Annotated in this window: 51 protein-coding genes (2 of these 51 cut by a window edge); 28 read left to right on the top strand and 23 right to left on the bottom strand. The window is 51.6% G+C overall.

The annotated features are described in order from the left end of the window. A protein-coding gene (locus B152_RS0115825; protein WP_020593407.1) for an ABC transporter substrate-binding protein crosses the window boundary here: on the bottom strand, positions 1–215 show its 5' portion. The gene continues 883 nt to the left of window position 1, outside the view; 215 of the gene's 1,098 nt are visible here — the first part of the coding sequence; the start codon lies at positions 213–215; its stop codon lies beyond the left edge, outside the window. A 188-nt stretch (positions 216–403) separates the two neighbouring features. On the opposite strand from B152_RS0115825, the gene B152_RS0115820 reads away from it, so the two are divergent. Both B152_RS0115820 and B152_RS24075 read left to right on the top strand, forming a co-directional pair. Further along, entirely contained in the window at positions 404–1,066 is a 663-nt protein-coding gene (locus B152_RS0115820) for a response regulator (RefSeq protein ID WP_020593406.1), read from the top strand. Further along, positions 1,066–2,451: a sensor histidine kinase gene (locus B152_RS24075; protein ID WP_020593405.1), complete on the top strand. Its 1,386-nt coding sequence runs from the start codon at positions 1,066–1,068 to the stop codon at positions 2,449–2,451. The genes B152_RS0115820 and B152_RS24075 overlap by 1 nt, the downstream gene beginning before the upstream one ends. Here B152_RS24075 and B152_RS0115810 read toward each other — a convergent pair. After that, entirely contained in the window at positions 2,442–3,344 is a 903-nt protein-coding gene (locus B152_RS0115810) for a LysR family transcriptional regulator (RefSeq protein WP_026261622.1), read from the bottom strand. The two genes, B152_RS24075 and B152_RS0115810, sit on opposite strands and share 10 nt — an antisense overlap. 107 nt (positions 3,345–3,451) lie before the next feature. On the opposite strand from B152_RS0115810, the gene B152_RS0115805 reads away from it, so the two are divergent. Beyond that, complete coding sequence (locus B152_RS0115805) at positions 3,452–4,774, top strand: serine hydroxymethyltransferase (protein ID WP_020593403.1); 1,323 nt, start codon at positions 3,452–3,454, stop codon at positions 4,772–4,774. Between the two features lie 60 nt (positions 4,775–4,834). On the opposite strand, the gene iolB is transcribed toward B152_RS0115805, so the two are convergent. The 4 genes from iolB to B152_RS0115785 are packed head-to-tail and all read right to left on the bottom strand — an operon-like array spanning position 4,835 to position 10,379. Continuing rightward, the gene (gene iolB / locus B152_RS0115800; protein WP_020593402.1) at positions 4,835–5,641 is read right to left on the bottom strand and encodes a 5-deoxy-glucuronate isomerase; all 807 of its coding nucleotides are present in this window, start codon (positions 5,639–5,641) and stop codon (positions 4,835–4,837) included. Between the two features lie 20 nt (positions 5,642–5,661). Beyond that, entirely contained in the window at positions 5,662–6,558 is an 897-nt protein-coding gene (iolE, locus tag B152_RS0115795) for a myo-inosose-2 dehydratase (protein ID WP_020593401.1), read from the bottom strand. A 5-nt stretch (positions 6,559–6,563) separates the two neighbouring features. Further along, a complete protein-coding gene (gene iolD / locus B152_RS0115790; protein ID WP_026261621.1) occupies positions 6,564–8,411 on the bottom strand; it encodes a 3D-(3,5/4)-trihydroxycyclohexane-1,2-dione acylhydrolase (decyclizing) in 1,848 nt (615 codons plus the stop codon). Positions 8,412–8,459: 48 nt separating this feature from the next. Further along, complete coding sequence (locus B152_RS0115785; RefSeq protein ID WP_020593399.1) at positions 8,460–10,379, bottom strand: bifunctional 5-dehydro-2-deoxygluconokinase/5-dehydro-2-deoxyphosphogluconate aldolase; 1,920 nt, start codon at positions 10,377–10,379, stop codon at positions 8,460–8,462. A gap of 173 nt (positions 10,380–10,552) precedes the next feature. Here B152_RS0115785 and iolG point away from each other — a divergent pair, with 173 nt between their 5' ends. Next, entirely contained in the window at positions 10,553–11,542 is a 990-nt protein-coding gene (iolG, locus tag B152_RS0115780) for an inositol 2-dehydrogenase (RefSeq protein ID WP_342664250.1), read from the top strand. A gap of 74 nt (positions 11,543–11,616) precedes the next feature. Here iolG and B152_RS0115775 read toward each other — a convergent pair whose 3' ends face one another. The 6 genes from B152_RS0115775 to B152_RS24070 all read right to left on the bottom strand — a co-directional run bounded on the left by B152_RS0115775 (position 11,617) and on the right by B152_RS24070 (position 18,442). Continuing rightward, positions 11,617–11,871 (bottom strand): GlsB/YeaQ/YmgE family stress response membrane protein, encoded by a 255-nt coding sequence (locus B152_RS0115775; protein ID WP_020593397.1) that lies wholly within the window; start codon positions 11,869–11,871, stop codon positions 11,617–11,619. A 106-nt stretch (positions 11,872–11,977) separates the two neighbouring features. Then, the gene (locus B152_RS0115770; RefSeq protein WP_020593396.1) at positions 11,978–12,790 is read right to left on the bottom strand and encodes an inositol monophosphatase family protein; all 813 of its coding nucleotides are present in this window, start codon (positions 12,788–12,790) and stop codon (positions 11,978–11,980) included. A gap of 24 nt (positions 12,791–12,814) precedes the next feature. Continuing rightward, positions 12,815–13,888 carry an ABC transporter ATP-binding protein gene (locus tag B152_RS0115765; protein WP_020593395.1) on the bottom strand — a complete coding sequence of 358 codons (1,074 nt, stop codon included), beginning with the start codon at positions 13,886–13,888 and terminating at the stop codon, positions 12,815–12,817. Continuing rightward, complete coding sequence (locus B152_RS0115760; protein WP_026261619.1) at positions 13,885–16,104, bottom strand: ABC transporter permease; 2,220 nt, start codon at positions 16,102–16,104, stop codon at positions 13,885–13,887. The genes B152_RS0115765 and B152_RS0115760 overlap by 4 nt, the downstream gene beginning before the upstream one ends. A gap of 35 nt (positions 16,105–16,139) precedes the next feature. Further along, positions 16,140–17,171, bottom strand: coding sequence for an ABC transporter substrate-binding protein (locus tag B152_RS0115755; protein ID WP_020593393.1), 1,032 nt, complete (start codon positions 17,169–17,171; stop codon positions 16,140–16,142). A 224-nt stretch (positions 17,172–17,395) separates the two neighbouring features. Then, positions 17,396–18,442 carry a LacI family DNA-binding transcriptional regulator gene (locus B152_RS24070; RefSeq protein WP_020593392.1) on the bottom strand — a complete coding sequence of 349 codons (1,047 nt, stop codon included), beginning with the start codon at positions 18,440–18,442 and terminating at the stop codon, positions 17,396–17,398. Positions 18,443–18,748: 306 nt separating this feature from the next. Here B152_RS24070 and B152_RS0115745 point away from each other — a divergent pair, with 306 nt between their 5' ends. From B152_RS0115745 to B152_RS0115715, 7 genes are all read left to right on the top strand, one after another. Continuing rightward, the gene (locus B152_RS0115745; protein ID WP_020593391.1) at positions 18,749–19,768 is read left to right on the top strand and encodes a LacI family DNA-binding transcriptional regulator; all 1,020 of its coding nucleotides are present in this window, start codon (positions 18,749–18,751) and stop codon (positions 19,766–19,768) included. A 245-nt stretch (positions 19,769–20,013) separates the two neighbouring features. Then, positions 20,014–21,087, top strand: coding sequence for an ABC transporter ATP-binding protein (locus tag B152_RS0115740; RefSeq protein WP_020593390.1), 1,074 nt, complete (start codon positions 20,014–20,016; stop codon positions 21,085–21,087). Positions 21,088–21,175: 88 nt separating this feature from the next. Next, positions 21,176–22,327, top strand: coding sequence for an extracellular solute-binding protein (locus B152_RS0115735; protein WP_020593389.1), 1,152 nt, complete (start codon positions 21,176–21,178; stop codon positions 22,325–22,327). Positions 22,328–22,400: 73 nt separating this feature from the next. Further along, positions 22,401–23,249, top strand: a complete 849-nt coding sequence (locus tag B152_RS0115730) for an ABC transporter permease (RefSeq protein ID WP_033406673.1) — start codon at positions 22,401–22,403, stop codon at positions 23,247–23,249. Continuing rightward, complete coding sequence (locus tag B152_RS0115725; protein ID WP_020593387.1) at positions 23,249–24,055, top strand: ABC transporter permease; 807 nt, start codon at positions 23,249–23,251, stop codon at positions 24,053–24,055. The genes B152_RS0115730 and B152_RS0115725 overlap by 1 nt, the downstream gene beginning before the upstream one ends. 3 nt (positions 24,056–24,058) lie before the next feature. Next, complete coding sequence (locus B152_RS0115720) at positions 24,059–24,793, top strand: MBL fold metallo-hydrolase (RefSeq protein WP_020593386.1); 735 nt, start codon at positions 24,059–24,061, stop codon at positions 24,791–24,793. 108 nt (positions 24,794–24,901) lie between these two features. Further along, positions 24,902–25,735, top strand: a complete 834-nt coding sequence (locus B152_RS0115715; RefSeq protein ID WP_020593385.1) for a MurR/RpiR family transcriptional regulator — start codon at positions 24,902–24,904, stop codon at positions 25,733–25,735. A gap of 66 nt (positions 25,736–25,801) precedes the next feature. On the opposite strand, the gene B152_RS0115710 is transcribed toward B152_RS0115715, so the two are convergent. The 6 genes from B152_RS0115710 to B152_RS0115685 form a co-directional block, all read right to left on the bottom strand. Next, positions 25,802–26,296, bottom strand: a complete 495-nt coding sequence (locus B152_RS0115710) for an Hsp20 family protein (RefSeq protein ID WP_026261616.1) — start codon at positions 26,294–26,296, stop codon at positions 25,802–25,804. A gap of 247 nt (positions 26,297–26,543) precedes the next feature. Next, a complete protein-coding gene (locus B152_RS0115705; RefSeq protein WP_020593383.1) occupies positions 26,544–27,680 on the bottom strand; it encodes a Gfo/Idh/MocA family protein in 1,137 nt (378 codons plus the stop codon). Between the two features lie 29 nt (positions 27,681–27,709). Next, on the bottom strand, positions 27,710–28,495 hold the full coding sequence (locus B152_RS0115700) for an ATP-binding cassette domain-containing protein (protein WP_020593382.1): 786 nt from the start codon (positions 28,493–28,495) through the stop codon (positions 27,710–27,712). A gap of 1 nt (position 28,496) precedes the next feature. After that, a complete protein-coding gene (locus B152_RS0115695) occupies positions 28,497–29,630 on the bottom strand; it encodes an ABC transporter permease (protein WP_020593381.1) in 1,134 nt (377 codons plus the stop codon). Between the two features lie 100 nt (positions 29,631–29,730). Then, on the bottom strand, positions 29,731–30,669 hold the full coding sequence (locus tag B152_RS0115690; protein ID WP_020593380.1) for a sugar ABC transporter substrate-binding protein: 939 nt from the start codon (positions 30,667–30,669) through the stop codon (positions 29,731–29,733). An 81-nt stretch (positions 30,670–30,750) separates the two neighbouring features. After that, positions 30,751–31,578, bottom strand: coding sequence for a sugar phosphate isomerase/epimerase family protein (locus B152_RS0115685; protein WP_020593379.1), 828 nt, complete (start codon positions 31,576–31,578; stop codon positions 30,751–30,753). 342 nt (positions 31,579–31,920) lie between these two features. On the opposite strand from B152_RS0115685, the gene B152_RS0115680 reads away from it, so the two are divergent. The 3 genes from B152_RS0115680 to B152_RS0115670 all read left to right on the top strand — a co-directional run bounded on the left by B152_RS0115680 (position 31,921) and on the right by B152_RS0115670 (position 35,533). Continuing rightward, a complete protein-coding gene (locus tag B152_RS0115680) occupies positions 31,921–32,820 on the top strand; it encodes a PfkB family carbohydrate kinase (protein ID WP_020593378.1) in 900 nt (299 codons plus the stop codon). Between the two features lies 1 nt (position 32,821). Beyond that, on the top strand, positions 32,822–33,775 hold the full coding sequence (locus B152_RS0115675; RefSeq protein WP_020593377.1) for a nucleoside hydrolase: 954 nt from the start codon (positions 32,822–32,824) through the stop codon (positions 33,773–33,775). Positions 33,776–33,970: 195 nt separating this feature from the next. Next, positions 33,971–35,533, top strand: a complete 1,563-nt coding sequence (locus tag B152_RS0115670; RefSeq protein WP_020593376.1) for an alkaline phosphatase family protein — start codon at positions 33,971–33,973, stop codon at positions 35,531–35,533. Between the two features lie 20 nt (positions 35,534–35,553). Here the strand turns inward: B152_RS0115670 and B152_RS0115665 are convergent, their stop codons facing one another. Next, positions 35,554–37,902, bottom strand: coding sequence for a methyl-accepting chemotaxis protein (locus B152_RS0115665; RefSeq protein ID WP_020593375.1), 2,349 nt, complete (start codon positions 37,900–37,902; stop codon positions 35,554–35,556). 687 nt (positions 37,903–38,589) lie between these two features. On the opposite strand from B152_RS0115665, the gene B152_RS26460 reads away from it, so the two are divergent. Beyond that, a complete protein-coding gene (locus B152_RS26460; RefSeq protein WP_157231122.1) occupies positions 38,590–40,179 on the top strand; it encodes a M23 family metallopeptidase in 1,590 nt (529 codons plus the stop codon). Then, the gene (locus B152_RS25515; RefSeq protein ID WP_020593373.1) at positions 40,160–40,888 is read left to right on the top strand and encodes a bactofilin family protein; all 729 of its coding nucleotides are present in this window, start codon (positions 40,160–40,162) and stop codon (positions 40,886–40,888) included. Before B152_RS26460 ends, B152_RS25515 begins: the two co-directional genes overlap by 20 nt. Before the next feature lie 41 nt (positions 40,889–40,929). On the opposite strand, the gene B152_RS0115650 is transcribed toward B152_RS25515, so the two are convergent. The 3 genes from B152_RS0115650 to B152_RS24055 all read right to left on the bottom strand — a co-directional run bounded on the left by B152_RS0115650 (position 40,930) and on the right by B152_RS24055 (position 44,867). Further along, positions 40,930–41,913 (bottom strand): threonine ammonia-lyase, encoded by a 984-nt coding sequence (locus B152_RS0115650; protein ID WP_020593372.1) that lies wholly within the window; start codon positions 41,911–41,913, stop codon positions 40,930–40,932. Positions 41,914–41,979: 66 nt separating this feature from the next. Beyond that, on the bottom strand, positions 41,980–42,687 hold the full coding sequence (locus B152_RS0115645) for a haloacid dehalogenase type II (protein ID WP_020593371.1): 708 nt from the start codon (positions 42,685–42,687) through the stop codon (positions 41,980–41,982). 98 nt (positions 42,688–42,785) lie between these two features. Then, complete coding sequence (locus B152_RS24055) at positions 42,786–44,867, bottom strand: lytic transglycosylase domain-containing protein (RefSeq protein ID WP_020593370.1); 2,082 nt, start codon at positions 44,865–44,867, stop codon at positions 42,786–42,788. Positions 44,868–45,192: 325 nt separating this feature from the next. Here B152_RS24055 and dapA point away from each other — a divergent pair, with 325 nt between their 5' ends. Further along, complete coding sequence (gene dapA, locus B152_RS0115635; protein WP_020593369.1) at positions 45,193–46,086, top strand: 4-hydroxy-tetrahydrodipicolinate synthase; 894 nt, start codon at positions 45,193–45,195, stop codon at positions 46,084–46,086. Positions 46,087–46,090: 4 nt separating this feature from the next. Further along, positions 46,091–46,573, top strand: coding sequence for an SsrA-binding protein SmpB (gene smpB / locus B152_RS0115630; protein ID WP_020593368.1), 483 nt, complete (start codon positions 46,091–46,093; stop codon positions 46,571–46,573). A gap of 85 nt (positions 46,574–46,658) precedes the next feature. On the opposite strand, the gene B152_RS0115625 is transcribed toward smpB, so the two are convergent. After that, positions 46,659–47,297 carry a LabA-like NYN domain-containing protein gene (locus B152_RS0115625; RefSeq protein ID WP_020593367.1) on the bottom strand — a complete coding sequence of 213 codons (639 nt, stop codon included), beginning with the start codon at positions 47,295–47,297 and terminating at the stop codon, positions 46,659–46,661. 224 nt (positions 47,298–47,521) lie between these two features. On the opposite strand from B152_RS0115625, the gene folK reads away from it, so the two are divergent. The 10 genes from folK to parC all read left to right on the top strand — a co-directional run. Beyond that, entirely contained in the window at positions 47,522–48,022 is a 501-nt protein-coding gene (gene folK, locus B152_RS0115620) for a 2-amino-4-hydroxy-6-hydroxymethyldihydropteridine diphosphokinase (RefSeq protein ID WP_020593366.1), read from the top strand. Between the two features lie 138 nt (positions 48,023–48,160). Beyond that, the gene (gene rpoZ / locus B152_RS0115615; protein WP_020593365.1) at positions 48,161–48,535 is read left to right on the top strand and encodes a DNA-directed RNA polymerase subunit omega; all 375 of its coding nucleotides are present in this window, start codon (positions 48,161–48,163) and stop codon (positions 48,533–48,535) included. 115 nt (positions 48,536–48,650) lie between these two features. Next, on the top strand, positions 48,651–50,789 hold the full coding sequence (locus tag B152_RS0115610; protein WP_020593364.1) for a RelA/SpoT family protein: 2,139 nt from the start codon (positions 48,651–48,653) through the stop codon (positions 50,787–50,789). Further along, positions 50,786–51,199 (top strand): holo-ACP synthase, encoded by a 414-nt coding sequence (gene acpS / locus B152_RS0115605; protein ID WP_020593363.1) that lies wholly within the window; start codon positions 50,786–50,788, stop codon positions 51,197–51,199. The genes B152_RS0115610 and acpS overlap by 4 nt, the downstream gene beginning before the upstream one ends. 13 nt (positions 51,200–51,212) lie before the next feature. Continuing rightward, positions 51,213–52,049, top strand: a complete 837-nt coding sequence (gene lepB, locus B152_RS0115600; RefSeq protein ID WP_020593362.1) for a signal peptidase I — start codon at positions 51,213–51,215, stop codon at positions 52,047–52,049. Then, the gene (gene rnc / locus B152_RS0115595; RefSeq protein WP_020593361.1) at positions 52,036–52,749 is read left to right on the top strand and encodes a ribonuclease III; all 714 of its coding nucleotides are present in this window, start codon (positions 52,036–52,038) and stop codon (positions 52,747–52,749) included. Before lepB ends, rnc begins: the two co-directional genes overlap by 14 nt. 48 nt (positions 52,750–52,797) lie before the next feature. After that, complete coding sequence (gene era, locus B152_RS0115590) at positions 52,798–53,727, top strand: GTPase Era (protein ID WP_020593360.1); 930 nt, start codon at positions 52,798–52,800, stop codon at positions 53,725–53,727. 90 nt (positions 53,728–53,817) lie between these two features. Beyond that, positions 53,818–54,531, top strand: a complete 714-nt coding sequence (gene recO / locus B152_RS0115585) for a DNA repair protein RecO (RefSeq protein WP_211212224.1) — start codon at positions 53,818–53,820, stop codon at positions 54,529–54,531. A 111-nt stretch (positions 54,532–54,642) separates the two neighbouring features. Then, positions 54,643–55,431: a substrate-binding periplasmic protein gene (locus B152_RS0115580; protein ID WP_157231120.1), complete on the top strand. Its 789-nt coding sequence runs from the start codon at positions 54,643–54,645 to the stop codon at positions 55,429–55,431. A gap of 100 nt (positions 55,432–55,531) precedes the next feature. Next, positions 55,532–57,671, top strand: the 5' portion of a protein-coding gene (parC, locus tag B152_RS0115575) for a DNA topoisomerase IV subunit A (protein ID WP_020593357.1). The gene runs 113 nt beyond the window's last position; 2,140 of the gene's 2,253 nt are visible here — the first part of the coding sequence; its start codon is at positions 55,532–55,534; its stop codon lies beyond the right edge, outside the window.

Here is a 57,671-nt window from a genome sequence, read left to right as displayed (position 1 = left end):
GAAATACCGGGCAGGGTTGTCTGAAAGTCTTCGATCACCCCTTGAAAAACATCAACATCAGTCGAACTGTAGATAACAACTTCGGCCGGGGGAGAGGTTGTATCCGTGGCTCCTTGTTTTGGTGCGGGGAATGAAAATACCTTGGCGCTGATCTCTTTGGTGTGTGAGAAAGCAGCCATAATCAGGAGTATAGAAAAAATCCCGAGGTATTTCATATCTGTTCCTGTAGTGAGGGATGTCCGCAAGTAACCGAAAACGATCCTGTTTTCTTCATGACGACTTAACAGAATAGTTTGATCGGGAAAGCTGTCGTTTACCTGTCATAGCAGATTTATTTACCAAGAGCTTGATTTTTAAAACTGGTGACTTTCCAAATGGCCCGGGACAGCGCTAAGCTCTGTGCATGAGAATACTGGTTGTTGAAGATAACTCTGCCCTGGCGGATGGTATTTCGAGTGCGCTCCGGCGCATGGAGATGGCTGTTGATGTTGTAGGTGACGGCTGCGAAGCGGATCATATTTTACGTACCCAGGAATTTGACCTCGTCGTGATGGATCTCAATTTGCCAGGCTATGACGGGCTGGAAGTCCTCAGGCGATACAGGCTGGACGGGGGGCGAGGGCAGGTCCTGATTTTGACTGCCAGAGATGAGTTGCAGGATCGGGTCAAAGGACTTGACCTCGGGGCTGATGATTATCTGACCAAACCCTTTGAACTGAGCGAGTTTGAAGCAAGGGTGCGGGCCCTTCTTCGACGGCATAGCGGTATGAAATCACCGGAAATCAAGGTCGGGGAGCTGGTTTTCGACAGTGTTTCGCGCCGGGTTTTACTCAAGGGGGAGGCGCTGGATATTCCCCGGCGGGAATTCTGTCTGCTGGAACTGATGATCAGTCGGGTTGGACAGGTGATCAGCAAGGAACAGATTGCCGACGGCTTGGCCAATTTTGATGATGATATCAGTCCGAATGCAATAGAGCTTTATATCAGTCGCCTGCGAAAACGTCTTGCACCGGCAGGCGTGGAAATCAAAACAGTCCGGGGGCTGGGCTATCTGATGGAAAAATAATGAGCTGGCAGCGAAAATCCCTTCGGCGACGTCTTCTGCTTTGGCTTTTGGGGGCTCTGGCTCTGATCAGTACCCTGATGTTGCTTGATGTCCGCGCCAGTGCGCATAAAGCTGCGAATAAAGCTTATGACAGGGTCTTGTTAGGCTCGGCACTCGCTATTGCCGAAAGGGTTGTGATTGTTGGTGATGAGCTGGAGGTTGATGTACCTTACGTTGCACTGGAAATGTTGACTTCTGCGGCGCAGGACAGGGTATTTTATCAGGTCAGCGGTCCGGGTAATACCTTTATCACAGGGTATAATGACCTGCCTCCTTTGCCCGGGGATGCGGATCTCTCTTCAGAGGCACCGGTTTTTTTTGATGCGCTTTATCGCGGCGATAAAATCCGCGTAGGTGTGCTTTCCCGGCATCTTTCCAGCCCAAGATTGTCGGCCCGTTACAGGGTTATGGTTGCGGAAACACTTGAGGCCCGTAATCTTCTGATCCGGGAAATGGTGACTGGTGCTCTGATTCGACAGATTATTATGATACTGGTTGCGGGGATTGTGCTCTGGATAGGTATCAGTTGGGGACTGAAACCCTTGCAACGTCTTGAGGCAGCATTAAATCGCAGGACACCGCATGACCTGAGACCTATTGAGCATGAAGTGCCTCGTGAAGTGAGACATCTGATCGAAGCGATCAATGATCTGATGCACCGGCTTGGGGCCAGTCTTGATGCGATGCAGCGCTTTACCTCGAATGCGGCACATCAGCTGCGAACGCCGCTGGCAGCGATCCAGACCCAGGCGGAACTGGCGATTGACGAAACGGAACCGGATGAACGGCGTAAACGGCTGGAGCATCTCAGCCGCAGCACAAAACAAACTTCTCGGCTGGTGAACCAGCTGCTCAGTCTGGCACGAGCCCATCAGGGAAAACAGAATTTTCTCGACAGCGAAATTGATCTGAACGAACTGAGTAAAGAGGTGACAACAGGTCTGGTACCCCAGGCCGTAAGCCTGAACATAGATTTGGGATTTGAAGGTCTGGAAGCTGCCTGTAAAATCAGAGGCAATCAAGATCTGGTGATGGAGGCTTTGAAAAACCTGCTTGATAATGCCTTGCGCTATTGCCCTCCGGGAACAGCTGTGACTGTCCGACTGGAAAAGCTCGATAAAGCGGTCCTGCTGGTGGTCGAGGATAATGGAGCGGGTATTCCTGAAGGGGAGCGGAACCGGGTTTTTGAGCGTTTCTATCGTTCCCCGGGGCAGGACGATGAAGGCTGTGGCCTTGGCTTGCCCATCGTAAAAGAGATCATGGAGCAGCATGGCGGGCAGGTGGAGTGTGTGGGTCGGGAACAGGGACAGGGTGCAAGTTTCCGTCTTCTTTTTCCTCAGGCCTGAGAAATGACCCGGTTTAAGGCGAGAAGTACTTCCAGCACCCTTTTCAAAGCCAGGTTCTTTTCTGCCGGTTTGGCGATCCTGATCATGAGCGAACGTTTAAGGGGCAGTTTATCCGGGAAGGGGGCGACAAGTTCGCCTAGATCCAACAAGCGGCGAACCAGAGGTTCGTGTCCGATCAGGACACCTGCGCCATTGCGGGTTTCTTCGAGAGCCAGACTGTAAAGTGAAAAGACTGGCCCTTCACTTTTGATTCTCTGATCGGGAGATTTGGATTTGATCCAGTTTCCCCAGTCTTCAGACCAGCTGGCGTCGTGGATTAGAGGGAGGTTCATAAGGTCGGTTGGGTTTTTTAACTCTCGAGACAACTCAGCTGTACAAACCGGAAAGATACTGTCCTGGCATATCTCGATCCCTTTTGGGGTAACGGGATGATCTTCAAAAAATATGCTGAGATCATATGGTTCACGAAGCAGATTGGGTGCTGTCTCCATCGCCGTGATCGAGACGGTGATGTCTGCGATTTCCTGCCTGATCGCGGGCAGTCGGGGAGAAAGCCAGAGCTGGGCAACCGACGGCAAAGCAGCAATGCGGATATGTTTCGGGGCCGCGCGCAGTCTGAGGTTCTGGATGGCTTCTCCCAGACAGTCAAAGGCATTTGTAAAGTCGTCAATAACAGCTGCCCCAAGCGAAGTGAGTCGTACGCCTTGAGACTGGCGGACAAACAGGTCTGCTCCAGCCCAGGCCTCCAGTGATTTGATATGCTGAGCTATGGCGCCGGGGGTGACACAAAGTTCTTCCGCGGCTGCTGAAAAGCCGTTTAGTCTGGCTGCGGCTTCGAAAGCACGCAAAGCATTTAGAGGAGGGCCCTTGGGGCGAGGAGGAGATACGGTCATTTAGGGAGCCATAGTTTTTCTAGGCCTAATAAATAGCAAATCTGGTTTGCCAGTACCAGTGGCTCCTGCAATATTTTGGGGGAAACAATCTTTATCGGGAGATTATCATGACCTCACTGTCTTCACGTCCCTGGGTGCCCAAGCTCTGCGAAACCTATATTCAGGATCTGGCAGAGCAAACCTCACGTTCTGCTTCAGATACACTGACCAACCGGATTGATGAACTGGTCGAGCAGAACCGGGTCATTCATGAGGAGGAGTGTTTCAATCTCAATCCTGCTACCAACGTAATGAACCCCAAAGCCGAGGCTGTACTGGCGCAGGGATTATCGTCTCGTCCGTCGCTGGGCTATCCCGGCGATAAATATGAGATGGGTCTTGAGGCCCTTGAGAAAATCGAGGTGATTGCCGCGGAACTCAGTGCCGAGATCTTTCAGGCGCGCTATGCAGAAATTCGGGTTGGTTCTGGTGCTCTGGCCAATCTCTATGGTTTTATGGCGACCTGTCAGCCTGGAGACAGCATTATCGCTCCTCCTGGATCGATTGGCGGGCATGTGACCCATCATCAGGCGGGTTGTGCCGGACTATATGGGCTGAAGAGCCACCCGGCACCGGTTGATCCGGATGGGTACAGCGTCGATATTGATGCCTTGCGAAAGCTGGCCCATGAAGTGAAACCCAAACTGATTACAATCGGGGGCAGTCTCAATCTTTTTGCCCATCCCGTGAGCAAGGTGCGTGAAATAGCAGACGAAGTCGGGGCCAAGGTTCTGTTCGATGCGGCCCACCAATGCGGCATCATTGCAGGAAAGGCCTGGAAAAATCCGTTGGCTGAAGGCGCGCATCTTATGACGATGAGCACTTACAAGAGTTTGGCTGGACCCGCGGGTGGACTGATCGTTTCCAGCGATGCCGGGATCGCGGAGCGGCTGGATGCGATTGCCTTTCCCGGGATGACGGCAAATTTTGATGCGGGGAAATCGGCGGCATTGGCTTTGACCCTGCTGGACTGGCGTGATCACGGGGCTGACTATGCGCGTACAATGATCGAGGTTGCCCAGTCTTTTGCTGGTTGTCTCTCCGCAGCTGGGGTTCCTGTCTTTGCCAGGGAAAGGGGCTTTACGACATCACATCAGTTCGCCATTGAGGCTGCCAAATATGGCGGCGGTCAAGCGGCATCGAAAAAACTGCGCAAGGCTGGGTTCCTAGCCTGTGGCATCGGCCTGCCGGTTCCTGCTGTCGAGGGAGATATGAACGGTTTACGTATCGGGACCCCGGAACTGGTGCGCTGGGGTGTCGGTAAGGCGGATGTGGAAGGGATTGCCGCTCTGGTTGCTCAAGCCCTAAAGAGCGATAAGCCAGAAACGCTGTTGCCTGAAGTTTCGGCGTTGCGAGCAACGTTTGACCAGCTGCACTTTATCCGAAACTGAATAAAAAAAACAGGCAAGCTGAGTTTCCATGGCTTGCCTGTTTCGTTCAGGAGGGTGTGGTTATTTTAACATCCATTCATGGGCGGGATCGTTATGAAATTTCCAGACCCGTTTTGGTCCTGCCATGACATTCAGGTAATAGAGATCGTAGCCATGCGGGGCACCGCAGGGGTGATAGCCTTCGGGCACCAAAACGACATTACCGTCTTCCACAGCGAGGGTTTCATCAAGGGAGCGGTCATCGGTGTAGACCCGCTGGAAAGCAAACCCTTGTGAGGGATTAATCCGGTGGTAGTAGGTTTCTTCCAGCAGGGATTCATCCGGGAGTGCATCACGGTCGTGTTTGTGTGGCGGGTAGGAGGACCAATGTCCCCCGGGAGTGATGACCTCGACAACCAGCAGGCTTTCGGCTGGGTCGGTTTCCGGCAGGATATTGGCGACATGGCGCACGTTGGTACCAACGCCGCGTTTCTCCATTCCGGCTTGTTCCGGGCTTATGATTCTTGCCGGGAGTTTGTCCTTGCCTGAGTTACCGGGAGCGGAACAGACAGCCAGCTCGACAGCGGTTTGTCCGCTAACCTGCCAGGAAGACCCGGCAGGAACATAGACCGACCAGGGCTTGCCTTCGAAAGGAGACATGCGTTCACCGACAAGGCCAAAATCCTGATCATCAACTCTGACCTGGCCCTTGCCTGAGACGAACACCAGACAAACTTCACGCTCGCCGGTTTCACCTGTTACAATCTGATTGTTTTCCAGCTTGTGCAGGTCAAAGCCTACGTAGGTCCAGCCTGCATTTTCAGGGGTGATGTTGAGGACACGACCACTTGCGTCAGGAGCAGAAGGTTTTACCAGAAGCTTGCTCATAATATTTCCCTGTCTTTATCTCAGGCCGGAGATTCGATGAGACCAGCTTCTCTCAGATAACGCGAGAGGTTGCTATAGCCAAGTTTTGCGAACTCGAGGGCGCTGATTTTATCCGAGTACTGCTCCGCTTCGACAATGACCCAGCCACTGTAGCCCGGAAGTTCTTTGAGTACAGAAACAAAATCGATCATGCCATCGCCGGGGACAGTATAGACACCAGCGATAACTGCCTTGAGGAAACTGAGATCTTCGACCGCAGCTTTTGCCATAACGTCCTTGCGTACATCCTTGCTGTGGACATGGCTGATCCGGTTGCGATAGCGCCGGGCAAGGTCTGCCGGATCTGCTCCACCCCAGGTCGCATGCCCGGCATCGAGCAGCAGATGAACTGATGGTCCAGTACAGGCCATGAAGGCATCAATGTCTTTCGCAGACTGTACAATGGTCCCCATATGATGGTGGTAAACCAGACGGACACCTTCAGCCAGTGTGGCATCGGCAACCTCGGTAATCTTCCGGCCAAACTCGGCCCAGTCTTCATCTGCCATAACAGGGCGCTGTGACAAAGGTTTGTCGATATCACCGTGGATCGCATTGGAAGTTTCGGCAAAGACCAGTACGTTGGAACCACAGGCCTTGAGAAGGTCGAGGTGGGAGCGGAGGTTGGCAAGTTCTTCCGGGACTGAACGGACCAGAAGTTCAGACGAATACCAGCCGGAAACCAGGACCTGGCCATGGGCTGAGAGAACCTGTTTCAGGGCGGAGGCTTCACGCGGGAACTTGTTACCAAGTTCCATGCCGACAAAACCGGCCGCTTGGGCTTCGCTCAGGCATTGTTCCAGGGAGATATGCCCCCCCAGTTCAGTCATGTCATCATTTGACCAGCCAATAGGATTGGCACCGATACGAATGGTCATGCGGGTTAATCTCCGATACGTTGTTTCTTGAGCGCGGTGAGGTAATTCTCACGCGCTGATATGACTTCCTTGCGAACCGACACCTCAGGCACCGCAACATCCCACCAGCATCCGCCCTCTGCTGTCGAGATCAGCGGGTCTGTGTCAATGACGATGACGCTGGTGCGGCAGCTGGCCCGGGATTTGGCAAGTGCCTCTTCCAGTTCTGCGATAGCGGATACTTTTGTTGCTTCAGCTCCCATGCTTTGTGCATGGGCCCGGAAGTCGATGTCAGGCAGGGATTGATGGCGGGTGTGTTGCAACAGATTGTTAAATGATTCACCACCGGTGCCTTGCTGCAGGCGATTGATACAGCCGTACCCCCGGTTGTCGAGCAGGACAATGGTCAGCGGTAGATCGAGCAAAATCGACGTCGCAATTTCCGAATTCATCATGAGATAGGAACCATCGCCGACCATCACGATCACCTCCCGATCGGGAGCTGCCATCTTGACTCCAAGCCCTCCGGCGATTTCGTAACCCATACAGGAATAACCGTACTCGACGTGATAGCCCCCCGGTTTCCCGGCCTGCCAGAGTTTATGAAGTTCACCGGGCAAACCGCCTGCGGCACAGACGACAATACTGTCTTCTGTACTGTGACGCTGAACCGCGCCGATCACCTGTGCATCACTGGGAAAGGGACTGTCACTTGTTGCAGTAACTCTGTCAGCGGCAAGTTGCCATTGTTTGAAACTCGTGGCGGCCTGCAGGGTCCAGTCGGACGGAGCAGACCAGTCGGCGAGTTTCTGGTCGAGCAGTTCAAGGGTGACAGCGGCATCGCCGACAACAGGCAGGGATCGATGCTTGGTGGCATCGAAAGCCTGTATGTTGATACCAACAAACTTGCGGTCAGGGTTTTGGAACAGGGACCAGGAGCCGGTGGTGAAATCCTGCAGTCGGGTGCCGACGGCCAAAATCAGATCAGCCTCTTGGGCCAGCGCATTGGCGGCTGAAGTTCCGGTTACACCGATAGCGCCCATAGTCAGGGGATGATCATGCGGGAGGGCAGACTTGCCAGCTTGGGTTTCGGCGACGGGGACGGCATGTCTTTCAGCAAAGCTGCGGAGTTGTTCTGTTGCCTGGGCGTAGTGTACTCCGCCCCCGGCAATGATTATCGGCTTTTTTGCTGCTTTGAGAGCCGTCAGAGCTTCATCAAGTTCACGCAGATCGGGCAGAGGCTGGCGGATACGCCAGATTTTTTCAGCAAAGAAACTCTCGGGATAATCATAGGCCTCTGCCTGGGTGTCCTGACAAAGAGCCAAGGTTACCGGGCCACATTCTGCAGGATCGGTCAAAACGTTCATCGCCCGATTCAGGGCAGGGATGATCTGCTCCGGTTTTGTAATCCTGTCGAAATAACGCGAGACAGGCTTAAAGCAATCATTGGCGGAAACGGTGCCATCAGCAAAATTTTCGATCTGTTGCAGCACAGGATCGGGGTTGCGATTGGCAAAGACATCTCCCGGTAAAAGAAGAACCGGGAGGCGGTTGACATGGGCGAGTGCTGCGGCAGTAACCATGTTGGTGGCGCCGGGGCCGATAGACGTTGTACAGGCCATCATCCGGCGGCGGTTTGAAGCCTTGGCAAAGGCGATGGCAGCGTGGGCCATTCCTTGTTCGTTGTGCGCCCGATAGGTGGGAAGCGCTTCCTGAACGTGATAGAGAGCTTCCCCCAGTCCGGCGACATTCCCGTGGCCAAAAATCGCCCAGACACCACCAAATATCGGTAATATCTCGCCGTTTATCTCGGTCTTCTGGACGGAAAGGAACCGCGCCAGAGCCTGTGCCATAGTTAGTCTGATTGTCTTCATGTCTTTAACTTTCAACCTGTCCGACGAAGAATGCGTCGGGATCTCAAATTATTTTTTGTCACTGCTATTGCATACTTCTAGCCAGGCATCGGTCAAGCGGCGAAAGCGGTTTTCCATATCGTTGATGGCTTCTTCATCGCTGATTTCACCTTTTAGCCAAGCCTCTGCCGCCTGGGCAAAGATTGTCCGACCAACGGCAAAGCCCTTGACCCAAGTCGAAGAAATCGCCGAGGCAAAAGCAGCCTTTAATTCTTCTTCAGGCGCTTCAAGGCCAAGAAGAACAATCCCGCGGCAATAGCGATCATTTTCTGCAATGACGGCACCGATGTTTTGCCAGGCTGTCTTGCTGGTCTGCGGTTCCAGTTTCCACCAGTCTGGCTTGATGCCCAGATCATAGAAGCGGCGCATGGCTATGGGGATTGTATCATCCTTCAACGCGCCATGTTTCCCGGCGATGATTTCAATCAGCAGCTCCCGCCCAACCCTTCTGGCTGCTTCGTATAGCCGCAAAAGGGACTGCTCTTGCTGTTCACGAAGATCGGCAGGGTCATTCGGGTGATAGAAACAGAGACACTTGATGACATGATTGACTGGCCACTCACTCAGATGTGATCCGAGATCTCTGATCTGGTCAAAGTCGAGCGGGCGTGAACCCGGCAGTTCAACCGGACGCCCAATCCAGAGAGGATGCTTGGCAGCGTCGTATAGCGCCTTGGTGCCATAGGTACTGTCGAGCAACATGCCATAGTCGGGGCGTCCGTCAGCAACACGGGCTGCCGCACGGACGGCCAGTTGTTTTATCTCGGAAATCTTGTCTGGGGAGGCGCCAGCGCGTTCGGCCATTTCTTCAAGCTGGGAACGGTGGTCAATGGCAAAGGCCATCAACATTTTGTCAGCTGGTCGGCGTGTTGTCGCCCAGTGGACGTGATTGATCTCTGTGTCTTTGCGTAGAGCTTTATGTTTGCTGCCATTATTCAGGAAATACTGGAGTTCGTCCCAGGTTGGTATTTCGGGGGAGCAGAGCAAACGGGAAACGGCAAAGGCACCACAGGCATTGGCCCATTGGGCACAGGTCTCATAGGGTTCGTCGCGCAACCAGCCGCGCAGGAAACCTGACATAAAGGAGTCACCCGCACCGAGCACATTATAGACTTCAACCGGAAAACCGGGACCTGTGATGCCTTTGTCGAGATTGTCGGGAATAGTCGCTGGGAATACCACACAGCCCATGGGACCACGTTTAAGAACAATGACTGCTTCACTGAGAGAGCGAATGCGTGACAACGCCTCCAGAGTATTCTCAGACCCTCCGGCGATATGGACTTCTTCCTCGGTCCCAACGATCAGATCACAATCAGGCAAGATGGACTGAAGGTGTTCTGTCACCTTGTCTGAACGGATATAACGTTCTTCTCCGGCCTCATGTCCTGCCAGCCCCCAGAGATTAGGGCGGTAGTCGATATCAAGAATAACCTTGCTTCCTTGTGTTTTGGCAAGGGAGATCGCTTTTTTACTGGCTGCGGCAACTGTTGCTGTCGAGAGATGGGTGCCGCTGATCAGGACAGAACGGGCCCGTTTGATGTAATCGGGTGCGATGTCTGTTTCGCAAAGCGCCATATCAGCACAGTTTTCGCGGTAGAATATCAAGGGAAATGTCTCGTCGTCCCGTACACCAAGCAGAACAAGCGCAGTCAGGCGCTCGGGATCTGTTGTGATCCCCTCCACTGCGACGCCTTCACGTTGCATCTGTTCGCGAATGTAGCGCCCCATCTGTTCATCACCTACGCGGCTGATAAATCCGGACTTTAATCCAAGCCGGGAGGTGCCGATGGCAATGTTGGCCGGGCAACCGCCTACTGATTTGGCGAAACTTGCCATGTCTTCAAGTCGTCCGCCTATCTGTTGGCCATAAAGATCGACAGAGGCGCGGCCGATGGTGATTACATCCAGATCATGTTTATTCGTCATATCCCTGTCTTGGCTTTCCCGGTTCTTGGCTTCAGGGTGGCTTCTCGACACAGTGTAATGTGGAGAAGAGGAATCGGAGAAGAGTATGTTCCCGCGAAATCTTTCGTCTTGTTAATATGAAACACATATTCTATATTTAAGTCAATTCAGAATATATATTCTTTTTGGAGGTTGTGTTGATTGGTTTTGGATTGATCGGGGCAGGCCGTATTGGCCAGCTCCATGCCGAGAATATTATGGCAAACCCTCGGGCGAGACTTGTGACGGTGTCGGATGTGTTTGCGGATGCAGCACAGACTTTAGCCGACAAGACAGCTGCGGTGGTTGCTTCGGTTGAGGAAATGCTTGCACGTGAGGATGTCCAGGCAGTTTTTGTTGCCTCTTCCACGGATACCCATGCCGGTTTTATCGAAGCGGGGGTGCGGGCTGGAAAGGCGGTTTTCTGTGAAAAACCGGTTGATATGGCCGCCGAGCGTATCCGGGAGTGTCTCAAGGTTGTTGATGCCAGTGGCCAGCCGCTGATGATCGGTTTCAACCGTCGCTTTGATCCCAACTTCTCTGCGTTGCAAAAACGTCTTGCTGCCGGGGAAATCGGGGAGGTGGAGATCGTGACCATCCAGTCTCGCGATCCTGCCCCCCCTCCGGTTTCCTATATTGAACGCTCGGGTGGTCTCTTCCGGGATATGATGATCCACGACCTGGACATGGCGCGCTTTCTTCTTGGAGAGGAACCGGTTTCCGTCTATGCGACAGGTTCTGCACTTGTTGATCCGGAGATTGGTGCAGCAGGTGATGTTGATACTGCGATTGCGGTGCTGAAAACGGCCAGCGGCAAGGTCTGTCAGATTTCCAACTCTCGCCGGGCGACCTATGGCTATGATCAACGGATCGAGGTTCATGGATCAAAGGGCATGCTGCGGGCTGGAAACGTGCATGAAACAACAGTGGAAGTCGCGACGTCAGAAGGTTTCAGGGCTGATCCTGTTCAACACTTTTTCCTGGAGCGCTACAGTGCAGCATATCGGGATGAGTTAAATGCCTTTATCGATGTCGTCGAAGCAAAGAATGCTCCGGCGCCAAGCGGGTATGATGGCCTGATGGCCCAGGTTCTGGCTGATGCAGCGACAGAATCTCTGAAGACTGGTTTACCTGTCGTGCTTTAAGAAACGCAAAACTAAGGGAGAGCAATCTGGTTTGCTCTCCCTTATTCTGTTGTTTAGATGTGAGCACTGGAATTTTACGCGCGTTTGACCAGCTTGATTACAAACAGAAGAATAACCGCACCAATGGTCGAATGAATGATCGCAGCCAGGAAGCCTGACCCAAGGGACAGTCCAAGGGTTGGGAAGATAAATCCGGCAATAAAAGCACCAATCACGCCGACAACAATATTGCCGACCAGGCCAAACCCGAAACCTGATACCAGCTTTCCTGCCAGAAAACCTGCAATGGCTCCAACAAGGAGGAAAATAATAAGGCTCTCAATACCCATGAAGTAACTCCGTCTGTTTTGTTAGGCTGATTTATTCTGAGTAGAACCTTATTATTGTCATTTATAGGCGGAAGAGTCGATTAAATCTGGCAAGGCAAAGTCCTATCTAGGCGGTCAAACCCGTCATCACGCGCAGATCTGCAGCAACCCCGCTGGCAGAAGCAAGGATGGGGTTACCCTTGTTCAGACCATCGTTATCAAGAAAAGGCGAACACCAGCCGCCAGCTTCTCTGATGAGGATAATTCCGGCGAGACAGTCCCAGCCATTAATATGGGGCTCAAAATATCCAATCAGACGGCCTGCTGCGACATAAGACATCATGAGCGCACAGGAACCATTGCGAATGAACATGCCCCCGGATGACAAAAGTTTGTCAAGGAAAGGCAAAAGTTCAGCGGCAGGCACACGGTGGGAAATGCCGACGCCCATAACGCCTTCGGTTACGGATTTTGAGTTCTGACTGTGAACAGGGGCATCGTTCAAATAGGTGCCCTGTCCGGCAAGAGCAGAGAAAAGCTCATCGGTATTGGGATCATAAACCAGACCCGCGGCAATTTTATTGCCTTTCATCAGGGCCACAGAAATACACCAGGGGCGCATGCCTGTCAGGAAACAGGCCGTACCATCAATAGGGTCAATCACCCAGAGAAAATCATTTTTTCCGACTTCCTGGCCGTGTTCTTCCCCCATAAAGCCGTCGTCGGGGAAGAGTTGCCGTGTCATGCCCCGGATAATGGTTTCCACATCCTTGTCGGCAATACTGACAACATCCTGTGGGTCGGCTTTGGTTTCAATGGTCAATTCATCCCGGCGGTTAAAGTAGTCCAGGGCTTTTTCGCCAGCAGCCCGGATAACTTTCCGGGCATGTTCAAAGCGCTGTTCCAGTTCAGGGGTAATGTCATGAGCGTCAAGATACACGCTTTTATTCCTTTATAAAAAATATCAAGAGGCGAGGAGATACATGCCTCTGCTTGCGAAAGTCATGGAGATATCACTGCCCGCGGCAATGGCCCGGTCAATCCGATGATCGACGACAAAGAGTTCACCCAAGCCACTGTCGATGGTGTACTGAATTTGGTTGCCGAGATAGGTGGCATGAATAATGTTCCCCTTTATTCCCGTGAGTTCGGGAGAGGCCTTTTCAAGGATCACGGAATCAGGGCGTATGGCGATTTTGACCGGCCCCACGGATAGTCCCCGGTTAGGTAGATTGCACTGGAGTGAAGCAATGCGTACGGTGGCTTCATTCTGGCTGTGAACATCGACTATTTCGCCTTCGACCAGGTTGGCATCGCCAATGAAATCAGCGATGAAACTGGAGGCAGGTTTTTCATAAAGCTCACGCGGAGTACCTTCCTGGGCAATCACCGAACGGTTCATGACGATAATCCGGTCCGAGACAGCGAGTGCCTCTTCCTGGTCGTGGGTGACATAGACGGCGGTCAGGCCCAGTTTCTGTTGCAGCTCGCGGATTTCTTCGCGGACCTTGCGGCGCAATTTTGCATCCAGATTGGACAGAGGTTCGTCCAGCAGCAGAACCTCGGGTTCAAGCACAAGTGCCCTCGCCACGGCGACACGCTGTTGCTGGCCTCCGGAAAGTTCACTGGGCAGTCGCTGGCCATAACCAGCAAGACCAACCAGCTCAAGGCCTTCTTCAACCCGTTCGCTGGTTTCCTGTTTGCCCAATCCGGAAACACTGAGGCCATAGCCGACGTTTTCAGCGACGCTCATGTGGGGGAAGAGGGCGTAGGACTGAAAAACCATACTGACATCACGGTCGGTAGCGGGCAGGCTGGTGACATCCTTGCCACCAATCAGAACCCGGCCACTGGTTGGATGTTCCAGACCTGCAATCATCCGCAGGGTAGTGGTCTTTCCACAGCCACTTGGTCCGAGCAGAGTAACCAGATGCCCGGGTTCTATAGAAAAGGACACATCGTCGATTGCCGTGACCACCCCATATTTTTTGGTGATATTTTCAAAGACAACAGATCCCGGCCGAAGGTGCAGGCTCATGCTTGTTTCTCCTTGAGAGAATTTGATTTCCCGGACACGGCTTCAAGCCGGTTGTCCCGCCGTAACTTCCGCTCGCCAACGACTTTCTGAACCAGAAATATTGCCAGAAGCATGACGATGATAAGGACGGATGAATAGGCAATAGCAATGCCGTACTGGCCGTTCTCGACCAGACCAATGATATAGGAGGTCGCCATGTTATGGTCGGCGCTGACGAGGAAGATAACGGCACTGACGGAGGTGATGGCCCGGACGAAACTATAGACCAGTGCCGCAATGATAGCTGGGCGCAGCAGGGGAAGAATAACCCGGCGCAAGGTGGTCAGGCTGTTAGCGCCCAGGGTCAGGGAAGCTTCATCGAGGCTTTTGTCCAGCTGGGTCATGGCCGCAATTCCCCCCCGAACACCAACGGGCATGTTACGGAAGATAAAACAGAGTACCAGAATAACGCCGGTTCCCGTCAGTTCAAAAGGGGGAACGTTAAAGGCCAGAATATAGCTCACGCCAATAACAGTGCCCGGAATGGCAAAGCTGAGCATGGTGCCAAATTCGAACAGGTTCTTGCCCCGGAATTTCTGACGAACCAGTAAAAAGCTGGTGAGAAGACCCAGTGCAGCCGTTAGCGGCGCGGCAATAGCCGAAATGGTAATGGTGGTCCAAAAAGAGTCCCAGGCTGTACCTTCCCAATGCAGGCCATGTTCGGCCCAGCCAACAGAAAAAGCATTGCTGTAGTGCTGAAGGGTCAGGCTGTGGTCACGCCCCCAGCTGATGACAAATCCGCCAAACAGGATCATTCCATATATGGCCAAGGTAAAGGCTGCCCAGGGAATGGTGACGCCGAGGCATATGTTGCGCAGTAAGGGGTTCATACCAGCATGCGCCCCAGATTCCGCCTTTCCTGCTACGGTGGTGTAGGATTTTTTGCCGAGCCAGACCCGCTGTGCAAAGAAGGCGCTGAGGGTGAAACAAAGCAGCAGGATTGCGAGAACCGCAGCGCGCCCTTGATCGTTTTGTGCGCCGACAATAGCAAAGAAAATCTCGGTTGAGAGAACTTCATAATTCCCCCCCAGCACCATCGGATTCCCAAAATCTGCCATGCTTTCGATGAAGCCGATCAGGAAGGCATTGGCGAGACCGGGACGCATCAGGGGCAGAGAGACCCGTTTGAAGGTGTTCCAACGGCTGGCACCAAGAGTTTGCGATGCCTCTTCCATTGAGGGGCTGACCCCCTCGACCACGCCGATCAGCACGAGAAAGGCAATGGGGGTAAAGGAGAGTGTCTGGGCCAGCCAGATCCCCGGTAGACCATAGAGCCAACGTCCGGGTTCTATGCCGAGTAGATCCGATGCGAATTGAGTAACTGTTCCTGCGCGGCCAAATAACAAAATCAGAGCAAGGCCGATGACAAAAGGCGGGGTGATAATCGGCAGAACCGTGAGCGTTCTTAAGGATTTTTTCCAGCGAAAATCAGTACGGGTTGCCACCAGGGCAAAGGCAAGGCCCAGCAAGGTGGTGGAAAACCCTGTGGCCAGAGCAAGGAAAAGAGAGTTCCAGGCCACGCCGCAAGAAGCCGTTGTGGTGACGCAGGCAAGCCCCCAGATTTTTCGGGTAAAGAAATTTTCGCCAAAGGCAGCGAGGGCATAGGTGCCGGTTTCGCTGATAAAAGCGGATATAAGGACCTTGCCGACGGGCAGGAAGACGAATGTTGCGACCAGGGCAATAATAATACCGATCGCAGAGGTGACAAAAACATCCCCCCGCAGGCAGCCCGCAGCGGCAAGACCGCTGGTAAAGAGAACAAGAAAAGATGCTGCCGTTAACAGGGCGCCATAGCCCATGCCGTATTGGCGGCTGTCCATCGGGCCAAACAGGTTTTCCAGAAAGGCGTATTCCCAGCCGCCAATCCCGACAATGAAACCCTGTGCCAGAAGATAGGCCAGACCAAAGCCGCCGGACAGGATCAGAACCCGGGCATAATCCGGGTCTGTCTTGGTTCTACGGGTAATAAAAAGGGGGGCCAGAAGAGGAAGCAGCAAAGGGAATAACCACACATTTCCCAAAGCAGCCTGAACCAGAGCCGGTGCATAGTCACTATCCAGCGGATAGCCGTCTATCAACCATTGAAAAGCCCAGAACCCGTCTTCGACCAGATACCACGGCAGGACAGCAAAGCCGACCCAGCCAAGTATCAGCCATGGCAAGAAAGCAGCACGCACGAATTTTCCTCCTTCGGCCCCCATAGTCCCTGCTTTTAGCGGGGCAGGGACTTGATTTCGTCATCCCAGCGCTTCAGCAGACGCTTGCGGGTGTCGCTGGAGCCATAGGTGGCGAAATCATACTCGATCAATTTGATGTCAGTCAGTTTTGGCGCTTCTTCAGGGACGGTGGCGCTGGCGTTGGAGGGAACCTGATAGGCTTCTGCATCCGCAGCCAGGGACTGGATGTCGGCCCGCAAGGCAAATTCGGCAAACTTCTGAGCTGTTTCAGGATTTCTGGCTCCTTTAACGATACTCATGGATCCAACTTCATAGCCGGTGCCTTCGCAAGGAGCGACGACTTTGATCGGGAAGCCTTTTTTGACCTGTTTGACCATGTCGTGCATGAAGGTAATCGCGAGGGTGGTCTCTCCTCTTGCAGCAGCCTTGACAGGAGCAGAACCTGATTTGGTGTACTGGTTGATGTTACCGTGCAGTCCGGCAAGGAATTCAAACCCCTTTTCTTCTCCGAACAACTGAACCACGGTTGCCAAGGCGGTGTAGGCCGTCCCCGAGGAATTCGGGTTGGCCATCTGGATTTCACCTTTGTAGGCAGGGTTGGTCAGATCAGCCCAGCACTTTGGAACGGGCAGACCTTTGGATTTGAGCAATTCTTCGTTATAGCCGATGCCAAGAGCACCAGCGTAGATACCAACGGTTTTATAACTTCCATCTTTTGCCTGGTTTTGAGCCCAGTCGAGCAGAGAACCCAGTTGGGGCGATTTGTATTCAACCGTCAGATCTTCGGCAGCGGCCTGCAGATGAGGATCGCCTGTGCCACCCCACCAGATGTCCACTTTAGGGTTTCGTGATTCTGCCTTGATCTGGGCAAAGATTTCACCCGAGCTTTTGCGGACCATTGAAACATCGACACCGGTTTCTTTTTCAAATGTCGATTCCATCAGATTACACCACTGATCGTCTGCGGCGCAGAGGACTGTGAGTTTTTCTGCCGCCTGTGAAGGAGTGCCGGTCAGCGCGCAAGCTGTGGCAACGGCGATACCGAAAGCAAACTGTTTTGTCTTCATACCCTTGACCTCCCGTTTGGTCGTTTATTCGGATTTTTCCGATTGAGTCTCGATTATATCTTGGCTGTACTGTGATTGTGCACACGTTTGCACAAAAAACTCAAAAAAACTCACACACACAATCGAGCTTTAGATGATGATAGAGAGGTAAAAATAAAAATGAAAGAATAATTTCAAAAATAATTTTTATGGAATTTTATTTCTATCGATGATTCGTAAGTTGTTTATCCCCGGTTCTCGTGCGCTGGTGCTGCAACACTCTGGCGCGTGATGAGCTCGACGGGGATGGAGATGCGCAAGGGATCTGTTGAAGAGGGGATGCCCTGAATACATTTCACCGTTGCCTCAGCTATGGCTGCGGGACATTGGCGCAGTGTTGTTAGTCTGTAGGCGGGTTGTCCTGCCAGGGGGATATCATCAAACCCGATAATTGAGAGGTCCTCAGGAATTCTTAGGCCAAGCTCGTAACGCAGGGCATCCATGAAACCCAGGGCGATATTGTCGTTGGCACAGTAAATCCCGGTTGGCGACAGGTTTCGGTAAAAAGAATTCGGATTGGGGAAAAGATCAAGAGCTGCCTGGAATCCGCCTTTGTAATCGGAACTGCGACAGGAGATGCTCTGTAACGAGATCTCGCCGGAAGCCAGTTTGAGGGCAAGGGCCTGTTCAAAGAATGCACCTCTGGAATTGCCGCTGTAAGTGCTGTTGTTACTGTTGACGAAGCCCAGCCGTCGGTGGCCGGCATCAAGTAAAGTTTTGGCGGCCAGGGTGCTGCCGGTTTTGTTGTCGCAGTTGATCAGATGTGCCGCGTCCAGCTGTCCCGCACGGTTCAGCAAAATAACGGGGACATTGAGGCGAATGAATTCGGCCCCGATAGAGGAGGAGGGGCTTCCCGAAGTGATGATGATGCTGCGAACCTGGTATTGGGCGAGTTTTTTTATGGAAAGCTCAAGCTGTGCCGTGTTGGAAGCGTCCAGCAAAATCGGATAGAGGCCCATTTTTTGCAGTTTTTGGATGAGCTGATTGACCAGAACTACGGCAAAAGGGTCGTGCAAACCCGCAGAAACCAGCCCGACCAAATCGCTTTGACGGGTGATCATGGAGCGTGCAATCTTGTTGACCTGATAGCCGAGCTGATCAGCGATTTCGATCACACGTTCCCGGGTCTTCTTTGAAATACGGCTGTCTGCCTTGAAGCAGCGTGAAACCGTAGATCTGGAAACTCCGGCCATTCTGGCGACATCAGCCGAAGTGATGTTCTTGTGGTTCACTGGATTATTCCTGTCCTGATGGCATGTTCCGGCTCCGGTCATTACTGGGGCTGCAGGATGTGTCCTCTAAATTAAATAATGCGGCTATGCAATCGTTTGCGCAAAGTAAATATTTGTGCAGCTTTGGCGAAGAAGTGTTTTGGTGGTTCGAGGGAGGGAGAAAATATATTTTCTGTTGTCTGCAAGGTCGTTGCCCGGGATTGTTATCGTTTACTGTGTCTATTTTTATTTATCTGTTTTGTTGTGGAACCGATTTCACAAGTGTTAATCTCCTGTTTTTCCGGTTCCTTGGTCAGGTGATTGTTAATGGCGCGTGTAAAGAATGTAATTCGGGTAACTGTTGGTGATGTCGCCGAGCTGGCGGGTGTCTCCAGATCTGCTGTGTCCCGGACTTTTACGCCAGGTGCTCCTGTTTCGGCAGGTACCAGGGAGAGAGTTCTCTCTGCAGCCAAGGAGCTGGGCTATCGGCCAAACGCACTGGCAAGAAGCCTGACCCAGAGTCATACAAATATTGTCGCGATCGTGATGGGAGAGTTTGATAATCCCTTTCAGCCATGGATGTTTGATGCTCTGACCCGACACCTGCACCGCGGAGGGAAAATGCCGATGCTGGTGACAGTTGATTCGACGGGGGATCCAGTTGAGCCGATCTTTCGTGCTCTGGATTTTCGTGTTGATGTTCTGGTGGTTGCTGCTGGGTCATTGCCGGATGAGTCTGTTGCGGCCTGTATAGAATCTGGTGTGCCAGTGATTATGCTGGGGCGGTCGGTAGAGACTGATATCGTGGATGTTGTGCTCTCAGACAATCATATGGCGGGAGCCCAGGCGGCGACCACTTTGATCAACAGCGGTCATCAGAGATTAGCCTATGTCGGCGGAAGCGAGAATCGCCTTGCATCGAAAGAACGGGGAGAGGGATTTGTCCAGGCTCTGAATGGTATGGATTGTCCTCTGTCACAGATGGTCTTCTGCGGGTCTTATAGCTACCAGTCTGGTTATGAAGCGGCTCTTTCCATGCTGACGCTGGATAAAAAAATCGATGGTATTTTCTGTGCCAGTGACTCACTTGCTTTTGGTGTCATGGATGCTGTTCGTGATCATCTGGGGCTCAAAATTCCCCAGGATCTCTCGGTTATGGGCATGGATGATGTGCCGATGTCGGCCTGGCCGGGTTATGGCCTGACCACCATACGCCAACCTGTAAACAAAATTGCTGAATTTGTGCTGGAGCGGATTGATTACTGGTCCGTTCCAGGTGAAAAAAAACCTGTACTTCAGCGCATTCCTACGGAGCTTATTGTCAGGAATTCCGTCCGGTTGGGGTAGCTGTGAGGCGCCGTGAGCTTGAGGGCGGTGGAATATTTGTTATTGCACTATTGACAGGTTCATCACTTCTCTTTCATATTAAATGAAATCGATTTCATAAAATCATAATAAAAATAACGTCTGAAATTCACATTTTACTGAGACAAACCACCAGTTATGAAAGTTTGATCCAGGAATATGGTGAGATTCTGGGAAATAATGAAATCGATTTCACAAGGGAAATTAAGTTAACTAGGGCGGTCGGAATGAGTGTTTTTCTGGAAATTGAAAATCTGTCGGTATCCTATGGGGCAGTCCGTGTTCTTCACGGAACATCTCTATCAGTTGAGAAGGGAGAGCTGGTTGCGCTGCTTGGGGCATCAGGCTGCGGCAAGACAACTTTGTTGCGTACAATTTCCGGTTTTATCGAGGCAGAGAAGGGGCAAGTCAGACTTGAAGGCGAGGATATAACCTTTCAGCCCCCTGAGAAACGCGATACAGCGATGGTCTTCCAGTCCTATGCACTTTGGCCGCATATGACAGCTTTTGAAAATATTGCCTATGGGTTGAAGCTCCGTAAAAAAAGCAAACCCGAAATCACAAAAACAGTTTCCGAAACACTTGAGCTTCTTGGCCTTTCCGAATTTGGCGATCGCCTGGTTGCGAACCTCTCAGGTGGACAGCGTCAACGCGTTGCCCTCGGGCGGGCTCTGGCGGTGAACCCTTCATTATTACTTCTCGACGAACCTCTCTCCAACCTGGATGCCCGTATTCGCCAACATGTCCGTCATGAGATTAAGGCAATCCAGAACCGTCTGGGTATTACGGCGGTTATGGTCACTCATGACCGTGAAGAGGCTATGGTTATGGCCGACCGGATCGTGGTGATGAACAAGGGAAAAATCGAACAGATCGGTTCGCCTGAAGAGCTGTATAACCACCCCGCGACTGCCTTTGTCGCTGACTTTATGGGGGCGGACAATCAGATCGCGGTGGAATGGCGTAAAGACAAAAACGGTTGCCAGATCAGCTCGGTTTATGGCGAGCCGGTTGCTTTGAAGCCCGGAGAAGAAAGCGGACTATCTGCCCCGACTGGGAAAGGTAAGCTTTTTTTCCGCAGTGAAGCCGCGATGCTGGTGGAAGCTGGTGCCCAGCCAGCAGAGAAATGTTTTCTGCTCAAGGGAAAAGTTGAGCAGATTACCTATCCCGGAGGCTTCTATCGACATGCCGTTCGGGTGGGCGAACAAACTTTCCTAGTCGACCACGAGACTGCTTTTGCGCAGGACACCCTGGTCCATCTGCAGATTCCTACTCATCGGGTGCACCTTTTTGCAGCCTGATTCACTGAACTTGCTCGGGATTAAGTGAACGAAGAGCAGGACTTGTAAAACCTATATCAACTCTCGTTTATGATTACAGGAGACAGTTATGAAGAAGAATGCTTTCAAAAACTGGTCAAGTGCACTGGTTCTGGGGGGATCTGTTATTGCTGCTGTGCCAGCACAAGCAGAAGAGGTTGTTCTGAATGTCGTTACTGCCGGGGCGCAAAATATGCTCGACTATGTGACGGACTATCTGGGGCCAAAATTCGAGGAAAGCCACCCGGGCGTGAAGGTAAGGGCAGTTTCTACCGGAGCTGGTTCTGCTGGAAGCCAGGCGATCTACGAAAAACTTTCAGCGCAAAAAGATCAGGACAGCTGGGATATCGATGTTGCTGTCGTGCATCAGCTCAAGGCTGGAGAACTGGTCGAAGAAGGTTTACTGGCGCGTTACAAAGACGAGATCTCTACTGGAAAACTGGCAACCGATGACAGTTCGACCAATGCTCTTGGGGCTGATGTAACCGGTTTTGTCATGCCGATGTTCCACAGCCAGACCGCTATTGCCTATAACCCTCTGTTGGTTACGGATGCTCCTGCCAGCTATAATGAACTGGAGAGCTGGGCTGGGAAAAATCCAGGTAAGTTTGGTTATAACGGCATTAAAAACGGGATGTCAGGGGTCAGCTTTGTTACGGGCTGGATCTATAATTTCGCTCCGGATGGTGAAAAAATTATTACCGGGTATGACGCTGGAACAGCGCAATCCTGGGAGCCAGCTCTGGCGCGTCTGAAGCAATTTAATGAAAACGTTACCTTCACACCGGGAAATGCCGGAACGCTTGATATGCTCGGACGTGGCGAGATTGCCATGGGGCCAGTCTGGGTTGATATGTTTTACCAGTGGCGTGATGAAGGCAAGCTTGATCCAAATACTAAGCTGAAACTGATCGGTCCAGGCATGCCGGGCCAGCCGATGTATTATGTGGTGCCGAAGAAGGCAGCTCATGGAGATCTGGCGCGGGAATTCATTGAACTGGCAACGAGTCCAGCCATACAGGCAGAGGGGATTGTCAGTCGTTTTTCCTGGTACCCGGGTATTGATGCAGAACATGTGAAAGATGATCTGGATGCTTCTGTCTGGAACAAGCTTTTTGTCGATGTGACGCCGGAAGATCTGGCGAATAAAGGCAAGGCTTTCCCGGTGGCAAAGCATCTGGATGAAATTCGTGAGGCTTATGAAGCTCAGGTAAGTAACTGATTGCATTAAGAACGGGGTGACGTCGTTACGGTGTCACCCCGGTTTTGTTCTGTTCGTAGAGTGAGGTGTTTCCATGCGCGAGTCCAGATTTGTGTCGATGACACTTGTTGCACCGGCGCTTTTTCTTGTCGCGGGTCTGTTCCTTTGGCCGCTCGGAAAATCGTTGATCGGTGCTTTTTTGATCGAGCCGGACGGTGAAGTGGCAGCCAGAATTGGTCTGGATAATTTTATCAAGGCCTTTTCTCTCTATGGACAGGATGTCCTTTTTACCGTTGGTATCGTGACCACCGCGACCCTGTTGGTTGGATTAATTTCCGTAGGTATAGGGGGCTATATTACGCTCTGTGGCCGCCCGGTGATGGTTGCTGCCCTGAAATGGCTTTATCGCTGGCCTCTGTTTATTCCCTTTGTTGTTGTCGGGCAGATGATGCGTACTTTTTTGGCCAAAAACGGCTTTATGAATAACTCTTTTGAGGCAATGGGCCTGATCGATGGCTTTACTGCCTCAGGGTATCTTGACTGGCGCGGGATTATTATCGCTTTTGTCTGGAAACAGACGGCTTTTGCAGCATTGCTTGTCAGTGGCGCGATGGCAGCTCTGGATCGTTCGACGATCGAAGCAGGACGCGATCTGGGGGCGTCACCCTGGCGCATTCTGGGGCAGATTATCGTGCCGCAGATCAAGACCACACTGATGGTTTCTCTTATCCTTTCTTTCGTAACCATGCTGTCCGTGCTGTCTGTTCCGATGATGATCGGTACAGGTACACCGACCATGATGACAGTTGATATGGCCTGGCGCATCAATGGTTATTCAGATTATGGCGTGGCCAATGCTCTTGGTTTCATCTCCATGGCCATGGCGGGAACAGTCGCCTGGATCTACCTCAAGCAAGCTGTAAAAGAGGGAGGACAGAACTGATGCGTCTTTCGATTAAAAACCTGCCGCACATTCTTCTTATTGCTCTTTTTGCCTGGGTGATTTTTGGGCCACTGCTCAACATGCTGATCTGGGCCTTTACCGAAAGCTGGTTCTTTCCGGCCAAGTTGCCGACGGTCTGGGGTTTCAAATACTGGGAGCGTGTCTTCAGGCCACAGGCAGGAGCAATCGACAGTCTTGTGACCTCGGTTCACATTGCGGCCTGGACTGTTGTAGTGTCGCTTCTCGTGGCTATTCCTGCAGGTTATGCCCTGGCCAGAAGATCTCTGCCGGTGCGAACCCTGATCATGCTGACTTTCCTGATTCCACAGGCCTTTCCTTCCGTGGCTGTCTTTATCAATATCGGACGTATTTTTTATGACATTGGCCTGAATGGTACGATTTTTGGTGTGGTGATGGTCCATTCAGTTCAGGGCCTGGTTTATGCCGTCTGGATTTCTACGGCAGCTTTTTCCGCTGTAGATCGAGATCTGGAGTTGGCGGCGCGGGATCTTGGCTCTTCTCCTTTGCAGAGCTTTCGAACGGTTAGCTTGCCGATTGCAGCGCCAGGTATTATGGCCAGTGCCATTTTTGTCTTCCTCAACTCACTGGATGAATTTACCGGGACTTTCTTTGTCGGAGTGCCTGATATCACGACGCTGCCCTTAATGATGTATACCGCGAGTATGGAAGGAAATTATCAGATCGCTTCAATTACAGCGCTGTTCCTGCTTATTCCCTCGGTCGGTTTTATGCTGGTGGTTGAGAGATTTCTGAAATCCAATGTGGTTTCCAAGATCGGGGTATAGATAATGGAAATCGATGTTCTTGGTGCGGGAGAGGCTTTCTCTCCCCGTGATCCGAATGCTTCTGTCCTGATCAGGGAAGAAGGGTTCTGTCTGTTAATCGACTGTGGCCCGACCGTGCCCCAGCAACTCTGGAGCCGGGATCTCTCGGCGGATGCTATTGATGCCATTTATATCACGCATCTGCATTCAGATCATTGTGCCGGGCTTGGTCCTCTGGCCAACCAACTCGAGAGCCGTGGCCGGACAAAGCCGTTGGATATCTATTGTCTGCCCCAGGGGATGGAACGTCTGAAAGCTGCCTTTGATTTTGGACTTTGGCCCCGACCTGAAGCTTGTCCTTTCCCGCTTCGCTGGCACGATATAAGGAACAGTGGAACCATTGGGCCGATGCAGTGTCGTGTTGCCCCAACAGCCCATTCGGTAATCAATCATGCTATCCGGCTGGATGCCGCAGGTAAAAGCCTGTTTTACAGTGGAGACGGTGCTGCAACCACAGCAAGCCTCGAGCTGATGAAGGGGGCGGATCTGGTGTTTCAGGAAAGCTGGGCTGATGGGCCGGAAAATCTGGAGCCTGGACATTTCGATGCCAGATCTTGTTTAGAGATCGCTGCTGAAATGAAGATTCCCTCGATGCGGCTGTATCATATTCGAGATGATCTTATTGATCAGGTTGAAGCCCTTGTTGCCAAAACCGATAATGTACGCGTGGCCCGAGCCGGAGAAATAATCATCCTTTAGGAAGGCCTTCTGGAAGATAATTGGTCTGTGTATTCTCTTCGCGGAATTTTTATTCCATTTTTCTTGTAGTCTGCTATTCCTTAAGCAGAAGATAATCATGAGGCTTGTATGACTGCTCCGACTATTCCTCCGGCGACCTATGAAGAACTGCGTAATGAACTGGCAGAAAAACACGAGGGGCTCAGCAAGCGGCTGAAACAGATCGCCGAATATGCTCTGGATAATCCAAACGATATGGCGTTGGAGACGGTTTCGGGGATCGCCGAGCGGGCCTCGGTTCAGCCGTCCAGTCTGATCCGCTTTGCCAAGGCTTTTGGCTATTCAGGTTTCAGCGAGATGCAAAGGGTCTTCCGCAGTTATCTGGTCGAAAGCGGAGCAAACTATAAAGACCGTATCCGCTCGTTTCGGAATGAGCAGGGGGAGGATGGCGCGCCTCGTAATATCGTTCTGGAGGACTTTATTGATGGTGGCATTGCTGCGCTGAAAAATCTGCGTGATGTGGTCGACCCCGAACAGTTTGAAGCGGCGGTTAAAATTCTCGGCAAGGCTGATGTGATCTATCTGGCTGCCCAGCGCAGGGCTTTCCCGGTAGCAAGTTATCTGGCTTATGCCTTTGCCCAGCTGGATAAACGCTGTGTTCTGGTGGATGGAAACGGGGGGATGTTTTTCCAGCAGGGACATTCGATCCGGTCGGGAGATGCTCTCCTGGCGATCAGCTTTAAAAGTTATTCACCGGAAGTGATCCAGCTGGTCAAGGAAACTCGGGAAAAATCCATCCCTGTTGTCTCGATCAGCGATGGTCTGCTCAGTCCTTTGAGCCAGAATTCGGATGTCACTCTTGAGGTTGAAGAGGTTGAGGTCCACGCTTTCCGGTCGCTCAGCGCGACCATGACTTTAGCGCTTACGCTGGTTGTTGCTCTGGGGCGGGAACTGCAGAAATAGGCAGCGAAAAAATCGACAAGGTAGTGAGATGACAAGGGCCGGAACAGTCCGGCCCTTGTCGGTGGATTAAGCGGCAGATTTGTCTTTCTTTTCACCTTCGATCAGCTGCTTTGCCTTGGCAATAAGGCTTTTGGGTGCAGATTTTTTGATCTCAATAATGCGCGGTTTTTTCTCTTCAGGAATCTCCCGCACAAGATCAATGGTCAGAAGGCCGTTTACCAGATTTGCGCTTGTCACTTTGACGTGGTCAGCGAGCTGGAATTTCCTCACAAAATCGCGATTTGCAATTCCTCGGTGAAGGAAAAGTGTTTCTGGTGTTTTCCCGGATTTTTGCCCCGTGATTGTCAGGGCCTGCTCGCTTGTTTCAATAGTGAGCTCTTCTTCAGAAAACCCGGCAGCAGCAACACTGATGCGATAGTGGTCCTCACCATCGGCCTCTATGTTGTACAGAGGGTAATTCTGCGATGAGTCCGCTGTTTCCAGCGCTGAGTCGATCATTCTCGCCAGACGGTCAAAGCCGACGGTGGAATGGAACAGGGGGGTAAAGTCGTACCTAGTCATGGAACATCCTCCAAAAGCAATGTAAACACGATCTAGAACCCCGGGATAAGCCCCGGAAGTCTTTGATATCGGGCCTTGGTTAAGCACCCGATAGCTAAAACCTAGGTACGTCATTTATGATATCAAGAGGGGTATTATATCTTTTTTTGATTTTTTTTCAGGCCGGTTTTTGTTGAAAATTGAGACTGTATTTGCACATCTTACGGAGAAAATTTGGAGCTGGAACGCTAAGAGATGCTAGTCAACTTTAGACTGTTTCTATCCACTGCCCCTTGCGGGCCGAGGTTGCAATGCTGTGGATGACCTGCTCGATTTTTTGTCCTGCAGCAAAGTCCGGCCAGTTTGGTTTTTTACCCGTGATGGCGTTGAGAAATTGAGCCGCTTCGATGATCTTGAGCTCATTAAAGCCAATTTGATGTCCGGCTGCGGGGCAGTACTCTCCGTAGGGAGGGTGTTCAGGCCCGGTAAGAATACGGGTATATCCTCTTGTTGATTTGTCGCCAGTCGCTTGAAAGAGTTCCAGCTCATTCATGCGCTCCTGGTCAAAAACAATCATGCCTTTGTCGCCGTGGATCTCTATACGGATCATGCTCTTGCGGCCCCAGGCCACCCGGCTGGAGCTAACCAGACCACTGGTGCCGTTTTTAAAACGAATGACGGCCTGTGCCATGTCCTCGTTTTCAACGGTTGCGGTTTCTCCGGAGTTGTTATCGGGCAGCGGGCGTTCTTTGTGAACAGTGTCCATATCAGCGAGAACTCTGGCGATATCACCAACCAGGTAGTGAGCCAGACTGATCAAATGGCAGGTCAGATCACCAAGAGTACCCAGCCCGCCGCTTTCAATTTTACAGCGCCAGGTCCAGGGAAGTTGGGGATCGGCCATATAATCTTCGTCGACTTGTCCACGGAAGTGGATGACCCGGCCAATGGTGCCGTCCGCGATCAGTTTTTTTGCATGGCTGATGGCGGGGTTGTGGACATAGTTATAACCAAGTTGGGTTTTTATGCCCGAGAGGGCGGCCTTCCCGGCGGCTTCGGTCATGGCTGCAGCCTGTTCCAGTGTCAGGCCCATTGGCTTTTCACACCAGACATGTTTTCCCGCTTTCAGCGCGGCAATAGCCATTTCCGGATGCAGGCCATTGGGCGTGGTAATCGAGATGACAGCGACCGCCGGGTTATTGATGAGCTCGTGCCAGTTGGTTGTGCTGGATGCAAAACCAAAAGCACTGGCACAATCCCTTGCAACGGCTTCGTTTGCATCACAAAGAACTTCTAGCCTAGGGCGGATGACCGATGCAAAGCGGGCCTTGACGCTGCCCCAGGCTGTTGCATGGCACTTGCCCATATAGCCTGTTCCGATCAGGCCGACCCCAATACTGTCCATCTTATTATTTCCTAAAAGTTTGCTTCTACTCAGATCATGCCGCCGAGTTCATCCGAAAGCTCCTGCAGTTCCTTGCCACCCGCCATCAGGTTCTGCAGCGCATCAATTTCGATTTCGTCTTTGCTGTAGGTGCCCAGTGTTTTCCCGCGGTTGAGGACAGTAAAACGGTTGCCGACAGCGTAGGCATGACGGACGTTGTGGGTGATGAATATCACTGCAAGCCCTTTTTGCCGAACCTGATGGATATACTTCAGGACCATGGAAGTCTGGGCGACACCAAGGGCTGAGGTGGGTTCATCCAAAATGAGAACCTTGGCACCAAAGTAGACCGCGCGGGCAATGGCTACGCATTGACGTTCGCCGCCGGAGAGCGTGCCTACCGCCTGTTGCGGATCGCGGATATCAATGCCGATCTTGAGCATCTCTTCGCGGGTAACCCTGTCTGCCTGTTCAAAGTCAATCGACTTGAAGGGACCAAAGCCCTTGAGTGGCTCGCGGCCCATGAAGAAGTTCCGGGTGATCGACATCAGAGGGATCATGGCCAGATCCTGGTAGACGGTGGCAATCCCGGCATCAAGGGCTTCGCGTGGTGAGTCGAAATTCACGGGTCTGCCCTCAACCTTGAACTCTCCGCCTGTGGGTTTGTGGACGCCCGAGAGTGTTTTGATCAGGGTCGATTTTCCAGCGCCGTTATCACCGAGCAGGCAAAGAACCTCGCCGGGGCTGACGGAGAGGGAAATGCCATTGAGAGCGATCACCAGTCCGAAGTGTTTGACCAGATCATTGACTTCAATCAGAGGTGTTGTGTTCGTCATCTTATCGCTCCCCGGTAACACGTTTGCGGACATAATTGTTAAACAGCACCGCGATCAAAAGCATGCCGCCGAGGAAAACCAGGTACCAGTCCTGATCGATATTGGTGTAGGTCAGTCCAATGAGGACCATACCGAAGATAATCGAGCCAAAGAAGGCACCAATGGCAGAACCGTAGCCACCTGTGAGCAGACAGCCACCGATCACTGCGGCGATAATGGCTTCGAATTCCTTCTGAAATCCCCTGCGGGCATCGGTAGAGCCGGCATCAAGAACTGTCAGGATGGCGACCAGTGCAGCCGCACAGGCGGTGAAAATGAAAAGGGTGGTCTTGACCCGGTTCACCGGAACGCCCGAGTTGCGGGCAGAGGCAGCGTCACCTCCGGCAGCAAAAATCCAGTTCCCGAAACGAGTGCGGACAAGAACCCAGGTGGCTACGCCCGCAAGGACGACAAACCAGATGATTTCAACAGGTACACCAGTAACCTTGGGCAAGCCGGTTTTAAAGGTGTCAATCAGGCCCATTTCTGCAAACCAGAGGAAGGGACCTTCCAGAACATCGCCAGAGAAAAATTCTGCCAGAGAAGAGCCTTCTATGGCTTCCTTGACGCCGCGAAGCTGGGTAGAGCCACCTGTTGCCCACTTGAGTCCGACAAGGGTCAAACCACGCAGAATAAAGAGAAAGGCGAGTGTGACAATAAAAGAGGGGAGGCCTGTCTTGAGCACGATTTGCCCGTTAATAGCACCCATCGCAGCAGCAAAAGCAAAGGTGATCAGGATTGAAACGGCCAGAGGAAGCTGGAAAACAACCAGCGCCGTGGCAAAGATCAGTCCAGCAAAAGCAACCATTGAGCCGACAGAAAGATCAAACTCTCCACCAACCATCAAAAGGGCGGCACCAATGGCCAGAATCCCGAGTTGGGCGGCAGGGGCAAGGAAGTTCATTATCCCGGCCAGTGTGAACATGGATGATTTTCCGGCGATCATAAAGAAGACCGTAACAAGGATCAGGCCCGCGAGCGCACCCAGTTCCGGGCGTCGCATCAGGCGGGTGATCAGACTGACTTTGATAACGCGTTCATCAGCGCTATGGGCTGTGACAGCCTGATCAAGTTCGTTTTGTGCTGCCTTGGGCATTAACATTTCCTCCCACAGTCGCTCCTTCTGTCGGGAACGCTGTTACAGATTAGAAAAAGGGGCCGCTTTCACAGCCCCTTTCTGTTCGGCTTAACCGAGATTAACGGATGCCAACGGCACTGAGGTCAACTACCTGAGCCGCTTTTTCTTTGGTGATCAGGTTTGGACCAGAGGGAACATTGCCACCCGGGATCAGACCGTAACGGGCATTCAGAGCCAGGAATGATACGGGAAGATAGCCCTGGAGAAACTGCTGCTGGTCAATGGCAAAGGCCGCTTTCCCATCTGCGATGTACTGCAGGAAACCGGCAGACATATCAAAGGTCGCAACATTGATTGAACCAAGTTTTCCGGCTTCTTCTACGGCGAGGATTGAGGGTTCGCCTGCCGTTGCAGCTCCAAGAGCAAGGATTGTATCAATGGCTTCATCTGAATCGATTGCAGCACGCACCTTGGCGGAAATTTCTGCAGGGTCATTGGAGGTTGGCAGGACGGTTACAGCACCGCCAAAACCTTCGGTAAAACCGGCGCAGCGCTGATCAAGCGATACGTTACCGACTTCCTGGTTGACGCAGATACCTTTTTTGCCACCAAGTTCCGCGAGTTTTTCACCAGCGGCCTTACCAGCGTCGAATTCCTCTTGCCCGACATGAAGCAGGGCGCCGAGAGATTTGGAGACATCGGAGCCGGAGTTCATCGATATCACTGGGATGCCTGCAGCAACAGCTTTTCTGATCGCATCACCGAGCGCATCTGCATCAGGAATGGAGACAATAAGCCCATCTGGTTCCTGATTGACGGCCGCTTCGATCAACTGGCTCATGGCAACCATGTCAAAGGTTTCCGGTGCCCGGTAATCAACGGTGACTTCCATGTCTTCAGCAGCTTTGGTGACACCGTTTTTAACGACAGACCAGAAAGGGTCATTCGCCTGGCCATGACTGACAACGATGATATTCACATCCTGGGCAAATGCGGCGGTGGTTGCGGCACCCAGTATCGCAGAAGCTGCGATGGCTTTCTTGAAAGTACGTAACATGTCTTGCTCCCTGTTGGGTTATATCTGGTTTGCTTGGCCCGGTTATGATTTTTGCTGTTCTGTCTGAGGCAAGCGGTTTGTTCAGGCGGCTTTATCTTTCATGAGTTTCCTCAGGTAAGAGACGCTTTCTGAAAGGTAGGAGGCAACGATATCTTGAGTGTTCGTGCCTTTTATTGCCGAGAAAGGATTAGGTCCCGGCGCATTGATTTCAAGAATGACGGGGCCCTGATAGGCAATATCGTCAAGTGCCCTGAACTGTGAAACAAAATCTATATGTCCCCGACCGGGGGCTTCCCGGTTAGAATCTGCCACATGGTAAAGTCCCAGTGACGTCCCGGCCTCAAGAAGGCTTCTGGCGGGATCGGGTTCTTCTATATTCATGTGATAGGAGTCGAGCAAAAGGGCCAGATTCTCCTGTCCGGCAGACAAGAGCAGGGCCTTGGCTTCTTTGTAGTTTCTGATCTGATGGGTTTCATATCGGTTCAGGACCTCGAATACGACAGAGATTCCTGAACTCTTTGCCCGGTTACAAATAGATATGAGGGAGGAGAGAAGAAGCTGGTCTTCCTCTGCCGTATGCGTTTTTGCAGCAATCCGCCCAACCAGGCCATGGCAGGAAATAACCGGCGCGCCAATTTGACAGGCGTAATCAATCAGCCAGTAATAACAATCAACCGCTTTGTTTCTGATCAGGGTATCTGCAATGGAGATGTCGGCATCAGGAGGTGTCAGCGAAAAAATCGCGAGGCCATGATCTGTAAAGATCCTCTTGGCTTCCCGCGCATTGTTCACATCCATCACCGGATTGTATTCAATACCGTCAAGTCCGGCTGATTGCCAGAACTGTGCAATTTTCCGGCTGTCTGTGTCACCAAAAATCCAGCTGCACGCTCCGATTTTTCTGTGCATTTTTTTATTCCCCGTTGCCCGCATCAACGCATATTGGAATGATTTTGTTTTATTCTTATTATTTAGAATATTTATTCCATAATGATGTTTTGCCGATGGAAGTCAAGATCTTTAGTTGAAAAATTTCATTATTGTGGTTTTCACGCAAAATGAACTTGTCACCTGATCTTGTCGCAGCGGGATGCAAAGGTCACAGTTGTCAGATTTTCCCAGAGCAATTCGGATAAGGACAGAATATCTGGAGGGCCTCAATTGGAGGTAAAAGGTAATTTGTTGTTTCTCAGGGGCAAGGCTGTGTATGATCGGCAAAATTGAAATCTGTTATTTACGAGAAAGTTTACTGTGCAAAAAAAGACCATAATTAATGTGGGGTCTATTAACGTTGATCACGTATACCGGGTGCCTTATTTTGTGAAGCCCGGAGAGACGCTTCCCACTATTTCCTATCAACGGGTACTGGGTGGAAAAGGAGCCAACCAGTCTGTTGCTTTGGCCCGGGCAGGAGAGAAAGTGAGGCATGTCGGAGCGATTGGCGAAGACCATCGCTGGATTCTTGCAGAACTGTCCCAAGCCGGGGTCGCCGTTGATGATGTCACTGTTGCCGCTGTTCCAACAGGTCACGCGCTTATTCAGGTCGATGACAAGGCAGAAAATTGTATTCTGCTTTATCCTGGGGCAAATCAGGCGCTTGCTCTGGATACTATTGGCGCGGTTTTCAAAACAGCAGAACCGGATAGCTGGGTTCTGTTCCAGAATGAAATGCCAAATCTTGGCGAGATGATTGTTCTGGCGAAGGCTGCCGGGGCGAAGGTTGCTGTGAACCCCGCCCCTTTTGACAAGGCTGCAAAGGATGTTCCTTTCGACAAGATCGATCTTCTGATCGTGAATGATATCGAAGCTGAAGAGCTGACAGCTTCTCTTTTGGGGGGAGACGGACAAGCGCTGACCCGCCTTTGTCCGCTGGTCATTATTACCCGCGGAACAAAGGGGGCAGTTTGTTACGCCAGTGGTGAAAACATTGAAGTCCCGGCTTTTGCTGTCGAGGCGGTTGATACTACCGGGGCCGGGGATACCTTTGTTGGTTATGTACTTTCGTCACTGGCAAGCGGGATGAATATTGCCAAGGCCATGCAGCGCGCCAGTGCCGCATCAGCTCTTGCTGTGACCAAACCCGGAGCATCGGTTGCAATCCCGACTTCTGCAGAAGTCCAGGCATTTTTAGATAAGCAGAACGAGGCCTAAGATGAAAAATCCAGTAATTTTTGATACAGACCCAGGCATTGATGATGCTTTTTCCATACATCATGCGCTGTATCATCCTGAAATCAATTTGATTGGCCTGACCACAGTCTTTGGCAATGTGCCAGTAGAGATTGCCGCAAAGAATGCCAGGATTCTTGTTGAAATGGCAGGGCAGGATATTCCCGTATTCAAGGGTGCTGCTGGCCCGCTTGTGGCAAAACATAAAGGTTTTCCGGATTTTATCCACGGTGCGGATGGCTTCGGCGATATTAATCTTCCCGATCCCCAGGGGGCTGTCGAAAAGACTTTTGCCCCGCAATTTATTATTGATGCCGTTCGCAAACAGCCGGGTGAAGTCACGATCATTGCTGTCGGCCCTCTGACAAACCTGGCCATGGCCCTGCGTATGGATCCGGGGATTGCGCCTCTGGTCAAACAGGTGATCATTATGGGCGGGACAGCCAAGGAATATGGCAACATGTCTGCCGTGGCTGAAGCGAACATCTTTAACGATCCTCATGCGGCCGATATCGTGTTCCGGGCAGACTGGCCGATGGTAATGGCTGGACTGGATGTTACCCATCAGGTCATGTTGCTGCGCAAGGATGCGGAAGCGCTGGCAAAAACAACGCCGCGCATCGGTGGTTTCCTGCTCAATGCTGCAGACCTTTATTTCCGGTTTTATCAGGGGATATTCGGTATCGATGGCTGCTATTTCCACGATCCCTGTGCAACAGCCTATTATGTGAACCCGCAACTGTTTGGAACTGTTGAGGCTTCTGTCCGCGTCAGCTGTGAAGGCCCGGCTTTTGGCCAGACAATTATCAAGCCTGCCGGACATCCGAGCCCTTCAACAGAGTGGGATGGTTGTCGTCTGCACAAGATCTGCATGCAGGTTGATGAAAAGCGGGTGAAGGAAGAAGTTCTTGGCACCATTGCCAAATACGCAGACTGATTGAATTTCTGCGTCTATTATGTGGTTTGAAAGGGTGGCGGCAAGCCACCCTTTTTATTGGTGGACAGTAAAGCCGTATCAAAGTGGATCTATACTCTGCTTTGCCGCATGGTGTTAAATTCCGGATGAAAGTAATCCTGGCGTAAGTAATAAAGCCCTTCCAAAAAACAAGAGACCAGAAACAGAGGTCGTATCATGGCAAAAAACGAGATCCGAAACATCCTGCTAATAACAGCGGATCAGTGGCGAGCGGACTGTCTTTCTTCAGCCGGGCACCTGGTGCAGACCCCCAATCTCGATAAATTGGCTGCCGATGGTCTCGCCTTTCGCAAACACTTTACCCAATGCTTGCCCTGTGGCCCTTCCCGAACCTCGTTACTGACCAGCATGTATGCCATGAACCATCGGCATGTTCAGAACGGAACACCACTGGATGCGAACTTTACCAATATTGCCAAAGAAGCCCGCAAGCAGGGGTATGATCCCATCCTTTATGGTTATACGGATACTCCGGCGGATCCGCGAGGCCGCGCCGAGAGCGATCCGGATCTTCTGACCTATGCGGGTGTCATGCCCGGTTTTCGGGTTGGCTCACTGGTAAGCGAAGAGCTGGCAATTGATTGGTTTGGCCAACTGGAGCGCGAAGGTATCCGCCTGCCTGAAAACCAGTTCGATATTACAATTGGTAGTCCTGATTACCCGGGGGCAAAAGCGCGAGGGCACGCCTATGCCCCACCAGGGTATGGCAAGGAAAACAGTGATACCGCCTTTATCGCGGATAAGCTGGTTGATTTTATCAAGGTCTATCGGCAGCCCTGGTTTGTCCACGGGGTTTTTCTGCGGCCTCATCCGCCGCTTTTTGCGCCAGAGCCTTATAACTCGATGTACGATCCGTCTGATGTGGCCTTGCCGCACCGGGCAGAGACTGTTGGCAAAGAGCAGAGGCAGCACCCTTATCTTGAACAGGCGCTGGAGAAAATGGCCGAGAGCGGCAATTATATGGGACACGAGTATAATGTCCGGGATCTGCCTGATCACGAGATCCAGCAGATGCGAGCTGCCTACTATGGTCTGATTTCTGAAGTTGATGACCAGTTGGGGCGGGTGATTCAGACTCTGAAAGATACGGACCAGTACGACAATACCCTGATTATCTTTACTTCCGATCATGCAGAACAGCTGGGGGACCACTGGCTTTGGGGCAAACTGGGTTATTTTGACGAGAGCTGCCATATTCCCCTGATTATTCGTGACCCACGCAAAGAGGCAGATGCTTCAAGGGGGCAGACTGTCGAGAGCCACTTCACCGAAGCTGTTGATATTATGCCCACAGTGCTTGATCTAATCGATGGTACCGTGCCGATGCAGTGCGACGGGCATTCTCTGCGCTGTTTCCTCGAGGGAGAACAACCTGAGAAATGGCGCTCGGAAGTCCACTGGGAATACGATTTCCGTGATCTGAAAAACTTCAGTCTGGAACAGAAATTTGATCTGACCAGTGACCAGTGTGTCATGACCATTATCCGGGATGACAGCTATAAGTATGTTCATTTTACGGCCTTGCCACCGCTTCTCTTCGACCTGAAAAAGGACCCCGAAGAGAGCCTAGACCTGGCAAAAGACCCAGAGCATTTCGAGGTTGTTCTACGCTACGCGCAGAAAATGCTGAGCTGGCGTCAGAACTATGCCGCGCGGGGCATGAGCCACATGCAGATCACCACTCAGGGGATGATCAACAGGCAGTATAGCCGGATTTAATGGGCGCGTGAGTGTTCCCGTCAGGAAGTCTTGTCGAGCAGATTCTGGTATTCGGTGAGACGTTCGTTGAGTTTGGTTGCTTCTTCGCCAAGTTCCTTTGAGGTGCCGAGCAGGCTTTGCGCCGAGGTGCCGGTATTAAGAGACTGGCTGTGTACGGCATTTACAAGCTCGACAATCTGATGAGACCCTTGGGCCATACTTTCAATATTCTGGGCAATTTGGCCAGCGGCACGATCCTGTTCGTTGATTGAGTCTGAAATCTTGTTCTGTGTCTGCCCAACCTGCTTCATGACTGTATCGATATTTTTCATGGTGTCGGTTGTTGCCTGTGCATGCTCTTGCAGCTCCCGGATCATTGACGCAACCTGATCTGTGGCCGAGGCAGTCTGTTCAGCCAGAGCCTTGACTTCGGAAGCCACAACGCCGAAACCACGTCCGGCTTCACCAGCCCTTGCCGCTTCGATCGTGGCGTTCATGGCCAGAATTTTTGTCTGGTTGGTGATCTTGGTAATAAGCTCGTTGATCTGGTTGATCCGGTCACTGGAATTTTTCAATTCAGACACCGTCTCTGAGGCTTTACTCAGATGCCCGATTGCTTCGTTAGAGGTACTACGGGCGCGATCTGATTCTGAGTTGATTGTACGGATATCGAGAGACATGGTCTCAGTTGTTTTGGTTACACCCTGAGCTGAGTCATAGCCATTCTGTGCCAGTTCCTGGGCATTCTTGGCCTGCTCTGTCACGGTGTCAGACTGATTGTTGAGGGATGTTGATGTCTGTTCAAGGTTTTGCGACAGGTTACTCACCCGGTCAGCAACTTTTCTGACGCTATTGATGAGTTGACTGGCCGCTTCCCTATTGGTTTCCCGATCTGTAACATTCACCCATGTCAACATACTGGCTTTTATATCACCCGAACTGTCAACAACCGAAGAAGCTGATACTTCAAGCCGCTGGTCCTGGACAGTGACAAGCTTGGTCGTTGGGAGCTTGTCTGAATTTGTAATCTCGGCATAAGCCTCACTGTCCAGAGCAAAAAAATTACCGTCTGCACCGCTGATATCCTGATCCGGATTATCTGAATTGATAAACTGGCGGGCCTTGAGGTTGGCAAAGGATATGCGCCCCTCCAGATCAATCATGACAGTTGCCATTGGGCTGGTCTCAACCATGTTCTGGAGTTGGAAGACCTGGGAAACGCTGTTGCTTAGCCGTGCCAGAGCATTGGCCATGGTTCGGAATTCATCGGGGCCGACGGTAGGGGGAGCTACATCGACATTGCCATCACTGATACTGGTCATGGCTTTGGCAAAAGCCTTAAGCTTGCCAAAGACGGCAAACCTGAGCATGAGAAAAGCAAGAAGCCAGGTGGCCAGGAAGACGCCTGCGAGCACCTTGATTGCATCTTCTGTCAGGTCGCTGGTCCCTTCTGCGAAGTCACTGACGTCCCGAACAAGTGTTGCCCGGGCCCAGATTGTTCCATTATTGCCGGGGATGCTGATCGTGATGTTCGCAATCGAGCCAACAAGAGTAAGTCCATCTTCGAACTCAACAGTTTTATTTGTTGATTGCTCTGTTGCTGAATCAGGTTCTGATGCTGGTTCATCCTTGTTTGCGGCTTCGGCCGTACTCTCTTCTGTCGTCATCTCTTCTGCTGGGGCCGTTTGTATTACCACGGGTTTTGGCCGCTCTTCGTGAAAGGCATAACCAGTTTCTTTGTTGGAAGGGTCATAAATGGTAATATCAGCACCAAGAGTTTCACTTAGGCCGCTCAGGTATTGCATCGGGTCGGTAACCAACTCAACAAAACCCGTCACCTTGAAACCACCAACCGGGAAGATCGTTGAATGAAGCGGTCTGCCATTTGCGTCGGCCCAGATGTAGCTGACAGGTTTTCGTTGTGCGGCCTTGTCGCGGTTTTTAAGCTCATCAAGTATCAGGGCTGTATCCGTAACGCTGCCGTCCTGAGAGGAAACAATCAAATCCATCTCGGGGGTGTAGAAGTGAGTCGAGATCAGCGAGATTTCGCCGTTCTGTATTTCCTTGTTATCCCGGTACCATTTATCAAACAGGGCAACTTCAGCAGGGTCTTTTCCGGCAATAGCTTTAACCAGACGGGATTCTCGCGCCCAGTCAGAACCAGCGGTATAGAGGAAAGGTTCGTATTTTTGACGAATTCTCTCTTGAATCATCAGGCGAAATTGGCTGGCATTTTCTCTGTTCAGGGTCTCAAGTGAAAAGTTTTTATACTTCTCAAATGACCAGAACTGAGCAGCAACAATTGCTGCTGAAGCCAACAATCCGATAATCAACAGGATCTTCCGCAAAGTCCAGATGGTTGTTTTTGACGGATGACTGGACTCGGGCATGGAATTTTACCTCTGCTGGTTGCACGTGATTTCTTATGCTGCAAATTTGTTCATACAAGTGTTGCGATAAGGTAAATAAATTTTCCTATGGCATATATTGCGGGCAGTTATGCAGCTTATTGGTTATTTTTGTCACTGGATGGAGCATTATTGGTCGTAAAGAGAAGGGAATCCTGTTGATTTTGATGAATCCCTTGTAGCCGGGATCTTGGTTATCTGAGGTGAAATATTACAGAATTCAGGGGGATTGGCTAATTGATTTTCGACGGTTATCAGCTGGATCGGAGGGGGAATATCGAATCCGGAATGAATTATCCGGGGGGATCAGTCATATTGTAATGGAGTTCTTTAGAACAAAAAGCTGCAGTATCTATTATCTATAGTCCGAAATAGTTATTCCTGCTTAAAGGATTAAAGAAAAATTTTGAGAAATGAATTTCTGAAAACAGCCTGAATACTCGGCCAAGAGTTTTGTAAACGGCCTTTTAAGGTTACAAAATTAAACTAGGTAGAGCACCTGGATATTGAGGCATCCTGGCACACTATTGCTTTCTCTTTGAAAGCTGGCGCATGATCAGGTATAAATTCGTCCCATAATTCTATCGAAGTGTTTTATTGTTCCTTTCGCCCTTACAGGATCTGTTACCTGGGGGAGACGTCGGGGTATCAGATGAGGGGGTAGTGAAGGTGAAGGCTTTCACACATAGGGTCAGTTCTGCAATAGACCGGTTTTTCGCGCCACGCGAGATCCATATCCGATCGCATGACCGAGTCCGGTTCATTCGCCTTACTTCCGGTTTCCAGAAGAGTGTCACGGTCTGTGCCCTGGTTTTGTCCAGTTGGGTGATGTTCACATCGGGCAGCATGCTGGCGACAGAACAGCGTCTTGCCGACAAGGACAGTGCTATCGAGGAGCAGAAGATTGAATATTTTAATCTTCTGCAGCAGGTTGGTGAATACCATAATGAATTTTCCAAAATTACAAAAAATCTGCAGGAAAACCAGGAGCAGCTCCTGAGCTTGCTGGATGGTGATCACATCAGTGAAGAAACAGCTGCGGAACAGGTTCATCTGAAAACCTCGGAAGACGAGCGGGCCCGGGTTGCCTTGGCGCGGCAGGCACTGGAAGACAAATTCAAACAGTTTGAAGGGGATCTGGAATCTATCGCCGGAAAAAATCTCGCCCTTGAAACACAGGCAAAACAGCTGAAACAGGTTCTCGAAACATCTGAAGAAGAGCGCAGCAAGGCTGCTCTTGCGAAGAGAATGATGAGTGACAAGCTTGCTGAGGTTCAGACAGAACTTGAGAAGTTTGTTCAGAAAAATGCTCAGCTGGAAGACGAGAAAAAGGCTCTGGATAACAGTCTAGATGAGCTGAATCACGAATTGGCGAGTTTTAAGGGACAGCTTTCCGAACGAGGCGAGTTTGTCGCGGAGCAGCAGGCTCAGATGACCTCTCTGCTGGAAGGCAAACGGGTCGCCTTGCAAGAAGCTGAGGACGTTAGCCAAAAACTGCAAGAAACAACCTTGTTTTCAGAGCAGCTGAAAAGTGAAAATATTGAGCTTTCCAATGAAGTTGATTCGCTGAAAAACTCTCTGGTCGAGGTTTCCAATATCCAGCTCGAACTGGTTGAACGCCTGACTGAGCGTTCAAAATCCAGCGTTGATGTGATTGAGAAAACGGTGGCCATGACCGGACTTAATCTGGAAACGCTTTTAGGCTCCGACAATCTCGAAACCGGGCAGGGGGGACCTTATATCCCGCTCGAGGACAATCAGGAAACAGCTGAACTTGAAGCTTCTGTTGCGTTGCTCGATATGCAACTTGTCCGCTGGGAAGCCTTGCAGGATGTTGTTGGCAAGCTGCCTTTGACAACGCCACTGGACCAGTATCGGGTTACCAGTTCTTTTGGCAAACGCCGCGATCCGGTGACGGGTAAAACCTCGGTGCACAATGGTCTTGATATGGCTGCACCAATGAAATCGTCCATTTATGCCCCCGCGCCGGGTAAAGTGGTGTATGCTGGCTGGCGCGGACGCTATGGTCGTCTGGTTGAGATCGACCATGGAAATGGCATCAGAACGCGTTATGGGCACCTGAGAAAGCTGCTGGTTACCCAGGGGCAGGAAGTGGCACATAATGAAAAGATCGCTCTTCTGGGGAATTCTGGTCGCAGCACCGGACCGCATGTACATTACGAGATACTTTTTAACGGTAACCCTGTAGACCCCCGTAAATTTCTATTGGCAGGTAAAAATGTTTTCAAAGTCCAGTAAGGCAAATGCTAAAAACGGAAAAACAGATTCTTCGAAGAGACTGGAAACATCAGGTATTCCTTCTATTCTTAGCCCGGATTTGAATTTGGTTGGCGATTTGACTTCATCTGGAGATCTTCAGATTGATGGAACTGTTCAGGGGGATGTTGTCTGCCGCTTTGCCACGATCGGTGAAAAAGCCGTCGTGAAAGGTTCTGTCAAGGCTGAGGAAATTCGTGTCTGCGGGATGGTTCAAGGCCAGCTTAATGCTGATGTCATTTCTCTTGCCAGTACAGCCAAAGTTGTTGGAGACATTCTCCACAAGTCTATAGAAATAGAAGCCGGTGCTCATGTTGAAGGGCAGTTCCGGAGAGTTTCGGAGGAGGCAAAACCTGAGGACCAGAAGGTTGCGGCTCTCTCTCACCAGTCAGTAGCTCAACTTGGAAGTTCAGATTCTGCAAAAGACGGGTTTGTATCCCCGGTCAAGCCTGCCGAAGTTTCTTCTTACTCAACAGGAGCTTCATCGTTTGCTGCAGGGAGTAATGGTTCTAGTGGATCGGGAACTTCTTCCGTCAAATCAGCAGAAAGCTCAAGCTATAGTGGGGTGTCTGCTTCACCCTCATCTATCGCTTCTGGATCTGTCACTTCTGGCACAGAAAAAAATGACGACAAGTCATCTGACAAAAAGTCATCAGTGGTAAGTTCCTCTTCCTGGGGCAGCTCAAGCTAGGCAATCTTCTGCATAGCGTTCTGCCCAGTGTTGCTTTGTTTCTAGGCAAGCAGCAGTTTCTTGAAAGTTTCAGTGTCGACATTCCCCCCCGAAAGGGTGAGAGCGATCGTTTTTCCCTTCGTCTCGAGCTTGTTGCTCAGTACAGAGGCGAGCGCAACAGCGCCGCCTGGTTCAACAACCAGCTTGAGGGTGCGAAAAGCATAGGTCATGGCGGCACGGACTTCCATATCTGATACACACAAGCCCCGGTCCAGGAATCCCAGGCTGAGCTGAAAGGTCAGCTTTCCCGGGGTGGGTGTCAGGATCGCATCACAGATGGAGCGGGCTTCAGGAGAGTTTTCTATCCTTCTGGCTGCGGTGAGTGATTTGGCCATATCATCAAAATTTTCCGGCTCGGCACTATAAATCTTGGTAAAGGGTGAGAGCTCGTTTAATGCCAGGCCAACGCCAGAGACAAATCCCCCGCCACCACAGCAAACAATGGCGGCATCCAGTTCAAGATCAAGTTCAGCTACCTGCTGCGCTATTTCGAGCCCGCAGGTGCCTTGCCCGGCAATAATATTGCGGTGGTCATAGGGGGGGACAAATATGGCCCCCGTTTCCTGCAGAACCTTGTTGCCGATATCCTCGCGAGAATCCCGAAAACGGTCATAGAGAATAACTTCTGCCCCAAACGCGCGGGTATTATCGATTTTGATCTGTGGGGCATCCTTGGGCATGATAATGGTGGACTTGATCCCGAACAGCTGGGCTGAATAGGCCACTCCCTGGGCGTGATTTCCGGATGAATAGGCAACAAGCCCGCTTTTTTGGGCGGTTTCGTCCAGTTGGCTGATAAAGTTGTATGCGCCGCGGAATTTAAAGGAACCTGTGTGCTGAAGCACCTCGGGTTTGATCAGGATACGACCGCCGGTGATCCGGTTCAGCTCGGCATTTTCCAGAAGGGGGGTTCGAACGGCTTTGCCTTTCAGGCGCTCTGATGCCTCAAGCACATCGCTGAAACCGGGAAGCATATTCTGATGCATGGGTCGATCCTTGGTTCCGGATTTTACAATAATTTTGATCAGGGGGCTGGAATATACTGCGAGATTTTAACCCAAAGGTGCAAGTTCAGAAAGACTCTTGATGATCAGATCCGGCCCACCGGGGAGTATTTCTGGGGGGCGATTGAAGCGATTGATCCAGGCGACCCGGAAGCCAAAGGAACTGGCACCAGCAACGTCCCAGGCATTGGCCGAAACAAAGAGTACTTCCTCTGCGCGGCAGGTTTTATGTCGTCGGCTCATGTAATCCAGCACCAATTGATAGACCCTGGGGGCGGGCTTGTAGATCCCGACCTTGTCGATACTCAAGGCAGAATCCAGAAATCTGTCCAGCCCGGCGAAACCCAGTGCCTCCCCCAGCATGGCCTGTGATCCGTTGCTGAGTACCAGGGTTGTGTGCTGTCTGGCTTTCAGGAACTCAAGCGTCTCAAGGGCATCATTATAGGCCAGAAGTTTTTGATAAAGGTTCATCAAGCGGTCGTGACGTGCCTGATCTTCCATATCATGACAGCGCAGGGCAAAGGTGAGGGCATCTGCTGTTATCTGCCAGAAGTCTGCATGTTCGCCCATCAGGCTGCGCAGCCAGCTGTATTCCAGTTGTTTGGTGCGCCAGATTTCAGAAATTGCCGGGGCGGCATCACCCAGATCATCAAGTGATCGCGCGACAGCAGAATGAACATCAAGAAGCGTGCCATAGGCATCAAAAACAAATACTTTGATAGCAGACATCTGTGCCTGCGGATCCAGTTGTTTCATTCTCGACTATCCTTCTGCTAATACGTGATCCTAGTCCTTGCGTTTTGGGCGGTGTTGCTTTGAAAATCCTCTGCCCTGAGAGTGAACCCGGGGGAGGGTTATCCCTTGGGCTGATGTCCCCAAAGAGTGAAGGGAAGTTCTGTCGCCACGACTTTGGTCGCAGGTGTGCCTGTATTCAGTTTGTTTCTGTAGATCAGATGGCTTTCCAGTATCCGCTGAACATAGTTCCTGGTCTCGTTGAAGGGAATCTGCTCCATCCAGTCGATCACGTCTACATCGGGGTCTCGTGGATCGCCATATTCCTTGACCCACTGCCTGACCCGGTAGGGGCCGGCATTATACCCGGCAAGCGCCATGACATAGGAGCCATCAAAAGAACCAAGAAGCTCTGAGAGATAGGCCGATCCCAGCCGGACGTTATAGGCCGGATCATCCGTCAGGCGCTGTTTGGTATACTTGAGCTTTTCTTTTTTGGCGACGCCCTGAGCTGTCGCGGGCATCAGCTGCATCAGTCCCCGTGCTCCGGCATGACTAATCGCGTTTTGCTTGAACTCGCTTTCCTGGCGAATAACGGCAAGAACAAGCGCTTTCTCGGGGTCCTGTTTGGTATTGGCCTTTACTGCAACTTCGGGGAAAAGAATATCGGGCAGAAGAATATCTTTTTGTCGTGCAGATTTGGCCGCACGCAAGGCCAGATTTGGGTGCCCGGTATCAATAGCGAGGTTTGCTGCCAGAGTGTAATCTTCCGCGGTCTGAGCATCGAGGCGCAGGCGGGTCAGAAAGATGACTTCAAGATCTGTTTCGTCCATTTTATCCAGAAGCCGAATAATGCGGACAATCTTTTTATTTTCAAACGAACTGCGTCTGCTGGCGGTAATATCCGGGCTTTGAAAGAGGGAAACATCAGGGCTTTGTCCCAGCATGTATCCGGCTTGCTGCCCATAGAAGGTGGTCGGGAACTTGGCTGAAATTCCGAACCAGCTCTTTGCCCAGTCGTCCTGGCCGATATCCTTGGCTGCACGGCCAGCCCAATAGGCTGCCCGGGCCTTGCTGATTGGTGAACCAACACCTTCATAGAGCGTATGGAAATGTGTATAGGCCCTTTTGGGCATATCGAGTTTGCGCAGGGCGATCCAGCCTGCCAGCCATTCACCTTCGGCAAAACCTTCGCCGCTGGTCATGCCGTGTCCGGCTGCAATGCGATAGGATTTCTCATATTCCTTGCTGATCAATAGCTTGCGTGCAGCCCAGTGGCGGAGCGACCACCATTTTTCTGGTTCCGGGACATTTGCAATCGGAGGGTCCAGCAGTTCGATTACCTCGTCGTTCCGATCTGCATTCAGCCGCCATCTGGCCCGGGCATAAACCAGACCGGGGTCTTTTTTCAGCGCTTTGGGGACCTTGTTGATCAGGCCGTCAACATTGCCTTCTTTTTTCAGCAGGCCAAGACGGGCTTCGCCAAGCGCTTTCATGTCCTTGGAGACGCGGGCGAGCTGGCGGTCAGCGGCACTGTACTGTCTGTTCCAGATCAGCCCGTCGAGCCTCTTGTCATGGTCTTCTTTTTTCAAAACCGCTTTATGGGTCTTGAGGAAGGCGGTTTCGTCGGTTTTGCCAAGGTACCCTTCCTGCCAAAAGGTGCGAATGGCCAGGATAGATTCAGTCTTCTTTCCGGACTTTTCCAGGGCACTGGCATAGCTGTTGATACCTCCCAGAGATGAGGGAGGGTTTTCCCGGAACCAGGTTATAATCTCTTTTGTACTCAGATTGTCAGGCAGCTTGGCTTCGGCAGTGCGGCGCAAGACTTCCTGACGGGGCCAGTTGTCCGGCTCGGCAATGTAGCCGTTCAGGGTTTCATAGCTGCCCAGCCCGACGTCACTGCTGTGAATCAGCCATTGGGCCAGCTCTTTCATCAGCGGATCGCTGATGCCGTCAGCCAGACTTGCTGCCCGGTCATACTGCTTTTGTTTGATATGCTGATCGACAGATTTGAAAATCGCCTTGTCAGCTTTAAAGTTTTTGGCGTCCGGAGCTTTGTTCGCCGGCGGGGTTGCTGCCACCGCAGGATCGGCGAGCACCGAGGAAAGTGCTGTGGGCAAGATCTGGACAGCAGTCAGCGCTCCGCAAAACAGAGTGGCTCTGCATAAGGATAAAGCAAGTGACGGGCGCGTTTTTGGGGTCATGGTCCGAATTCTATCAGCCTGTTGTTAGTGATGCTACAGTGGAAAGGTCAATCAATCGTTGATAACGAAAATATTATCTAAAAAACGGATTTAAGAAGGCGGTTTCGGGAGTGAATTTCTGACAAGAACAATCTGGACACACCTTTGGGGACATCTGCTTTTGTACCCTGACATATATGGTCCGAATCAGGGTAAAGGCAATAAATGTCTTGTGATCTTTTCTTTTATCTTTTCGCAGTGCGAAACTCTCGTTATTCTCCCGCACGTAAATTAAAGGCATTTGGCTCTTTTTTGACAACCACACGATGATATTTGAGGTATCGCTATGACCGGCCCGCTTTTTAAAGGTTCTTTTCCCGCGCTCGCAACGCCCATGTTGGAAAATGGTGACGTTGACGAGAAGCGGTTCCAGAACTTTGTTGAATGGCAGATCGATCAAGGAAGTCATGCGGTTTGCCCCGTCGGTACTACGGGGGAATCGCCGACCCTGGGTCACGACGAACATAAACGCATAACAGAGCTTTGCCTCGAGGTTGCCAAGGGCAAGGTGCCTGTGATTGCCGGGACCGGGTCCAACTCGACCCGTGAGGCGATTGATTTCACCCTGCACGCCCAGAAAGCTGGCGCGGATGCGGCGTTGATTGTTGCGCCTTATTACAACAAGCCTTCGCAGGAAGGTCTGTATCAGCACTACAAGGCCATTCACGACAGCACCGATATTCCGATCATCGTTTACGATGTGCCCGGACGCAGTATCGTGCATGTAACCGTGGAGACCATGCAACGTCTGTCCGAACTGCCGCGTATTTGCGGGGTCAAGGATGCGACAGCAGATCTGGCGCTGCCCGTTCGCACACGTCTGGCTTGCGGTGACGATTTCACCCTGCTCAGTGGTGAAGATGCGACCATCGTCCCGTTCCTTTCACTGGGTGGACACGGATGTATTTCCGTGACCGCAAACGTTGCACCGCGTCTCTGTGCGGATCTGCATGAAGCTTGGTGGGCAGGGGATTACGAAAAAGTCAGTAAGATCAACGATCTTCTGACCCCGCTGCACGAAGTGCTGTTCCTTGAGTCCAGTCCAGGCCCGGTCAAATACGGCCTGAGCCTGCTGGGCTGGGGCGCGAACCGTCTGCGTCTGCCGCTTCTCTCTGTCAGCAAGCAGACCGAGGTGCGGGTGCGCGATGCCATGGTTCACGCCGGGCTTCTCAACGGATAGGGTTATGTCCAAGACCAAAAAGAAAAAAGACCATACAGGTACGACCGTGGCGGTGAACCGCCGTGCGCGTTATGACTACCAGATCGAGGATACTCTCGAAGCTGGCATGATGCTGGTGGGCACCGAGGTCAAATCCCTGCGCTCTGGCAAGGCCTCCATCCAAGAGGCCTACGCCAGCGAGGAAAATGGCGAGTTCTTTTTGATCAATGCCAACATTCCCGAATACGCCGCGGCCAACCGTTTTAATCACGAACCAAAGCGCCCGCGCAAACTGCTGGTGCACCGGAAAGAGCTGGCCAAGATGGTTGGCCTCTGCCGCCGTGACGGCTATACCATTGTGCCGCTATCGCTCTATTTCAACGATCGTGGCATCGCCAAGATCAACCTCGGTTTTGCCCGTGGTAAAAAATCCGTCGACAAACGCCACACGGAAAAAGAACGCGACTGGAAACGCCAGCAAGCCCGGATCATCCGCGACCGGGGATAGGCTTTAACGATCTCAGCGCATATGTGGAATAAAAAAAGAGCCGCGAAATCGCAGCTCTTTTTGCTTTTGGATTGATGTTTATAGCCTAGTTCGGTGCGTCCTCGAAGTCTTCGTCGTCCTCGTCGTCGTAGTATTCGTAATCATCATCGTCTTCAACCGGCTCTGCCTGATTGGTGACGGGGGGACGGTTGTCGGAGACCTTGCGACCGACTTCGGTTTTCAACTCGACTAGATCAACAAAGATATCGGCCTGACGGCGCAGTTCATCGGCAATCATGGATGGCTGGCTGCGCACGGTGGAGATTACGGTGACGCGCACGCCTTTGCGCTGGACAGCTTCGACTAGGCGGCGGAAGTCACCGTCGCCGGAAAACAGCACGATATGTTCGAGGTGCTGGGCCATTTCCATCACGTCAATCGCCAGCTCGATGTCCATATTGCCTTTGATCTTGCGCCGGCCAGTGGCATCGGTAAATTCCTTAGTCGGTTTGGTGACCATGGTATAGCCGTTGTAGTCGAGCCAGTCGACAAGGGGGCGGATCGGGGAGTATTCCTGATCCTCGATCAGAGCAGTGTAATAAAAGGCGCGGACCAGATTGCATTGATCGGAAAAGAGAGAGAGCAGGCGTTTGTAATCAATATCAAAGCCCAATGCCCGGGCGGTAGCGTAGAGGTTGGAGCCATCAATGAAGAGGGCGACCCGCTCCTGCTGGTAAAATTTCATAACTAAATCCTTTTTTTATAATTCGCATTTGAAATATAAATTCGATCCAAGAGGACGATAGAATAAGATGATCGTCAAAAATAGAAGCCGGAAGATGAAAAAGATATTGCCTCTACACATGTCCTGAACAAATGTAATGGCACTCTTGCGCCGACTTCTTATAGTAATTTACTCCCTTTTGTGGGGGTATCAAGAACGAATTTAAAGTAAAGGGCTTATAAAACGTGATTATTATCGCTCTGGGAGCCAATCTGGAGAGCCCTGAATACGGCCTCCCGTTGCAAACTTGTCTGTCAGCACTATCTAGGCTGGAAGAACTTGGTCTTGGAATTGTCAAAACCTCCCGCTGGCTCAAGACGGCACCTGTGCCGGTTTCGGATCAGCCCTGGTATGTGAACGGTGTTGCTGCGGTCGAAACCGATCTTGCCCCCGCAGCATTACTTGCCCTTTTGCATCAGGTCGAGGAAGAATTTGGCCGGGTCAGGACTGTTACCAATGCACCACGGGTGATCGATCTGGATTTGATTGCCTATCATGAGGTTATCAGCTCGCCGGATGAGCATCTTGTTATTCCCCATCCCCGGATGCAGGAACGGGCTTTTGTTTTGTTGCCACTGCTGGATCTTGACCCGGAGTGGAAACATCCTTTGTTAAATAAAACCGCCCGGGAATTGTCGCAAGTCTTGCCTGATGACCAGGAAACCATGCTCTTTGCCGAAGAATGACTTCTGCCGGAAGACAGGGCAGGGCAGCCTTGCGGGATTATTTTGTTGAATATCCTTGCCATATGTGCGAGCGATTCATATATTGCGTCGATTCAGTGGCCCGCTTTGGGTCACCACACGAGACTGGAGTTATGATTAATGGCACGCGTCACAGTCGAAGATTGTATTAAAAAAGTTCCGAACCGTTTTGAACTTGTTATGCTTTCAGCGCAGCGCGCAAGAGATATTGTTTCTGGCGCTCCTTTGACCGTTGAGCGGGACAATGACAAGAATGCTGTTGTTTCCCTGCGTGAAATTGCCGATGAAACCATCAGTCTTGATGCTGTCCGGTCCTCTCTGGTCCAGGGCCTGCAGAAACAGGCTGTTTTCTCGGAAGTTGATGAGGACGAGCCAGAGTTCGATGCAATCGGTCCTGAGGCCCAGCTAACTGCTGATGCAGGCGAGCAGTTTGCCAATGCAGACGGTATGTCTGTCGAAGAAGCGCCATCAGATCTCGGCGACGATCAGGCCTGATCCCGATTTATCGGTCATTATCAAAAAATACAGCCTTCCAGAGCTTGGCGTGCGCCCTTTCCCGGCGTATCTTTTCTGGAAGGTTGTTTTTTTTTAGAAAGCTGTTAGATCCACGATGATTCGTCAGTTCGAGCTGGTTGAACGCGTTAAATCCTATGAGCCTGACGCAGACGAAGATGCGATCAACAGGGCGTATGTCTTTGCCACCAAATATCATGGGTCGCAAAAACGCGCTTCTGGTGATCCCTATTTCTCTCACCCTGTTGAAGTTGCAGGAATTCTTACTGATCTGAAGCTGGATCACAACTCGATCATCACTGCTTTGCTACACGATGTCGTTGAAGACACCGAAGCTACGCTGGAGACCGTTGAGAAGGCTTTCGGATCGCATATTTCCCGCTTGGTTGACGGTGTGACCAAGTTGACCCGTCTGGAACTGCAGTCGGAAGAGAGCAAGTATGCGGAGAATTTCCGCAAGCTGGTTCTGGCGATGTCAGATGATATCCGGGTCCTGCTGGTAAAGCTGGCGGACCGCCTGCATAACATGCAGACGCTGCATTTCATCAAAAAAGAAGACAAGCGCCGCCGAATCGCCCGGGAAACCATGGACATCTATGCGCCATTGGCCGAGCGCATCGGGATGCATCGTTTCAAGGACCAGCTGGAAGATCTGGCTTTTGCCCAGCTCAATCCCGAGGCGCGGGATTCCATCGTCAAGCGGCTGGAATTCTTGCGGGGCGAAGACAGTGATAATCTGGCCAAAAAGATTATCGATCAACTGAACAAAATTGTTTGCGAAAACGGGGTCGAGGGCGAAGTTTCCGGTCGCCTGAAGGCACCGTATTCAATCTGGCGCAAGATGCAGCGCAAGGCTGTGACCTTTGAGCAGCTTTCCGATATTATGGCTTTTCGTCTGATTGTTCCGGATTTGGGCAGCTGTTATCAGGCGCTTGGTATTCTTCATGCCAACTTCCCTGTCGTGCCGGGGCGCTTCAAGGATTATATTTCGACCCCGAAGCCCAACGGCTACAAATCAATCCACACCAGCATCATCGGCCCGGAGCGGCACAAGATCGAGGTACAGATCCGCACGGCGGAAATGCATCAGGTTGCCGAGATGGGGGTGGCGGCGCACTGGACCTATAAACAGGGTGGCGAGCATATGGAGGGACGGCAGTATCGCTGGCTCCGTGAACTGCTCGATATTCTAGAACATGCTTCAAACCCTGAAGAGTTTCTCGAACACACCAAAATGGAGATGTTCCAGGACCAGGCTTTCTGCTTTACGCCCAAAGGCGCGCTTTTGTCGCTGCCGCGCGGGGCCACACCGATCGACTTTGCCTATGCGGTCCATACTGAGGTTGGCAATACCTGTGTCGGGGCCAAAGTCAATGGCCGTATGGTTCCTTTTCGGTCTATTTTGCAGAACGGTGACCAGGTCGAAATCCTGACCTCCAAGAATCAGAAACCTTCGCCGGATTGGGAAAAGTTTGTTGTCTCGGGCAAGGCCAAGGCCTGCATCCGGCGCTATATCCGGCTTCAGGAGCGGGACCAGTACAGTACGCTGGGCCACCAGATGGTTATCAAGGTCTTCCGTCAGGAAGGGTACGAGTTCACTGAAAAGGGCGTGGAAGGGGTTCTTGGCAAGTTCCACATGGACCACATCGAGGATCTCTACGTCAGTGTCGGGCAGGGACATCACTCGGCCCGCGAGGTTCTGGTGGCGGTTTACCCCGGTGCCCGGGAAGTTCCCAAACCGAGTACAACGACGACAACCAAGAAAAAGACCAAGAACGCCAAAGACAACGCCCTGCCGATCAAAGGGCTTATTCCGGGTATGGCGGTGCATTATGCCCGCTGTTGTCATCCCCTGCCGGGGGACAGGATTGTTGGTATCGTGACTACCGGTAAAGGGGTGACGATCCATACGATTGATTGCGATAATCTGGTGAACTATCAGGACACGCCGGAGCGCTGGATTGACGTGGCTTGGGATTCGACCGAATTTGACGGGCAACACACCGGACGGCTCAAGCTGATTGTAGCCAATGAACCCGGCTGTCTGGGCGGATTGTCAACCGTGATTGGCAAGAACCAGGGCAATATCAGTAATCTTAAGATCCTGAACCGCTCGATTGACTTTTTCGAGATGATGGTTGATGTGGAAGTCAGTGACGTCAAACATCTGTCCAATATCACGGCGGCTCTGCGCGCCATGTCCGTGGTCAATTCTGTCGAACGGGCAAGAAATTGATCCTCGGTATTGGAAATGATCTGGTGGATATTCGCAGGATTGAAAAATCTCTTGCCAGATACGGGGCTCGTTTTATCAAACGGGTTTTCACCGAAGAAGAAGCTCGTGTTGCCCAGTCGCGGCCCAATCCTGCTGCGACCTTTGCCAAACGATTTGCGGTCAAGGAGGCCTGCGCCAAGGCTCTGGGGACAGGCTTGTGGCGTCATGGTGTCCAGTTTACAGATATTGCTGTAAGCAATCATGCGGGGGGGCAGCCCCGGTTGCATCTGTCTGGCGGGGCAGAAGCACGATTGGCTTCTATGTTACCCGGGGGGATGACAGCCCGGCTTCATGTCACTATATCTGATGACTATCCCCATGCGCAGGCTTTTGTGCTTATTTCAGCCGAACCTGAAGAACTGAATAATTAAGGATGAGTTTTTGATGTCCAATCACAAGCGGAAAGTCGATGCGAGAAATCTTGAGCTGGAAGATCCGAAGGATGACGGCGAGAGTGAAGCGGTGACGGCTCCTGTGAAAGAAGAGGACAGCTGGATCAAGACAATCGGCTATGCACTTCTGATCGCCTTGACTGTGCGGACACTGGTGTTCGAGCCTTTCAATATTCCCTCCAGTTCGATGAAACCAACCCTGCTGATTGGGGATTATCTTTTTGTTTCAAAGTTTTCCTATGGGATTAGCAAATATTCATTTCCTTTTGGGGACAAGATCTTTGGTGGACTGTTTGAGGGGCGTATTCTGGGGCAGGAACCGGAACGAGGCGATGTGATTGTCTTTCGCAAACCAACCAATCCCTCAATTGATTTTATCAAACGATTGATCGGTTTGCCGGGGGATACAATCCAGGTTATTGGCGGTCAACTACATATCAATGGTACGGTCGTCAGTCGGGATCTCGTCCGGATTGGTGATGGCAGTGACGGCCTTGGGCTCGGCGAAAAAGAATACGAGGAAACTCTCCCCAATGGAGTCAAACATCTGATTTGGGAGCGCACGGATCAGGCCTGGCAGGATAATACCCGGCCCTATACTGTTCCGGAGGGTTATTATTTCTTTATGGGCGATAATCGGGATAACAGCACTGACAGTCGTTTTGACGAAGTGGGTGTGGTTCCCTTTGAAAATCTTATTGGTCGAGCTGATATGCTGTTCTTCTCGCATCGCGGTGATGATGGCGGAGAAGATTATGGCGACTGGTGGGAGATCTGGAAGTGGGGCGAGATGATCAGGTTCGGACGCATTTTCAATGGCATCAATTGATCCAAGAAGTTTTGGCGAGCTGAAAACCGTTGCCGAAAAACTCGGACATCGGTTCGAGCGTCTGGCTCTGGTACAACAGGCCCTGACGCACCCAAGTGCCTGTAACCGTAACCAGATGGTTGAGGACAGCTATGAACGGCTGGAATTTCTGGGGGATCGGGTGCTCGGGCTTGTAATTGCAGATCTGCTGTTGCGACGCTTTCCGAGTGAAAGTGAAGGGGCTCTGGCAAAACGCTTTACCGCGTTGGTGCGGGGGGAAACCTTGGCGCAGGTCTCGGTTGCTCTGGGCTTTGACCGTTATATCGTCCTTGCCAAGGGCGAAGAGGAAAGCGGGGAGCGCGATAACCCGGCCTTGCAGGCAGATGTTTGTGAAGCTCTGATCGGGGCGCTCTATCTTGATGGAGGCTATGCTGCGGCTCAGCGCTTTGTCGATTTGAACTGGGAACCCCTGATCAATCTGAAACTGGCCCCGCCACAAGATGCCAAGACAACCCTCCAGGAGTGGGCGCAAGGGCGCGGTTTGCCTTTGCCCGCCTATCGGGAAGTCGGACGCTCTGGACCACCACATGCGCCGATGTTTGAGATCGAGGTTACGGTCAAGGGGCTGGAGCCGCTGGTACGTGAGGGCAGTTCAAAGCGCAAAGGTGAGCAGGCTGTGGCACAGGCCCTGCTGGAGCTGATTGAACCTGCTGGTAAATAAGCCAGAAACAAATTTAGGCCTGAAAAGACAGGTATTAAGGAAATCGGTGTGACCGAAAATACAGAAATAACCAGTAATCCCCAGAATACCCGCTGCGGTTTTGTCGCCCTGATTGGTGCGCCAAACGCTGGAAAATCTACCCTGATGAACCGGATGGTCGGGGGCAAGGTCTCTATTGTCACCCACAAGGTTCAGACCACCCGCTCCCAGATCAGGGGGATTGCGATGCATAAAGATTCTCAGCTGATTTTCGTTGATACGCCGGGAATTTTTCTGCCAAAAAAACGTCTGGAGCGCGCAATGGTTTCTGCCGCCTGGAGCGGAGCAGGGGATGCAGAGATTATTGTCGTTCTGCACGATGCAGGACGGAAAAAAATCGGTGAGGAAACCCGGAGTATTATCGAAGGGCTGCAGAAGCGGGACCGGAAGGTAATTCTGGCTTTGAACAAGATTGATTCAATCAATCCCGAGAAGCTATTGCTATTGGCCCAGGAATTTATGGCGACTGAGGTTTTCTCGGATATCTTCATGATCTCGGCTTTGGAAGGCAATGGGGTCAAGGATCTGATGGATCATCTTGCCAAAACAGTTCCTGCCGGAGTTTGGCTCTATCCGGAGGACCAGCTGTCCGATTTGCCCATGCGTTCGATTGCCGCCGAGATCACACGGGAAAAGCTGTTTTTGAATTTGCACGACGAACTGCCCTATAATCTGACAGTTGAAACTGAAAGCTGGGAAGATTTTGAAGATGGCAGTGTCAAAATTACCCAGATGATCTATGTGCAGCGTGAACAGCACAAAGCCATGTGTCTAGGCAAAGGCGGACGTACTATCAAGTTGATCCGGTCTAAAGCCCAGGCTGATCTTCAGGAATCGCTCGAGCGTAAGGTACATCTGTTTCTATATGTGAAGGTCCGCGAGAAGTGGGCGGATGATCCGGAAAGATACCGGGAAATGGGGCTTGATTTTAACAGTTGACCCTGAAGGCTTCAGGGCAATCAGAGCTGGGTTTTGGAAACGTTTTCCGGTATAAGTTCCTGTAATGTTCTTATTGTTTCTGGGGGCTTCATGATTCACTGGGAAGACGAAGGCATACTTCTTTCAGCGCGCCCCTTCGGGGAAAATGATCTGATTGCCCAGGTTCTCACGAAAGAACACGGGCGTCATGCTGGATTGGTGCGCGGTGGTCAGAGCCGAACAAAAAGGGCAACCTTTGAGCCAGGTAATCGGCTGCATGTTCGCTGGAAAGGGCGTTTGGCCGAACATCTTGGCAATTACGATGCCGAGGTTCTGGATAACATTTCCGGACGGCTTTTTGATGAACCGGGCCGTTTGGCTGCCCTGTTATCTGCTGCTGCAATTTGTGAGCAGGCTGTTCCCGAGCGCGATCATCACCCTGTTTTCTATGAGGGGTTTCTTGCCTTGCTTGCTCACCTGGAAAGTGAATTCTGGGGAGAGGTTTATGTCCGCTGGGAACTGGCACAGTTATCGGCATTGGGTTTTGGAATCGATCTCTCCGGCTGCGCCGGAGGCGGGGATAACGATCAGCTTGCCTATATCAGCCCCAAATCGGGGCGTGCTGTTTCTCTTGCAGCCGGGGAGCCCTATCGTGATCGGCTCTTTACTCTTCCGCTTTTCCTGCTTGGTAAAGGAAATGGGGGAGGAGATGAAATTGCACAGGGTTTAAAGATCTCCGGTCATTTTATTGAGCGCCATCTTTTTCATCCTCATGATCGCTCTCTCCCCAGTGTACGGGACAGATTACTGGAAAATTTCCTGTAAATTCGTTATACCAAAGAAGGAAAACACAGAAGCTTATCTTTTGTGAAGGTTTTTTGTGCATACTGTTGTATGTTTCACGACCTTGCCTTTCTATAACTTTGAGGTTCTATAGTGTACAGCTGGACGCAAGTGGTCCTTATTGTTTTCTCCCTGCTTCTTACGTCTGTTGCCCGGTCAGAAGAGGTACAGGCCAACAGACCCTTCAAGGTGGCCTATGCTGAATCCTGGGCTCCGATTTCTTCCGGGCAGGGGGAAAGTGTTCAGGGTATTCTGCCTTCTATTATTGATGAAGTTGTTTCCAGGCGGATGGGAATTGAAGTCGTGCATCAAGGATTTCCCTGGGCCAGAGCACAGGAGATGGTGCGGTCGGGAGGTGTGGATGCTTTCATCACCACTCCGACGATGGAGAGGATGGTATTTTCCTCGGCTTCGAGAGAGGTGGTTTTTACCCTGCGATTTCAGCCGGTGGTTCGAGCTGGATCAGAAGAAGAGAGGCTGTTGCGTTCTGAAGAGGATCTGACAAGGCACCTTGCTTCCCGCCGCTATTGTGATGTTCTGGGAAATGGCTGGGCGGCTCAGTTTTACAAAGACAAGGCATTGGCTTATGTGGTGGTGCCGACAATTGATATCTGTCTTAAACATCTGGCTGAGGGAAAAACTGATATTGTGGTTCATGCAACCCCGGTTGTTCAGAGTTTCATAAGCCAGCTTGATCTGACAGAGCAGATTGTGATTTTGCCGTTGGTTATGTCATCCAGTCCTGATTTTCCTTTGTTACTTTCAAAGGAATCGTCTTTTGACAAAGAGTTCCTCGAGAAATTTGATGAAACTCTGGCTGAAATCAAAGCACTTGGGATCTGGGAAGTACTGGTTAATCCTGGTGCGGTTTCTTCCAACTGACCGGACTCCGGTTTTCCTGCTGACAGTAACACTCTTGCTCATCCAAACAGTTGCCTCTTGCGATCTGGTGAGTACACTGTCGTGAAGTTTGTGAGGGTATATGAGTAGTTCTGCCGATTCTGTTCCATCCGGGGAAATCCGGGATATCCGCCTTGTTGATGCATTGTCTGACCGATACCTCAGCTATGCCTTGTCTACGATCATGTCACGGTCTTTGCCAGATGTTCGGGACGGGTTAAAGCCGGTTCATCGACGCCTGCTTTATGCCATGCGGCAGTTGAAACTGGACCCGGGTTCCGGTTACAAAAAATCTGCCCGTGTGGTTGGTGACGTCATTGGTAAATTTCACCCCCACGGGGATCAATCCATTTATGACGCCCTGGTCAGGCTGGCCCAGGAATTTTCCCTGCGTTATCCGCTGATCGATGGACAGGGGAACTTTGGGAATATCGATGGCGATAACGCAGCTGCCATGCGTTATACCGAGGCACGTCTTACCGATGTTGCGGGGGAATTGCTCCGCGGGATTGATGAAGATACCGTCGAGATGCGACCGACTTATGATGGTGAAGCGGAAGAACCCTGTGTGCTTCCTTCCGCTTTCCCCAACCTGCTGGCCAACGGTTCCCAGGGAATTGCAGTCGGTATGGCAACCTCGATCCCGCCCCACAATGTTGGTGAAATCTGTGATGCCCTGCTCTATATGATCAAGGTGCCTAATGTGGGTTTCGAAAAGCTGGTTGATTTCATGCCAGGCCCGGATTTTCCGACAGGCGGAATTCTGGTCGAGGGGCGTGAGTCAATTCTGCAGACCTATAGCACCGGGCGCGGCTCTTTCCGGGTCCGCGCCAGATGGGAGACCGAAGATCTCAAAGGTGGGCTTTATCAGATTGTTATTACCGAGATTCCCTTCCAGGTACAAAAATCAAAACTGATCGAAAAAATCGCGGAACTGATCAACAACAAAAAGCTCTTCCTGCTGAATGATGTTCGCGATGAGTCGGCTGAGGATATCCGGGTAGTTCTTGAACCCAAGAGCCGGAATGTCGATCCTGCTGTCCTGATGGAATCCCTGTTTAAACAGACAGAGCTTGAAGCGCGGGCCAGTCTGAACATGAACGTTCTGGACGCGGATCAGACCCCCCGGGTTATGAATCTGCGGGAAGTGCTACAGGCATTTCTGGACCATCGTCATGAAATGTTGGTGCGCTCAAGCCGTTTCCGTCTGGGCAAGATTGCCAATCGTCTGGAAGTTCTTGAAGGCTATCTGATTGCCTATCTCAATTTGGATGAAGTCATCCGGATTATCCGCGAGGAAGATAAGGCAAAGCAGGCCTTGATTGCCCGTTTCAAGCTGACCGACGTTCAGGCTGAAGCCATTCTGAATATGAGGTTGCGGGCCCTTCGTAAACTCGAAGAGATCGCCATCCGCGATGAACATGCGGCCCTGACAGCAGAGAAACTGGACCTTGAGGATATTCTCGCACGTGAAGAACGTCGCTGGGAAATTGTCGGGGACCAGATCAAGGACCTGCGCAAGGCCTTTGGCCAGAAAACCGAGCTTGGCCGTCGCCGCACGGATATATCGGATGTGCCGGATGATGTTGTTGTGCCACTGGAAGCTGTGATCGAACGGGAACCCCTGACTATTCTTTGCTCAGAGAAGGGCTGGATCCGGGCGATGAAGGGGCACCAGGAAGACACGGGAGACGCCAAATACAAAGAGGGTGACAGCGGGCGGTTCTTCATACATGCACAGACGACGGACAGGTTGCTGATCTTCGCCAGTAATGGCCGTTTTTATACTCTTGGTGCAGACAAATTGCCCGGAGGACGTGGCTTTGGCGAACCGCTGCGCCTGATGCTGGAGCTGCCAAACGATGAGGATATCGTGGATATTCTGGTATATCGCCCCGATCAGATGCTGTTACTGGCTTCTTCGGATGGGCGCGGCTTCCAGATCAGTGAAAATGACGTCATAGCCCAGACGCGAACAGGCAAACAGATCCTGAACCTTGGTGAGGGTGCGCAGGCCATGATCTGTTATCAGATCGGTGAAAAGGATGATATGGTTGCCGTGATTGGCGAAAACCGGAAGCTGCTGGTATTCAAGTTGGAAGAACTACCGGAAATGGCCCGGGGCCGCGGTGTGATTTTCCAGAAATACCGTGACGGTGGCCTGTCTGATATCAAGACCTTCCGTTCTGGAGCTGAAAAGGGGGAAGGGTTGACCTGGACCG

It is taken from the genome of Kiloniella laminariae DSM 19542 (assembly GCF_000374005.1).
Taxonomy (GTDB): Bacteria; Pseudomonadota; Alphaproteobacteria; order Kiloniellales; family Kiloniellaceae; genus Kiloniella; species Kiloniella laminariae.
The sequence above is the reverse complement of the archived record's forward strand: the minus strand, read 5'-3'. Positions and strand labels throughout refer to the sequence as shown.

Coding starts and splice junctions, on each gene's coding strand:
- B152_RS0115675 (WP_020593377.1), top strand. CDS start 32,822: ATGAAAAATCCAGTAATTTTTGATACAGACCCAGGCATTGATGATGCT.
- B152_RS0115610 (WP_020593364.1), top strand. CDS start 48,651: ATGATTCGTCAGTTCGAGCTGGTTGAACGCGTTAAATCCTATGAGCCT.
- B152_RS0115785 (WP_020593399.1), bottom strand. CDS start 10,379: ATGACGAATAAACATGATCTGGATGTAATCACCATCGGCCGCGCCTCT.
- B152_RS0115715 (WP_020593385.1), top strand. CDS start 24,902: ATGACTGCTCCGACTATTCCTCCGGCGACCTATGAAGAACTGCGTAAT.
- B152_RS0115740 (WP_020593390.1), top strand. CDS start 20,014: ATGAGTGTTTTTCTGGAAATTGAAAATCTGTCGGTATCCTATGGGGCA.
- B152_RS0115670 (WP_020593376.1), top strand. CDS start 33,971: ATGGCAAAAAACGAGATCCGAAACATCCTGCTAATAACAGCGGATCAG.
- B152_RS0115695 (WP_020593381.1), bottom strand. CDS start 29,630: ATGCCCAAGGCAGCACAAAACGAACTTGATCAGGCTGTCACAGCCCAT.
- B152_RS0115645 (WP_020593371.1), bottom strand. CDS start 42,687: ATGAAACAACTGGATCCGCAGGCACAGATGTCTGCTATCAAAGTATTT.
- dapA (WP_020593369.1), top strand. CDS start 45,193: ATGACCGGCCCGCTTTTTAAAGGTTCTTTTCCCGCGCTCGCAACGCCC.
- B152_RS0115700 (WP_020593382.1), bottom strand. CDS start 28,495: ATGACGAACACAACACCTCTGATTGAAGTCAATGATCTGGTCAAACAC.
- B152_RS0115820 (WP_020593406.1), top strand. CDS start 404: ATGAGAATACTGGTTGTTGAAGATAACTCTGCCCTGGCGGATGGTATT.
- B152_RS0115685 (WP_020593379.1), bottom strand. CDS start 31,578: ATGCACAGAAAAATCGGAGCGTGCAGCTGGATTTTTGGTGACACAGAC.
- B152_RS0115725 (WP_020593387.1), top strand. CDS start 23,249: ATGCGTCTTTCGATTAAAAACCTGCCGCACATTCTTCTTATTGCTCTT.
- lepB (WP_020593362.1), top strand. CDS start 51,213: ATGTCCAATCACAAGCGGAAAGTCGATGCGAGAAATCTTGAGCTGGAA.
- B152_RS0115720 (WP_020593386.1), top strand. CDS start 24,059: ATGGAAATCGATGTTCTTGGTGCGGGAGAGGCTTTCTCTCCCCGTGAT.
- smpB (WP_020593368.1), top strand. CDS start 46,091: ATGTCCAAGACCAAAAAGAAAAAAGACCATACAGGTACGACCGTGGCG.
- B152_RS0115705 (WP_020593383.1), bottom strand. CDS start 27,680: ATGGACAGTATTGGGGTCGGCCTGATCGGAACAGGCTATATGGGCAAG.
- B152_RS0115735 (WP_020593389.1), top strand. CDS start 21,176: ATGAAGAAGAATGCTTTCAAAAACTGGTCAAGTGCACTGGTTCTGGGG.
- B152_RS0115650 (WP_020593372.1), bottom strand. CDS start 41,913: ATGCATCAGAATATGCTTCCCGGTTTCAGCGATGTGCTTGAGGCATCA.
- rpoZ (WP_020593365.1), top strand. CDS start 48,161: ATGGCACGCGTCACAGTCGAAGATTGTATTAAAAAAGTTCCGAACCGT.
- B152_RS0115665 (WP_020593375.1), bottom strand. CDS start 37,902: ATGCCCGAGTCCAGTCATCCGTCAAAAACAACCATCTGGACTTTGCGG.
- B152_RS24075 (WP_020593405.1), top strand. CDS start 1,066: ATGAGCTGGCAGCGAAAATCCCTTCGGCGACGTCTTCTGCTTTGGCTT.
- B152_RS0115765 (WP_020593395.1), bottom strand. CDS start 13,888: ATGAGCCTGCACCTTCGGCCGGGATCTGTTGTCTTTGAAAATATCACC.
- B152_RS0115775 (WP_020593397.1), bottom strand. CDS start 11,871: ATGGGTATTGAGAGCCTTATTATTTTCCTCCTTGTTGGAGCCATTGCA.
- B152_RS25515 (WP_020593373.1), top strand. CDS start 40,160: ATGTTTTCAAAGTCCAGTAAGGCAAATGCTAAAAACGGAAAAACAGAT.
- B152_RS0115745 (WP_020593391.1), top strand. CDS start 18,749: ATGGCGCGTGTAAAGAATGTAATTCGGGTAACTGTTGGTGATGTCGCC.
- iolD (WP_026261621.1), bottom strand. CDS start 8,411: ATGAAGACAATCAGACTAACTATGGCACAGGCTCTGGCGCGGTTCCTT.
- iolB (WP_020593402.1), bottom strand. CDS start 5,641: ATGAGCAAGCTTCTGGTAAAACCTTCTGCTCCTGACGCAAGTGGTCGT.
- B152_RS0115690 (WP_020593380.1), bottom strand. CDS start 30,669: ATGTTACGTACTTTCAAGAAAGCCATCGCAGCTTCTGCGATACTGGGT.
- B152_RS0115755 (WP_020593393.1), bottom strand. CDS start 17,171: ATGAAGACAAAACAGTTTGCTTTCGGTATCGCCGTTGCCACAGCTTGC.
- B152_RS0115805 (WP_020593403.1), top strand. CDS start 3,452: ATGACCTCACTGTCTTCACGTCCCTGGGTGCCCAAGCTCTGCGAAACC.
- B152_RS24055 (WP_020593370.1), bottom strand. CDS start 44,867: ATGACCCCAAAAACGCGCCCGTCACTTGCTTTATCCTTATGCAGAGCC.
- B152_RS0115810 (WP_026261622.1), bottom strand. CDS start 3,344: ATGACCGTATCTCCTCCTCGCCCCAAGGGCCCTCCTCTAAATGCTTTG.
- B152_RS0115730 (WP_033406673.1), top strand. CDS start 22,401: ATGCGCGAGTCCAGATTTGTGTCGATGACACTTGTTGCACCGGCGCTT.
- rnc (WP_020593361.1), top strand. CDS start 52,036: ATGGCATCAATTGATCCAAGAAGTTTTGGCGAGCTGAAAACCGTTGCC.
- recO (WP_211212224.1), top strand. CDS start 53,818: ATGATTCACTGGGAAGACGAAGGCATACTTCTTTCAGCGCGCCCCTTC.
- iolE (WP_020593401.1), bottom strand. CDS start 6,558: ATGACCATTCGTATCGGTGCCAATCCTATTGGCTGGTCAAATGATGAC.
- B152_RS0115710 (WP_026261616.1), bottom strand. CDS start 26,296: ATGACTAGGTACGACTTTACCCCCCTGTTCCATTCCACCGTCGGCTTT.
- B152_RS0115625 (WP_020593367.1), bottom strand. CDS start 47,297: ATGAAATTTTACCAGCAGGAGCGGGTCGCCCTCTTCATTGATGGCTCC.